At 68.3% G+C, this 57671-nt stretch carries 47 protein-coding genes and 1 tRNA gene (2 of these 48 running past the window's edge); 23 read left to right on the top strand and 25 right to left on the bottom strand.

Annotation, left to right across the window (positions count from 1 at the left end):
* The 7 genes from P3H15_RS11735 to P3H15_RS11705 all read right to left on the bottom strand — a co-directional run.
* Positions 1–489: the 5' portion of a hypothetical protein gene (locus P3H15_RS11735; protein ID WP_276137382.1), read on the bottom strand. It extends 24 nt beyond the left edge of the window; only the first 489 of its 513 coding nucleotides appear in the window; the start codon lies at positions 487–489; the stop codon falls past the left edge of the window.
* A gap of 1 nt (position 490) precedes the next feature.
* Complete coding sequence (locus P3H15_RS11730) at positions 491–1741, bottom strand: molybdopterin-dependent oxidoreductase (RefSeq protein WP_276137381.1); 1251 nt, start codon at positions 1739–1741, stop codon at positions 491–493.
* 124 nt (positions 1742–1865) lie between these two features.
* Positions 1866–3071: a low temperature requirement protein A gene (locus P3H15_RS11725; RefSeq protein WP_276137380.1), complete on the bottom strand. Its 1206-nt coding sequence runs from the start codon at positions 3069–3071 to the stop codon at positions 1866–1868.
* Between the two features lie 90 nt (positions 3072–3161).
* A complete protein-coding gene (locus P3H15_RS11720; RefSeq protein WP_276137379.1) occupies positions 3162–4049 on the bottom strand; it encodes a carbohydrate ABC transporter permease in 888 nt (295 codons plus the stop codon).
* Between the two features lie 3 nt (positions 4050–4052).
* The gene (locus tag P3H15_RS11715) at positions 4053–4976 is read right to left on the bottom strand and encodes a carbohydrate ABC transporter permease (protein WP_276137422.1); all 924 of its coding nucleotides are present in this window, start codon (positions 4974–4976) and stop codon (positions 4053–4055) included.
* Positions 4977–5091: 115 nt separating this feature from the next.
* The gene (locus P3H15_RS11710) at positions 5092–6357 is read right to left on the bottom strand and encodes an ABC transporter substrate-binding protein (RefSeq protein WP_276137378.1); all 1266 of its coding nucleotides are present in this window, start codon (positions 6355–6357) and stop codon (positions 5092–5094) included.
* Positions 6354–8039 carry a glycoside hydrolase family 13 protein gene (locus P3H15_RS11705; protein WP_276137377.1) on the bottom strand — a complete coding sequence of 562 codons (1686 nt, stop codon included), beginning with the start codon at positions 8037–8039 and terminating at the stop codon, positions 6354–6356. Before P3H15_RS11705 ends, P3H15_RS11710 begins: the two co-directional genes overlap by 4 nt.
* Positions 8040–8222: 183 nt before the next feature.
* On the opposite strand from P3H15_RS11705, the gene P3H15_RS11700 reads away from it, so the two are divergent.
* Positions 8223–9239: a LacI family DNA-binding transcriptional regulator gene (locus P3H15_RS11700; RefSeq protein ID WP_276137376.1), complete on the top strand. Its 1017-nt coding sequence runs from the start codon at positions 8223–8225 to the stop codon at positions 9237–9239.
* A gap of 2 nt (positions 9240–9241) precedes the next feature.
* Here P3H15_RS11700 and P3H15_RS11695 read toward each other — a convergent pair whose 3' ends face one another.
* From P3H15_RS11695 to P3H15_RS11675, 5 genes are all read right to left on the bottom strand, one after another.
* The gene (locus P3H15_RS11695) at positions 9242–10321 is read right to left on the bottom strand and encodes an ABC transporter ATP-binding protein (protein ID WP_072938119.1); all 1080 of its coding nucleotides are present in this window, start codon (positions 10319–10321) and stop codon (positions 9242–9244) included.
* 164 nt (positions 10322–10485) lie between these two features.
* Positions 10486–12039: an ABC transporter permease gene (locus tag P3H15_RS11690; RefSeq protein ID WP_276137375.1), complete on the bottom strand. Its 1554-nt coding sequence runs from the start codon at positions 12037–12039 to the stop codon at positions 10486–10488.
* Positions 12032–12799 carry an ABC transporter ATP-binding protein gene (locus tag P3H15_RS11685; RefSeq protein WP_276137374.1) on the bottom strand — a complete coding sequence of 256 codons (768 nt, stop codon included), beginning with the start codon at positions 12797–12799 and terminating at the stop codon, positions 12032–12034. Before P3H15_RS11685 ends, P3H15_RS11690 begins: the two co-directional genes overlap by 8 nt.
* Positions 12796–13800: an ABC transporter substrate-binding protein gene (locus P3H15_RS11680; RefSeq protein WP_276137373.1), complete on the bottom strand. Its 1005-nt coding sequence runs from the start codon at positions 13798–13800 to the stop codon at positions 12796–12798. Before P3H15_RS11680 ends, P3H15_RS11685 begins: the two co-directional genes overlap by 4 nt.
* Positions 13797–14687, bottom strand: a complete 891-nt coding sequence (locus P3H15_RS11675) for a methyltransferase domain-containing protein (protein ID WP_276137372.1) — start codon at positions 14685–14687, stop codon at positions 13797–13799. Before P3H15_RS11675 ends, P3H15_RS11680 begins: the two co-directional genes overlap by 4 nt.
* A 63-nt stretch (positions 14688–14750) precedes the next feature.
* On the opposite strand from P3H15_RS11675, the gene P3H15_RS11670 reads away from it, so the two are divergent.
* Complete coding sequence (locus P3H15_RS11670; protein ID WP_276137371.1) at positions 14751–17573, top strand: AAA family ATPase; 2823 nt, start codon at positions 14751–14753, stop codon at positions 17571–17573.
* A 234-nt stretch (positions 17574–17807) separates the two neighbouring features.
* Positions 17808–21581, top strand: coding sequence for a hypothetical protein (locus tag P3H15_RS11665; protein ID WP_276137370.1), 3774 nt, complete (start codon positions 17808–17810; stop codon positions 21579–21581).
* Positions 21582–21647: 66 nt separating this feature from the next.
* Here the strand turns inward: P3H15_RS11665 and P3H15_RS11660 are convergent, their stop codons facing one another.
* A complete protein-coding gene (locus P3H15_RS11660) occupies positions 21648–22652 on the bottom strand; it encodes an FUSC family protein (RefSeq protein WP_276137369.1) in 1005 nt (334 codons plus the stop codon).
* Positions 22653–22916: 264 nt separating this feature from the next.
* On the opposite strand from P3H15_RS11660, the gene P3H15_RS11655 reads away from it, so the two are divergent.
* Both P3H15_RS11655 and P3H15_RS11650 read left to right on the top strand, forming a co-directional pair.
* Positions 22917–23921 (top strand): ROK family glucokinase, encoded by a 1005-nt coding sequence (locus P3H15_RS11655; RefSeq protein ID WP_072938118.1) that lies wholly within the window; start codon positions 22917–22919, stop codon positions 23919–23921.
* Positions 23906–24241, top strand: a complete 336-nt coding sequence (locus tag P3H15_RS11650; protein ID WP_005253437.1) for a WhiB family transcriptional regulator — start codon at positions 23906–23908, stop codon at positions 24239–24241. Before P3H15_RS11655 ends, P3H15_RS11650 begins: the two co-directional genes overlap by 16 nt.
* A 4-nt stretch (positions 24242–24245) precedes the next feature.
* Here the strand turns inward: P3H15_RS11650 and P3H15_RS11645 are convergent, their stop codons facing one another.
* The 3 genes from P3H15_RS11645 to P3H15_RS11635 all read right to left on the bottom strand — a co-directional run bounded on the left by P3H15_RS11645 (position 24246) and on the right by P3H15_RS11635 (position 28996).
* Positions 24246–26054, bottom strand: coding sequence for a serine/threonine-protein kinase PknD (locus P3H15_RS11645; protein ID WP_276137368.1), 1809 nt, complete (start codon positions 26052–26054; stop codon positions 24246–24248).
* Positions 26055–26104: 50 nt separating this feature from the next.
* Entirely contained in the window at positions 26105–26353 is a 249-nt protein-coding gene (locus tag P3H15_RS11640; RefSeq protein ID WP_072938116.1) for a hypothetical protein, read from the bottom strand.
* Between the two features lie 90 nt (positions 26354–26443).
* Positions 26444–28996 carry a LuxR C-terminal-related transcriptional regulator gene (locus P3H15_RS11635; protein ID WP_276137367.1) on the bottom strand — a complete coding sequence of 851 codons (2553 nt, stop codon included), beginning with the start codon at positions 28994–28996 and terminating at the stop codon, positions 26444–26446.
* A gap of 377 nt (positions 28997–29373) precedes the next feature.
* On the opposite strand from P3H15_RS11635, the gene P3H15_RS11630 reads away from it, so the two are divergent.
* A complete protein-coding gene (locus tag P3H15_RS11630; RefSeq protein WP_276137366.1) occupies positions 29374–30663 on the top strand; it encodes a M23 family metallopeptidase in 1290 nt (429 codons plus the stop codon).
* Between the two features lie 68 nt (positions 30664–30731).
* On the opposite strand, the gene P3H15_RS11625 is transcribed toward P3H15_RS11630, so the two are convergent.
* Entirely contained in the window at positions 30732–32540 is a 1809-nt protein-coding gene (locus P3H15_RS11625; protein ID WP_276137365.1) for an alkyl/aryl-sulfatase, read from the bottom strand.
* Complete coding sequence (locus P3H15_RS11620) at positions 32537–33661, bottom strand: AI-2E family transporter (RefSeq protein ID WP_276137364.1); 1125 nt, start codon at positions 33659–33661, stop codon at positions 32537–32539. Before P3H15_RS11620 ends, P3H15_RS11625 begins: the two co-directional genes overlap by 4 nt.
* A gap of 172 nt (positions 33662–33833) precedes the next feature.
* On the opposite strand from P3H15_RS11620, the gene P3H15_RS11615 reads away from it, so the two are divergent.
* The 8 genes from P3H15_RS11615 (at position 33834) to P3H15_RS11580 (ending at position 42706) form a co-directional block, all read left to right on the top strand.
* Positions 33834–34256, top strand: a complete 423-nt coding sequence (locus P3H15_RS11615) for a hypothetical protein (protein WP_083395660.1) — start codon at positions 33834–33836, stop codon at positions 34254–34256.
* Positions 34257–34268: 12 nt separating this feature from the next.
* The gene (locus tag P3H15_RS11610; RefSeq protein WP_276137363.1) at positions 34269–35981 is read left to right on the top strand and encodes a SulP family inorganic anion transporter; all 1713 of its coding nucleotides are present in this window, start codon (positions 34269–34271) and stop codon (positions 35979–35981) included.
* Positions 35978–37321: a DUF1254 domain-containing protein gene (locus P3H15_RS11605; RefSeq protein ID WP_276137362.1), complete on the top strand. Its 1344-nt coding sequence runs from the start codon at positions 35978–35980 to the stop codon at positions 37319–37321. The genes P3H15_RS11610 and P3H15_RS11605 overlap by 4 nt, the downstream gene beginning before the upstream one ends.
* A gap of 53 nt (positions 37322–37374) precedes the next feature.
* Positions 37375–38346, top strand: a complete 972-nt coding sequence (locus P3H15_RS11600) for a hypothetical protein (protein ID WP_276137361.1) — start codon at positions 37375–37377, stop codon at positions 38344–38346.
* Between the two features lie 95 nt (positions 38347–38441).
* A complete protein-coding gene (locus P3H15_RS11595; RefSeq protein WP_276137360.1) occupies positions 38442–39707 on the top strand; it encodes an aspartate kinase in 1266 nt (421 codons plus the stop codon).
* A 2-nt stretch (positions 39708–39709) separates the two neighbouring features.
* Positions 39710–40741 carry an aspartate-semialdehyde dehydrogenase gene (locus tag P3H15_RS11590; RefSeq protein ID WP_276137359.1) on the top strand — a complete coding sequence of 344 codons (1032 nt, stop codon included), beginning with the start codon at positions 39710–39712 and terminating at the stop codon, positions 40739–40741.
* Between the two features lie 78 nt (positions 40742–40819).
* Positions 40820–41941, top strand: a complete 1122-nt coding sequence (locus tag P3H15_RS11585; RefSeq protein ID WP_276137358.1) for a S9 family peptidase — start codon at positions 40820–40822, stop codon at positions 41939–41941.
* Positions 41942–42040: 99 nt separating this feature from the next.
* Positions 42041–42706, top strand: a complete 666-nt coding sequence (locus P3H15_RS11580; RefSeq protein WP_276137357.1) for a GAP family protein — start codon at positions 42041–42043, stop codon at positions 42704–42706.
* Here P3H15_RS11580 and P3H15_RS11575 read toward each other — a convergent pair.
* Both P3H15_RS11575 and P3H15_RS11570 read right to left on the bottom strand, forming a co-directional pair.
* Positions 42653–43579 (bottom strand): hypothetical protein, encoded by a 927-nt coding sequence (locus P3H15_RS11575; RefSeq protein WP_276137356.1) that lies wholly within the window; start codon positions 43577–43579, stop codon positions 42653–42655. The two genes, P3H15_RS11580 and P3H15_RS11575, sit on opposite strands and share 54 nt — an antisense overlap.
* A 60-nt stretch (positions 43580–43639) precedes the next feature.
* Positions 43640–44578 (bottom strand): formylglycine-generating enzyme family protein, encoded by a 939-nt coding sequence (locus tag P3H15_RS11570; RefSeq protein WP_276137355.1) that lies wholly within the window; start codon positions 44576–44578, stop codon positions 43640–43642.
* A gap of 145 nt (positions 44579–44723) precedes the next feature.
* Here P3H15_RS11570 and P3H15_RS11565 point away from each other — a divergent pair, with 145 nt between their 5' ends.
* From P3H15_RS11565 to P3H15_RS11545, 5 genes are all read left to right on the top strand, one after another.
* A complete protein-coding gene (locus P3H15_RS11565) occupies positions 44724–46514 on the top strand; it encodes a multicopper oxidase family protein (protein WP_276137354.1) in 1791 nt (596 codons plus the stop codon).
* A gap of 91 nt (positions 46515–46605) precedes the next feature.
* Positions 46606–47199 carry a TetR/AcrR family transcriptional regulator gene (locus P3H15_RS11560; protein WP_276137353.1) on the top strand — a complete coding sequence of 198 codons (594 nt, stop codon included), beginning with the start codon at positions 46606–46608 and terminating at the stop codon, positions 47197–47199.
* Positions 47196–48686, top strand: coding sequence for an NAD(P)/FAD-dependent oxidoreductase (locus tag P3H15_RS11555; RefSeq protein ID WP_276137352.1), 1491 nt, complete (start codon positions 47196–47198; stop codon positions 48684–48686). Before P3H15_RS11560 ends, P3H15_RS11555 begins: the two co-directional genes overlap by 4 nt.
* Complete coding sequence (locus P3H15_RS11550; RefSeq protein ID WP_276137351.1) at positions 48683–50395, top strand: FAD-dependent oxidoreductase; 1713 nt, start codon at positions 48683–48685, stop codon at positions 50393–50395. Before P3H15_RS11555 ends, P3H15_RS11550 begins: the two co-directional genes overlap by 4 nt.
* The gene (locus P3H15_RS11545; protein WP_276137350.1) at positions 50379–51029 is read left to right on the top strand and encodes a hypothetical protein; all 651 of its coding nucleotides are present in this window, start codon (positions 50379–50381) and stop codon (positions 51027–51029) included. Before P3H15_RS11550 ends, P3H15_RS11545 begins: the two co-directional genes overlap by 17 nt.
* Positions 51030–51040: 11 nt before the next feature.
* On the opposite strand, the gene P3H15_RS11540 is transcribed toward P3H15_RS11545, so the two are convergent.
* Together P3H15_RS11540 and P3H15_RS11535 are read right to left on the bottom strand one after the other, a co-directional pair.
* A complete protein-coding gene (locus tag P3H15_RS11540; protein WP_276137349.1) occupies positions 51041–51451 on the bottom strand; it encodes an SRPBCC domain-containing protein in 411 nt (136 codons plus the stop codon).
* Complete coding sequence (locus P3H15_RS11535) at positions 51448–51759, bottom strand: helix-turn-helix transcriptional regulator (protein WP_276137348.1); 312 nt, start codon at positions 51757–51759, stop codon at positions 51448–51450. The genes P3H15_RS11540 and P3H15_RS11535 overlap by 4 nt, the downstream gene beginning before the upstream one ends.
* A gap of 93 nt (positions 51760–51852) precedes the next feature.
* On the opposite strand from P3H15_RS11535, the gene P3H15_RS11530 reads away from it, so the two are divergent.
* The 3 genes from P3H15_RS11530 to P3H15_RS11520 all read left to right on the top strand — a co-directional run bounded on the left by P3H15_RS11530 (position 51853) and on the right by P3H15_RS11520 (position 54930).
* The gene (locus tag P3H15_RS11530) at positions 51853–52311 is read left to right on the top strand and encodes a Fur family transcriptional regulator (protein ID WP_276137347.1); all 459 of its coding nucleotides are present in this window, start codon (positions 51853–51855) and stop codon (positions 52309–52311) included.
* Between the two features lie 56 nt (positions 52312–52367).
* A complete protein-coding gene (locus P3H15_RS11525; RefSeq protein ID WP_276137346.1) occupies positions 52368–53837 on the top strand; it encodes a catalase in 1470 nt (489 codons plus the stop codon).
* A 289-nt stretch (positions 53838–54126) separates the two neighbouring features.
* Positions 54127–54930 carry a metal-dependent hydrolase gene (locus tag P3H15_RS11520; protein ID WP_276137345.1) on the top strand — a complete coding sequence of 268 codons (804 nt, stop codon included), beginning with the start codon at positions 54127–54129 and terminating at the stop codon, positions 54928–54930.
* 17 nt (positions 54931–54947) lie between these two features.
* Here the strand turns inward: P3H15_RS11520 and P3H15_RS11515 are convergent, their stop codons facing one another.
* The 3 genes from P3H15_RS11515 to P3H15_RS11505 all read right to left on the bottom strand — a co-directional run bounded on the left by P3H15_RS11515 (position 54948) and on the right by P3H15_RS11505 (position 57182).
* Entirely contained in the window at positions 54948–55955 is a 1008-nt protein-coding gene (locus tag P3H15_RS11515) for an ABC transporter substrate-binding protein (RefSeq protein ID WP_276137344.1), read from the bottom strand.
* 127 nt (positions 55956–56082) lie between these two features.
* A tRNA-Pro gene (locus tag P3H15_RS11510) sits at positions 56083–56156 on the bottom strand.
* 54 nt (positions 56157–56210) lie between these two features.
* Entirely contained in the window at positions 56211–57182 is a 972-nt protein-coding gene (locus P3H15_RS11505; protein ID WP_276137343.1) for a metallophosphoesterase, read from the bottom strand.
* A gap of 67 nt (positions 57183–57249) precedes the next feature.
* On the opposite strand from P3H15_RS11505, the gene P3H15_RS11500 reads away from it, so the two are divergent.
* Positions 57250–57671, top strand: the 5' portion of a protein-coding gene (locus P3H15_RS11500; RefSeq protein ID WP_005248498.1) for a GatB/YqeY domain-containing protein. It continues 46 nt past the right edge of the window; the window shows 422 of its 468 coding nt (coding positions 1–422); the start codon lies at positions 57250–57252; its stop codon lies off the right edge, out of view.

The following is a 57671-nucleotide window of genomic DNA, read 5'->3' as shown; positions in this document are numbered from 1 at the left end:
GTCCTTGCGGGACAGCGAAAGTCGGGCGGCGTAGGTAAGAGCGGAGAGCGCGAAGAACGCGGCACTGAGCAGCAGCCAGCGGTCGAGATACGGTTCCTGCGTCAACCCTGTCGCCGCAAGATATGCGTCGGCGCCCTGCTCGATGATCCCCGGCAGGAACAGCAGTAGCGTCAGCCCGGACGCGAGCGCCGGCACGCGAATGTAGTTCAGCGCCGGAACCGTCCGGGACCGTGGGCGTCTCCGTCCCCGGACCGCGTCCAGCCCCGACGTCAACGACCGGTCGGCGAGTGCGTACAGCGGGAACAGCACGAGGTCGTGGGCGATCACCGCACCGAGGAACCACACGGCGATCGATTTCCACCACACGTCCGGATTCCACAGATTCGGCAGACCCACCACCGAGACCGCGTACCCGGCGAGTGCGAACGTGAACAGCACGGCCAGCAGATGCAGCGGGTCGGCTCCGTAGACGCGGGCGAATCGGCGCATTTCACGCCTCCCGGAATTCGATGGACTGCACCCATTTGGTGTTGTGGACGCCGGGCAGGGCGGGAACGATGATCCGGGCGGGATAGCCGTGGTCCAGGGACAGTTCCGCGCCGTTCACCGCGAGGGCGAGCAGGGCGTCGGCGTCGCGTACCTGATCGGACGTGAGGACCGCCTGGTTGAACGCGCCGGACCGCTCCAGCGACGTCACCTTCGCCGAGCCGAACGCCGTCACCCCCGCGACGTCCGCGAGATCACGCAGTCGCACGCCCGTCCACGTCTCGACGGTGGACCACCCCTCGACGCACGCGATCGGGAGGGACGCGGTGTGCGACGGCATCGCGCGCAGCTCATTTCGGCTCAGCTGCACCGGTTCCGCGCCACCCTCAACCGACAGTCGCCAGGCGTCGTCCGTCTGCTCCGGGGTGATCTGCGCGGCCGCGGCCGTCCGGTTGATCTGAAAGTCGTTGGGGCCGTCGCCGTACGAGCGACCGCGCGGCAGGAGTAGTGCGGCGCTCCGCAGGAACCCGCCGGTGGTCTGCCCGACCGACAGGACCGCGACCAGTGCGGCGCCGCCACCGACCAGGGCGAGGGCACCCCGCCTGCTGATCGTGGCCGGGGTGGGGTCCTCGGCCACGAGGCCGTTCTCGTCCGCCGGTTCGGGCCGCGTGTCGGCGCGGGACGTGCGCAGCACTTCCCGGAACGAGCGGGACCGCAGCGACCGCACCATGGGCGGCACCTTCAGGATCGTGTGCGTCACGAACCCGGCGATGAAGACCCACGCGCCCCAGTAGTGCGCCGTGTAGAAGTCGAAACCGAAGATGTAGTCGTACTGGATGTTCAGGACGCCGGTGATGATCTCGAACAGCGCACCGCCGACAAGGGCGATCAGCGACAGTCGTTCGAGTGCCTGCGCCGGCGAGCGGACCGGCGGAAACACGAAGAGTTTCGGGATCACCGACCACAGCTTGGCGAGCACGATCGGCACCAGGATCAGTCCGAGCCCGACGTGCAGACCCTGCGTGAGCCGGTACAGCCACGACGGCCGGGTGGGCCACGCGAAGTACGGGAGGTGCAGCCAGCCGACGTCGCCGGGGCGGGCCTGCCCGAACTGGGGCCCGTACGCGATGTACGACAGCAGTCCCGTGACGATGACGACGGGTAGCCCGATCAGCAGTACGAGTCCGAATACCGAGGTCAGCCATGGTCCGCGCAGTGGACTGCGGAGCCGTGGGCCGCGCGAGTGGTCGGTCATCGTGATCTATCCCTCCGGCTCGATCGTCTCGAGCCTCAGAGGTGATTCGGTACCGCCGCCGTGCAGGACGGGTGTGCCCTTCGGGCCCGTGAGTACTTGTTAACCGCCGGACGTTGACAAGTACTCACGGGTGGCCGTGCCGGATCTCGTCCCGGGGCTGGTCGTACCGAACCATCTCGTATCCGATCATCGTGAGCAGGACCGCGGTCAGCACGCCGAGGGTGGCGAGGGCGGGGATGTGCCAGACGACGGGGAGCAGCGCGATCAACACGACCGCCGTCACGACGCGCGGCACGGTCACCGACCTCGTCGCGTACGCCTTGAAGGCGACGAGCGCGAGGAGGTACAGCGCCGCGCCACCGAACAGTGCCACCAGCGGCCAGCCGTACAGCGGATCCACCAGCCGGTGATGGTTGCCGTCGCCGACGTACGACAGGATCTTCTTCAGGCCCAGCGACAGCATCACGATCCCGATCACCATCGGCAGGTGCATGAAGCTGTAGCAGTTGCGGGCGATCTTGATCTGACGCGCACCGGTCGCCTTCTCGAACGCGTGCTCCACCGCCAGGGACGTGACGTCGAAGTACGACCACCACAGCAGTCCCGACACCGCGAGCCCCAGCAGGGACGCCACGATGATCGCCCACGAGATCGGCAGGCTCGCGACGCCGATGCCGATCGACACGATCGACTCGCCCAGCGCGACGATGATGATGAGCCCGTGCCGCTCCGCGAAGTGGCTGACCGATCGCAACCGCCAGTCGGTCCCGCCGACCAGTGTCCCGAGGTAGTCACCGGCGAGGGCCAGGATCCACATGACGGTCTGCGCGGTGCCGGTGAGCTGCGACGCGAAGAGCAGGAACACGGTCCCGGTCAGCATGCTGGGCGCGAAGCGGAGCACCTGGCCGCGGAGCTGCGGGTCCTCGCGGCTGACCACCCAGAACATCACCAGGTGCAGGAGCCGGACGACGAAGTAGCCCAGGGCGAAGATGACGGGTCCGTCGAGTCCGCCCGCGAGGTCGTCGAAGGCCTCGGGGATGGTCAACGCGGTGACGAACATGGCGCCCATCGCACCGAACATCACGACCCGCACGATGCCTTCGTCGGCGCGCACGAGGTTGCAGAGCCACGCGTACCCCACCCAGCTCCACCACAGCACGGCCATCACGAGGGCGCCGCGCAGCAGATTGACGCCGGTGGGGTCCTCGGCCATCAGGTCGGTGACACGGGTGAGCGCGAAGACGAAGACGAGGTCGAAGAACAGCTCGAGCGGCGACACCGACGCTCGCTCTTCGACGAGGCGGGGGCGCAGACGATGGGCGAAGGTCACGGGAAGAATGCTGCCACCGGAGGGCGGTGCGGCAAAACCACCCGTGAGTACTTGTTAACCGCCGGTGGTTAACAAGTACTCACGGGTGCTCTACTTGACGCCGCCCGCGGTGAGGCCCGACACGATGCGGCGCTGCAGGAGCAGCACGATGATGACGAGCGGGATGGTCACGACCGTTCCCGCGGCCATCACGGACGTGAACGGTTCCTCGTGCGGTTTGCTTCCCGCGAATTGTGCGATGGCGACGGTGGCCGGCTGGGTGATGTCGTTGGACAGCTGGCTCGAGATCAGGTATTCGTTCCACGACGCGATGAAGGCGAGGATCGCGGTGGTGAACAGTCCCGGTGCGGCCAAGGGCAGCAGCACCATTCGAAACGCCTGCCGTCTGCTGGCCCCGTCGATCCGGGCCGCCTCCTCGAGTTCCCACGGCAGTTCCTTGAAGAACGCGGTGAGGGTGTAGATGGTGAGGGGTAGCACGAACGAGATGTTCGGGATGATCAGCGCCTGATACGTGCCGAACCAGCCCATCGACGTGAACAGCTGGAACAGCGGTGTCAGGACGGCGACACCCGGGAACATCGACGCGGCCAGGATGATCCCGAGGACCGCGTGTTTGCCCCGGAACTGCAACCGCGCCAGCGCGTACGCGGTGCCGACTCCCACGATCAGTCCGATCGCGGTGGTGACGGCGCCGATGATCGTGCTGTTGACGAGCGCCCGGGCGAAGTGGTTGCCGGCGTCCGTGGAGAACACGTTCGCGAAGTTGTCCAGCGTGATGTGGGTGGGCCACGGGGTGGTGTCGAACGTGTAGTCGGAGTCCCGGAAGGCGGTGACCACCATCCAGTAGACGGGGGCCAGACCCCAGACGACGATCACCGCGAGGCCCGCGTACGTGCGGATCGACGCGAGCGACGGTCCCCGCCGCCTGCGTGTCACCGTGGGCCGGGGAATTCCCGGCGTGACGACTGCTGTGGACATGGGTCAGGCCTTTCGCTGCTGCTCTTGGGTGTCGATCACGTTGACGCCCATCACCTTCACCAGGATGTAGGCGACAGCGAAGATGAACAGGAACGTGATCGTGGAGAGGGCGGACGCGCTGTTGAATCCCTGGCGCATCTGGTCGATCACGAGGATCGACAGTGTGGTGGTGGCGGTGCCGTCGCCGCCACCACCGCCGGTGAGGATCGCCGGGAGATCGTAGATCCGCAGGACGTCGAGGACGCGGAAGAGGACCGCCACCAGAATGGCCGGCTTGATGAGGGGCAACGTGATCGAACGGAACCGCTGCCACGCGCCGGCGCCGTCCATCCGCGCCGCCTCGTACACCTCGGCGGGCACCATCTGCAGTCCGGCGAGGATCAGCAACGCCACGAACGGAGTGGTCTTCCACGCGTCGGCGATCACGACGGCGAACCGGGCGGGCCACGTGTCACCCGTCCACAGGATCTCCGTGCCGAGCAGTTTGTTGGCGATGCCGTCGTAGGCGAAGACGAAGTACCACAGTTTCGCGGTGACGGCGGTCGGGATGGCCCACGCGACGAGGATGCTGGTCCGCAGCAGTGCCCGGCCGCGGAATGCCCGGTTCATGATGGTGGCGAACCAGAGTCCCAGCGCGACCTCGATGGCGACGGTGACCACGGTGAAGAACACGGTGACCCACATCGACTGCCAGAACAGTGATCCCAGTGTGCCGCCGGGGCAGGAGACGGACGCCCCGGTCGTGTCGGTGCACCGCTGGAACAGCCAGTGCGTGTAGTTCGACAGTCCCGCGAAGCCCTGGTCGGCGAATTTGCCGGTGGCGGGGTCGATGGTCGGGTCCTTGAACAGCGACATCACCATCGCACTGACCACCGGGTACAGGACGACGATGCCCAGCAGGATCATGGTCGGCAGAACCAGGAGCATCGCTGCCCTGCTGCGTCCCTTCCGGGGCCGTGGCGGCGTTTCGGACGAATCCGGTTGCGGGACAACCTCGGTCGTCGGTTCCGAGAGTTCGTGAACGGTCATCGGCTTGTCTCCTCTAGGACCCGGCCGCGGCGATCGCGGACTGGATGTCGGCGGCGGCCTGGTCCACCGTCTTCTCGCCCTTGATCGCGGCGTAAGCGTTGTTCTGCACGGCCCGGGTGACCGCGGGATAGAACGGGGTCACCGGCCGGGTCACGGCGTTCTCGATCGACGTCTTCAGCGTGGGGATGTACGGGTACTGCTCGATCAGTTCCGGGTCGTCGTAGACGTCGGCGCGGACGGGGGCGAGCGACCCCTGCGAGAGGAAGAACGCCTGAGACTTCCTCTCCAGGAAGAACTTCAGGAAGTCGGACGCGGTGGCCTTGTGCTCCGAGTACACGTTGATCGCCGCGCTGTGCCCGCCGAGTGTGGAGTGACCGGGCCCGTTCTTCCCGGGCAGCGGCGCCACCGCGAACTTGCCGGACACCGCGGAACTGCCCTGACCGTTCATCAGGCTGTACGCATAAGGCCAGTTGCGCATGAACAGCAGGTCGCCGCTCTGGAACGCCTGCCGGGCCTGCTCTTCCTGGAACGTGACGGACTCGCGGGGGATCGCACCCGAACGGTAGGCGTCGACGAGCGACTGCAGCCCCGCCTTGGCTTCCGCGGTGGTCATCGTCGGGGTCACGCCGTCCGGTGCGAGGATCGACCCGCCTGCCGTGTTGATGGCCTCCGACGCGTTGACGGTCAGGCCCTCGTACTTGGCGTACTGACCGGCGTAGCAGCCGATTCCGGCCTGCTGCGCCGTCCCGCACGCGCCGACCAGCTCGTCCCACGTGGCGGGCGGGTGGTCCAGCAGGTCGGTGCGGTAGTAGAGCAGGGCGCCGTCGCTGGTCTGCGGCGCCGCGTACAGGACGCCCCCGTACGTGGCCCCCGCGACGGTGGCGGGGAGCAGGCCGGACGTGTCGATCGCCATCGGGCCCTCGAGCGGTTGCAGCCATCCGCGGGCCGCGAATTCGGCGGTCCACACGACGTCGACGACGGCGACGTCGTAGCCGGGATCGCGGGACTGGAAATGCTGCACCAGGTCCTCGTGCTGCTGGTCGGCCTGGTCGGACTGCTCCTTGAACGTCACCTCCTCACCGGGATGGGTGGAGTTCCACTCGTCGATCAATGGCCGGACGACGTTGGAGTTGTCCTTGCCCTGCACGTAGGTGATGGGTCCGCGGCCGTCGAGGTTCTGCTTCTCCGCCTGCGCGGCGGCGTCGATGCCCTGATCGGCGCAGGACGTCGCCGCGAACAGGACGCCGACGGCCACCGCGGCGGCGGCGACGCGCTTCATCGTGATTCACCCGAGCCCGGTTCCGACAGCCACACCGCGGCGTCGGACGGGAGCAGTCCGCCGGTGATGCCGGCAATAGAACCGAGCACCACGGTCGAGCCTTCGGGGAGTGCGGCCGGTTCGGTGCCGGTGTTCACCCAGCACTGCACGCCGCCGCGGGCGAATGCGAGAACGCCCGCGGGAGTGTCGAGCCATTCGACGGGATGCGGGGTGTCGAAGAACTCGGGCCGCAGTTCCAGCGCCCGGCGGTACAGCGTGAGGAACGACTCGGGGTGGCCTGCCTGCGCTTCCGCGGTGTGCGAGGCCCAGTGCCCGGGCTGCGGAAGCCAGGTGTCCTCTTCCGCGTCGAACGGGGAGAAGCCGTACGGCACTGCGTCGTTCGACCACGGGATCGGCACCCGGCAGCCGTCGCGGCCGCAGTCGGTGAAGCCGGTCTGGAACCACGTCGGATCCTGACGGACGTCGTCGGGAAGGTCCTCGACCTCTTCCAGTCCGAGTTCCTCGCCCTGGTAGATGTACGCGGTGCCGGGCAACGCCAGCTGCAGCAGCGCGGCGGCGCGGGCACGGCGCCTGCCCAGGTCGTGGTTCGGCTCCTCGAGCGCCCAGCGGGCGCGCTCCCAATCGGTTTCCACGAGGTGGTCGGGCTGCGAGCGGGAGTAGCGGGTGACGGTGCGGGGCACGTCGTGGTTGGAGAGCACCCAGGTGGCGGGGGCGCCGACGGTGGCCGCCTGCTCGAGCGCGTCGTCGATCACGGCGCGAATGCTGTCCGAGCGCCACGGGGCGCGCAGGAAGTCGAACTGGAACGCGGTGTGGAGTTCGTCGGGGCGCAGGTACCGGGCCAGCCGGTCGTTGCCGGGAACCCAGGCCTCGGCGACGAAGACGCGGTCGTTGTAGGCGTTGGCGACGGCCCGCCAGCCCCGGTACACCTCGTGGACGGCATCCTGGTCCCAGGCGGGGTGGGGGTCGGTGTGCTGCGAACCGGGAAGGCGCTCACCGGCATCGGGCAGTGCGGGATCCTTGGCCAGGCCGTGGGCGACGTCGATCCGGAAGCCGTCGACGCCCTTGTCGAACCAGAACCGCAGGATGTCCTCGAACTCCGCACGGACCTCGGGGTGCTCCCAGTTCAGGTCGGGCTGGGCGGGGGCGAACAGGTGCAGGTACCACTCGCCGGTGTCGAGACGGCTCCACGCGGGACCGCCGAATGCGCTCTGCCAGTCGTTGGGCGGTTCGTCGCCCGCCGGGCCGCGGCCGGGCCGGAAGATGTAGCGCTCGCGTGCCCCGGGCTCGTCGCGGAGCGCGGCCTCGAACCAGCGGTGCTCGCTGGAGGTGTGGTTGGGCACGATGTCGAGGATCACGCGGATCCCCAGCTCGTGGGCCTCGGCGATGAACGCCTCACCTTCGGCGAGCGTGCCGTACGACGGCTCGATGTCGCGGAAGTCGGCGACGTCGTAGCCGGCGTCGGCCATCGGCGACGGGTACCAGGGGTTGATCCACACGGCGTCGACGCCGAGGTCGGCGAGGTAGGGCAGCTTGGATCGCAACCCGGTGAGGTCGCCGATGCCGTCGCCGTTCCCGTCGGCGAAGCTGCGGATGTAGACCTGGTAGACGACGGCTGTCTTCCACCAGGCTTCGGGGTGCCGGCTCGCGACGGTGGTTGCGGTCGACTCCACGGACTGGGTCATCGAATCTCCTCGGTGCGGGGATGGGATGGGCGAATGTGATGCGTAAACGTTTGCGTAAAGAGCGTGAGGCACATCACAGGTTGCTGTCAACTCGAACAGGGTGATTTCTTTTCCGCACTACAACGGCTTGCGTTTCGTGAGGAATTTGCGCAAATATTTGCGTTGCTCGCTTACTGTGGGAACGTGATCCCCAAGCAGTCCGTGAACATGGCCGACGTCGCGCGCCGCACCGGCGTCTCGATCGCCACCGTCTCCCGTGCGCTGCGCGGCGAGAAGGGGGTCTCCGAAGCGACGCGACTGCGGATTCAGCGGGTCGCCGACGAGTTGGCGTACGTCATCTCGCCCGAGGCGTCGAAGCTGTCGGGCGGCGCGACGGGCCGGGTGGCCGTCGTCGTGCCGTGGATCGACGCCTGGTTCTACTCACGGGTTCTCGCCGGCATCGAACACGAACTCCGTGCCGCCGACCTGGACGTGATGCTGTACTGCCTCGAGGAGTCGTCCCAGCGCGAATCGTTCTTCGAACGACTTCCGTTGCGCCGCAAGGTCGATGCGGTCATCGCCGTGGCGTTTCCGCTGACCGGGCCGGAGCGGGCGCGGCTCGAGGAGATGGACGTGACCGTGGTGGTCATCGGCGCGCACGCCGGCGACTTCCCGTCCGTCCGGATCGACGACGAACTGGCCGCGCGCCAGGCCGTCGGGCACCTGATCAGGATCGGCCACACGCGGATCGGCATGATCCGCACCGTCGACCCGGAAGGGCAGTCCTGGGCGGGCGACATCGCCCGGGTCGCGGGTTTCCACGGTGCACTCGCCGACGCCGGACTCGACGACGACTGCATCGCGACCGTGCCCTGGGGCGTCGAGGGCGGCGAGCGCGGCATGGAACTGCTGCTCAGCCGGGCCGACGTGCCCACCGCGGTGTTCTGTCATTCCGACGAGGTCGCCGTCGGAGCGCTACGCACGCTGCGGCGAGCGGGGGTACCCGTCCCGGCCGGGATGTCGGTGATCGGCATCGACGATCACCCGACGGCGGAGCTGGCCGACCTGACCACGGTCCGGCAACCGGTGGGAGAGCAGGGAGCGGCGGCGGGCCGGGTGGTCGTGGACCTGCTGAGCGGGCGGGAACCGGCGGAACGGGCGGTCGTGCTCCCGACCCACCTGGTGGTCAGGGGCTCGACCGCCCGTCCCGCGGAACTCTGAGGTCAGCGCACCAGGCGCTCGCCCGCCGCGTCGGTGGCGAAGAGGTGCGCGTGTGCCTCGTCGACGCGGACGTGCACGACCTGGCCTTTCTCGGGTGGGTTGCGCCAGTCGACGCGCGCGACCAGGTTCTCGGTTCGTCCGTGGACGGTGGTGCGGCCGAACACGAATGCCTCGGAGCCGAGCTCCTCGACGACGTCGATCTCGAGTTTCAGTCCGCCGGAATCGGCGATCTCGACGTGCTCGGGACGGATCCCGAAGATCACCTCGCGGCCCGCCGCCGCGAGCGCGTCGCGGGGGACGGGCACCAGCTGGTCGCCGATCAGCACGCCGCCGTCGGTGACGGGCACGGTGAACAGATTCATCGACGGTGAACCCATGAACCCGGCGACGAACACGTTCGCGGGCCTGCGGTAGAGCTCGCGGGGGGAGGCGCACTGCTGCAGCACGCCGCCCTTGAGGACGGCGACACGGTCGCCCATCGTCATGGCCTCGACCTGATCGTGGGTGACGTAGACGGTGGTGGTGCCGAGGCGGCGCTGGAGCTGGGCGATCTGCGTGCGGGTCTGCACGCGCAGCTTCGCGTCGAGGTTCGACAGCGGCTCGTCCATCAGGAACACCTGCGGCTGCCGGACGATGGCGCGGCCCATGGCAACTCGCTGCCGCTGGCCGCCGGAGAGTGCCTTGGGTTTGCGGTCGAGGTAGGCGCCGAGGTCGAGCATGTCGGCGGCCTCCGCAACGCGGGTGCGGATCTCGGACTTGTCGGTGCCGGCGAGTTTGAGGGCGAAGCCCATGTTCTCGGCGACGGTCATGTGTGGGTAGAGCGCGTAGTTCTGGAAGACCATCGCGATGTCGCGGTCCTTGGGTTCGGCGTGCGTGACGTCGCGGCCGCCGATCAGGATCTGGCCGCCGTCGACGTCCTCCAGCCCGGCGAGCATCCGCAGCGACGTGGATTTGCCGCAGCCGGACGGGCCGACGAGGACGAGGAATTCGCCGTCCTCGATGTGCAGGTCGAGTTGATCGACGGCGGGGACGTCGGACCCGGGAAAGAGCCTGGTCGCGCGGTCGTACGTGATTGTTGCCATGAGAAATGAATCCCTCCACCGGCAGGAACGTGCCGGACGATCCGAGTGTCAGGGGCGCGCCGGCTTGTGCCGACGGGAGAGAACTATGGCGCAGATCACAGGGCTTGTCCACTCGGGCGTCCGGCGCCCCACTCCCACTTCGGACGAACGGGACGCTCGTTGCGTCAGATCGAACGAGCGTCCCGTTCGTCCGGTGGCGGGTGACCTCGCGCTGCGACCCGCGTCAGGGTGGCGCTGGTCAGGTACCCGACGGTGCCGACGATCAACAGCAGGCCCCAGACGGCGCGCGCGTCGAACTTCTGCTGGCTCTCGACGAGTAGTCGTCCGATGCCTTCGCCGGCGCCGAGGATGTCGACCAGAAGCGTGATGATCAACGCCATCGACGCTGCAACCCGCACACCGAGCATGATTCCGGGAGCGAGGGTGGGCAGTATGACCTTGCGCCATCGCTCACCGGTCGACAGGCCCAGGGTGCGCGACATGTCCAGGCGCACGGCGGGGACGGCGCGCATCGCTGTCGCGGTGTTCAGCAGGATCGGCCACGATACGACCAGGGCCACAACCGCGACACCACTCACGGGCGAAGTGCCGAGAATCAGTACTGCGACGGGGACGAACGCGGCGCCGGGTACGGCGGCCAGGAAGTCGACGGTCGGCGAGAGGGTGCGATCGATCCACGGTGACGCGCCGATCGCGATCCCCACTGCTGCGCCGATGAACGCCGCAAGTGCCAGTGCGACAACGAACGTCGTCAGCGTCTGTCCGATCGCAGGCAACAACACGCCCTCGTCGTACATGCGTGCGATCGCTCCGAACCATGTGCCCGGCGGCGGGAAGGACAACGAATCATCACTGGCGACGAGCTGCCACCCGATCAGCAGCGTGGCAAGCGGCACCAGTCCGCGGAGAGGCGTCGTCGCCGATGCGCCGACGTGGTCCGCAGCGTTGGTCGTCGCGCGTGCAGCGTGCGCGGGGCCGCTGGGAAGTCCGCTGCGAACGACCTCGCGCAGAGCGGTGTTCAGCAGGTAGCCGACAATGCCGGCTACGAGGGCGTACGCCCACATACGTGCGGGCGTCAGCGCGTTCAGCGACTCGATCAGGCCACCGCCGAGGCCTCGCGGAGAGCTGATCATCTCGGCCGCGATGGCGACCAGCAGCGCAACGACAGCCGCCACACGCGCGCCGACCAGCCACGCCGGCACCACAGCGGGAATGACGACCTTCCGAACTGTCGCCGCACGCGGTATGTGCAGCGTTCGCGCGACGTCGTACTGGCGCGGGTGCACCGCCGCCACGCCGGCGGCGGTGTGGATCAGGACCGGCCACAGCGCAGCGTAGACAGCGAGGATCAGTTCGGTGGTGACCGCGGGTCCGAAGGTCAGCACTGCGACCGGCACGAGCGCGACGGCCGGGATCGTGCGCAGCACGTCGATCGACGCCATCAAGTACGTCCGCAGTGTGGGAACGAGCCCGATGAGCAAACCCAGCGCGCCCCCGACCGTCAGCGTGATCGCGGCGGCAGCGAGTGCCACGCCCAGGGTGTGCGCGAGATCGTCGGCGAGTTCCCCCGTCCGAACCAGATCGGCGAGGGCATCGGCGACCTCGCGCGGCGCCGGCAGGTACTCGTAGTCGAGCACGTCGGCGGACACCAGCAGTTGCCACACGGCGATCGCGGTCAGCGGCACGATCAGCCCCACGACGCGCGGACGGCTAACCATCCTCGCCCCGCAGGGCCTGTCCGAGTAGATGCCGGACCTGCAGGTAGCGCGGCAGTTCCCGCGTCGTCAATTGATCTCGTGGCCAGGGCAATTCGGTCGGCACGGTGAGCGTGATGACGCCGGGAGTGTGGTTGAGCACGAGTACGCGGTCGCTGAGATAGATCGCCTCGTCGAGGTCATGAGTGATGAACACGATCGTGGCACCGGTCTGCTGCTGCACACGCAGGAGCACGTCCTGCAGCGACGCCTTGGTCAACGCGTCGAGCGCCCCGAACGGCTCGTCCATCAACAGCACCCTCGGTTCGAGCGCCAGGGCACGCGCGATCTGCACGCGTTGCGCCATGCCGCCCGACAGCTGCCACGGATAGTCCGAGCCGCGGTCCTGGAGACCGACCATGCGCAGCGCCTGCTCGACCCGGTGCCGTCGCTCGTCGCGGCCGACGTGCCGCTCGAGTCCGAGCGCGGTGTTGCGTGCCACGGTTCGCCAGGGAAGCAATGCGTTGCCGTAGTCCTGGAAGACCATCACCACCCCACTGGGCGGCCGGGTCACCGGCTGCCGGTCGAGGACGACGGCGCCGCAGGACGGGGACACCAGCCCGCCGAGGACTCTGAGCAGGGTGGTCTTGCCCGTGCCCGAGGGGCCGACGATTCCGACGATCTCTCCCGCAGTAACGGCGAAGGACACGTCGCGCAGAATCTGCCGTGGACCGTCGGTCGACGTCAGCCGAACCCCCACGCCGTCGACCTCGTAAGCGGTCAAGGGCCCCGCCACACCAGCGCGTCGACGTCCGGATCGCCCTGGATGGTGCCGACGGCCTTCGAGATCGTCACGTAGGGCCGTAGGTCGTTTGCCGTGATCTCGACGGTCCAGCCGGGCAGGGGTACGCGCTCGGCGACCTCGGGCGGCATCTTCAGCCACGTCTGCAGCAGGGTGCGCGCTTCGGCCTCATGCGTGTGGAGGTAGTCGATTGCCTCCTCGAGAGACGTGCGCCACGCCGTGATCGTGTCGGGGTGCTCGTCAGCGAACGTCGATGACGATGCGAACAATGCGGTCATTCCTGTGTCGATCGTCCCGCCGCTCGCGTCCCGGACGGCCTCCACCACGACATCTTCGTGGATCCTGAAGCCTCGCGCAGCCAGCTCTGCGCCGTAGGGGATGGACGCAACGACGGCATCGACCCGGCCCGCCTTCAACTGATCTCCCATCGCCGCGAAGGGCAGCTGAACGAACTTGACGTCGTCGCGGGCGACGCCGTTGTTCTGCAGCAGATAGACCAGCGAATCGGTGAGCACACCGGTCAGCGCCGGCACCCCGATCGTCTTGCCCTCGAGTTGCGCGATCGAGTCGATGGATTCGTCACGCGTGACCCAGACGGTGTTCGGCTCCGCCGCAGAGGATCGCTGCATCCGGGAGATGACCTGCGCATTGAGCCCGCGCTCGGCGCCGACCAGCACGAGTGTCGGCACGCTCATCACGATGTCGTACTGCCCCTGCTCCAGCCCGGCCAGGAACACGGAGGCGTCCTGGCCCTCGGTGCGTGTGATCCGCAGTCCGTTCCGCTCGAAGATCCCCCGGGTATCGGCGAGATGCACCGGCAGCACGTTGCCGGTGGGCAATATCGCCACCCGGACATCGGTGACGCTCGGCCTGTCCGGCGGAACGTCGTCCCTCTCCAGACCGCATCCTGCAACCAGTACGGCCGCAACGAGCAGTGCCGCGAATCGCCGCACGTGCCGGCGGAGCGATGGTCCCGGCGTCATCGTTCCTGCTCTCCGTGGCTGTCCCACCGCAGGCCGAGCACTTCCCCTCGATTGGGGACGGACGACGTGCGGCGCCCCCACACCGAGATCAACGGCAGCGACACGGGGTACGAACAGTCGCTCCGTTCCAGCACGGCAGCGTAGCGATCGAGCTCCGCGGCGGTCATCAGCCCGGCCTCGACGATCGCGCCACCGGTCTGGTCGATGTTCGCCCGTGCGAGCGCGACAACCGCCGCGGTGCGGAACGGCATGAAGTAGCCCTCCGCGCCGACGTCGACGAGCCCGGCGGCGCGGACGACGCGTGGCAACCGGAACCCGAAACCCGGGTCGCCGGCAGTGCGTCGCATCAGCTCGCGCAGTGCCTGACGCCATTTCCGTACGAACGCGGTATCCGGATCGTCCTGCGGATCGAGCTCCTCGATCAGCGAAGGAACCAGCTCCTCGACCAGCAGCCAGCCGCCGCATTCGAGGGCCGCCACCATCCTCGACAGCGCGGCCTCACGTTCGGGAACGAATGCCAGAACTGCGCGGGCGTGGACGAGGTCGAAACTGTCCTGCGGCAGCGGGTCCACCCCGATGTCGTGGCGGCGCAGCTCCAGGTTCGCGGGAGTCGGTCGAGGAATCCGATCTGTGTCGATGTCCGTGGCCAGAACATGGCCGGTAGCTCCGACCCGCTCACTCATGAACCGCGCAACCGAGCCACCGCCCGCGCCGACCTCGAGACAGCGCCATCCGGCACCGATCCCCAGCCGGTCGAGATGGCGGCGCGTCACCCCGTCGTACAACGTTTCCAGGCCGGCGAGGCGGGCACCCGCCTCGGGAGCGGAATTGTCGAACAGGTACCGCGATCGCGGCGCAATGTCATTCGCGCCACCTCGTGCACTCATATATGTGATGATCGTACGAATGGCTGGTTTGCGACAGGGGTGACACCCGAAGTGTCGGCCGAAATGTTTTCGCCCACACGCATCCTCCTCGACCGCGAGGACGACCTCGCCGCGCTCGATGACGTACTGCAACAGGCGGTCACGGGCACCGGCCGGGTATTGCTGATCGAGGGACCGCCCGGCATCGGTAAGACCGTGCTACTCGACGAACTCCGCCGGCGTGCTCGAACATTGCACATCGATGTACTGATCGCTCGTGCCGGCGAACTCGAGCGCGGCTTCGGATTCGGGGTTGTCCGTCAGTTGCTCGAAGCCCGGCTGACGGGGGCGGGCGGCGAGGAACGAACCCGGTTGCTGGCCGGAGCGGCGAGACTGGCCGAACCGGTGTTCTCCGCCATCACCGGCGTCGACGACGAGAGCGGCGACCTCGCATTCGCCACTCTGCACGGCCTGTACTGGCTCGTGGTCAACATGGCCGAGCAAAGACCGCTGATGCTCGCCGTCGACGACGTCCACTGGGCCGATGAGCCATCGCTGCGGTTCCTACTCCACCTCGCTCACCGGCTCCCCGGTCTGCCCGTCGTACTGACCCTCACGATGCGAACCGGTGTCGACAAACACCACGACACCCTGAGCTCGCTACTGCTCGAGACCCAGCCACCGATCCTTCGCCCCCAACCACTCAGCGAGGCAGCCGTCGCTACCCTGGTGAAAGCAGCCCTCGGCGCGGATACGGGCCCCGCATTGTGCCGCGCGTGCACAGAGGCCACCGGCGGCAATCCGTTCCTGCTCTCCGAACTCCTCGGAGACCTTCGACGCGACGCCTGCCCAGCCGAACGGATCGACCCGGCAACCGTGTCCCGGGTGGTGCCCGAGCGAGTCGCGGCGGCAGTGCTGTTACGCGTCAGCCGCCTCGCCCCGGCGGCACCGGCACTGGCCCGGTCGGTGTCCGTTCTGGGCGATGCGGCAGGGCTGGTCAACTGTGCCCGGCTGGCCAACGTGAAACCCGCACAGGCACGCACGCTGGCCGATGCGCTGACCGAACTCGCAGTACTCGAACCGGGCGAGCCTCTACGGTTCGTGCACCCGATCGTCCGGACGGTGATCTACGACGACATCGACGCCACTGAACGCAACCGCCTGCACGCCGGTGCCGCACGCCTGCTCACCGAGCAGTACGCCGACCCCCGCGGGATCGCCGTGCACCTACTCGCAAGCGACCCCAGCGGCGACCGCGAAACGGTCACAATGCTGCGGGACGCAGCCCGGCGCGCACTCACCAGCGGGGCACCCGACACCGCGGCTGCGCTTCTGCGACGCGCACTCGACGAGCCACCCCAGGAACGAGATCGACCCCAGATCCTCTTCGAACTCGGCACCGCCGAGCACGAAATCGGCGACCACGCCGCCCCGCGCCATCTCCGCGAAGCGGGCGAGACCGCACGCGACCCCGCCGCACGCGCTCGCGCAGTCATCGCACTCGCCTGGACGACGCACACCGACCCCGCCAACCAGCGCGAGCAAATCCCACTCTACGAGCACGTCGGCGCCGCCGTGCGCGACCACGACCGCGAGCTCGCACTTCAGCTCGAGGCTGCACGATTGGGCGCACTGCTGTTCAACCCGGACCTACCGATTCGATTCGAAGACGAGGCGCAACGCTTCCGCGACCTGCCCGCCCAGTCGGCCGCCGAGTGCCTCCTGCTGTCGTTCGTGGCCCGCAGCGCACTGACCGCCGGCCACGCCGTCGCCGAGGCCGGTGACCTCGCCGAGCGCTCAGCGTCACATCCCGCGTTGACGAGCCAGGGCGGGCACCCGCTGTGGCGAACGAACGTCACCTTCTGCCTCATCGCGGCGGCACGCTACGACATCGCCGAACAGCTCCTCTCCCGCGCGGTCCGCCATGCCGAACGCACCGGCTCACCTCAATGGATCGCCAGGGCGCTGTGGCTACGCGGGCTGACGCGGCACCGCCACGGCGACCTGCGCGGCGCCGAGGCGGACCTTCGCGCCGCAGTCGGCGCACAGGGACTGACGTATATCCACTTCCGCTACACCGTCGTCTTCCCCTTGATCGATGTGTTGACCGACCGCGGTCGAGTGGACGAGGCCGACGCATTACTCGTCGACAACGGCCTCGACGGCGCGCTGGTTACATCGCCGCTGTCGATCGGCTCGCACATCGTCCGAGGACGACTGCGCGCCGCCCAAGGCGACCTCACAACCGCACGCACCGATCTCGAAGAGGCACTGCGGGGCCTGAAGACCAACCGCGGACTGATCCCATGGGACCACGACGCCCGCATCGCGCTGGTGCCGGTTCTGCACGCCCTCGGCGACCACGACCGTGCCCAGGGCCTCGCCGACGAGGCCCTGGTCGCCGCGACCGCCGCACAATCCCAGCGCGCCATCGGAGGGGCCCTCCGCGTCCGCGGCCTCGTCCACGGAGGCAAGGACGGCCTGGACATGCTCCAACAGGCTGTCGACACTCTTGCCGCATCACCCGCCCAACTCTGGCGTGCCGAAGCACTGGTCGACCTCGGTTCCGCGCTGCGGCGGGACGGACAACGCACCACCGCGCGGACGGTGCTGCGTGAAGGAATGGAGCTAGCACACCGCTGCGCGGCCACGCCCCTGGCCGATCGGGCTACGGACGAGCTGCGAGCCACCGGCGCCCGGCCACGCCGACGGGCCGGCACCGGCGTCGATGCGCTGACAGCCAGCGAGCGCCGTGTCGCCGAGCTCGCAGCGACCGGCATCAGCAACAAGGAAATCGCCCAGGCCCTGTTCGTCACCCTCCGGACGGTTGAACTGCACCTCTCCAACTCCTACAGCAAGCTCGAGATCCACTCCCGTCAGGAACTTGCCCGGGCGCTCCAAAGCTGAGCTTCCACCCCCGAAACAAAAGACTACGGCCGAGACTTCGGTCGCACCCCATGGCCTCCGGCCACTGCTCGGACGAGGCTGAGATACATACCCACCGCAGACCGACTCGCGATACTTCGCCGTCACTCGGCGACCCGAGGAGAAACAGATCCATGACAGAAGACAGCTGAATGAGGCGGAAGCTCTACTCGCGCATCCTCGGTGGGACGAAGCGTCCTCGTGGAGGAGTACCTCATGAACAACGACAGGCACGTCGACAACGACAAGCACTTCCAGAACGACAAGCACCTCAAACATCTCGGCGAGCTGGCTGTGGCACTGGGCATCGGGCTTGCGGTCGCGCCGGCCGGCATGGCGGTGGCAGCACCGTCCGTCGACGACTCGTCTGCGTCGTCGAGTTCCGATTCCGCCGACCGGACATCGTCCGACGGGAGATCCACGGACCGATCGACTGACAGAACTTCGTCGGACCGGTCGTCATCCGGCGCATCGGATACCGACTCGGACTCGTCGACCGGCAGATCCGGATCGTCGACGACCGGCGACTCGAACACGGATTCGCAATCCACGTCCGGCACGGATTTGCAATCCACGTCCGGCACGGATTCGCAATCCACGTCCGGCACGGATTCGCAATCCACTACGGGTACCGAATCCACGTCCTCGGACAACGACGCGAACGGGTCCGACGTGACGACTCCCGACACCTCCACGGCACCCGACCCCACGACACCCGATCCGGGCACGACAGCAGACGAGTCCGGGCAGGTCGGATCGAGTTCTGCCGCCACGGCACCGGATACGATCGACGAGTCCGGTGCCGCGATCGCGCGGGCCGACCGGTCTCCGGAACGAGCAGTCACCGAGCGATCGGATTCGCCGGCGTCCTCGACATCCCCGCAGGGTGACGACCGCGCACCTGTAGGCGACGTCGGTGTGCCGAACCTGTCGCCGACACCGGTGACGGACGGATCCGGCGCGGCCCTCGACCCGGCCGCCGCGGCCAAGACCGCGGCAGTGCGCGAACTCGTCCCGGACGCGCCGGCAGCGATTCCGGAAGCAGTACCGGCGACGGCTCCCGCGATCACCACGATCGACGGGACGGCAGCCCTGACGCGCTCGGTGCCCGTCACCCGTGCCGATGCGCCGCAGGTCGGGATGCAGGCGTCGGCCCCGTCTCTCCCCACCCCGGCGGTAGAAGTCGCATCCAGCGTCGTGTCGAAGGTGCTCGGCGCCCTCGGGCTACGCCCGTTCCTGTCGAATGACCCACAGGTGCCGATCGAGTCGCCGACGTTCTGGGCGCTGGCCGCGGCATGGTGCCGTCGACAGGAGAAGGCAGTCATCACCGACGCGAGCCGAGCGCTGGCTGCCGCCCCCGTCACGACCAGCGAGCCGATCGAATCGTTCGCCGCCGCGAGCACCACATCCATCGCCGCGCTCTCTGCATCCACTGCCGGGCCGATCGTCGGTGTGCCCGACCGCAGCACCGGTTCGGTGCTCGTCTCGATCACTGCGTCCGATTACACGGTCACCGGACCGCCGAGCCGCGGCACGGTCACCGTCGACGACGCGACCGGCGGCTTCAAGTACACCCCAACCCAGGTAGCGCGCCAGGTTGCCGCGCTGGACCCGAGCGCCGATTACAACTCGTTCGACTCGTTCACCGTCACCCCGACCTCCGGGCAGTCCAGCACCCCGGTGACCGTGCAGGTGCCGGTGTCGGCGGCACGGATGCAGGTCGCGCAGTCCACCACTGTCGGATCCAACCCGTCCGGTGCGGTCTTCGCCGGCACCAGAACCTATGTGGCAAACCAGGGTTCGAAGAGCGTATCCGTGCTCGACGCAAACAACGCCGTCGTCGGTTCGGTGACCGTCGGCACGTCGCCGACCGGTGTCGCGGCCAACCCGACCGGGACCCGGGTCTATGTCACCAACAGCGGCAGCGGCACCGTGTCGGTCATCAACACCGCCACCAACACGGTCGTCGCCACCGTCAAGACCGGCACCACACCCAGCGCCGTCGCCGTCAACCCGGCCGGCACCCGCGCGTACGTCACCAACAGCGGCAGCGGCACCGTCTCGGTGATCAACACGGCCACCAACACCGTCGTCGCCACCGTCAAGACCGGCATCACGCCCAACGCCGTCGCCGTCGCCGACACCCCCGCCGGCACCCGCGCGTACGTCACCAACCGCAGCAGCAACACCGTCTCGGTCATCGACACCGCCACCAACACGGTCGTCGCCACCGTCAGAACCGGCACCACACCCACCGCCGTCGCCGTCAACCCGGCCGGCACCCGCGCGTACGTCACCAACCGCGCCAACAACACCGTCTCGGTGATCGACACCGCCACCAACACCGTCGTCGCCACCGTCGCCGTCGGTTCCCAGCCGACCGCCGTGCGCGTCACCCCCGACGGAAGCGCAGCCTATGTCGTCTCCAATCCGGACACACTGACCGTCGTCGACACGCGCACCAACACCGTCGTGTCCACCCTCTCCCTCGACTCGCCCGCCGAGTCCGGCGACCACTCCATCGCGCTCAGTGCCGACGGTTCCCGGATGCTTGTCACCGATGCGGCCGACGGGCGGGTCCGGGCCCTGACGCTCACCTACGTGAACTCCGCGCCCACAGCGACCTGGACGGCCGGCGCACCTCGGGCGTCCGACGGCGCGGTCGTCGTCACCCTCGTCGACCCCAGAGACCCGGACGGCGACCCGGTGACCTTCACGAACACCGCGCCCGGGTCCGGATCGGTCCTCTCCGACGGCGTGACCTTCACCTACACCCCGACCGCCGCCGCCCGCGACCTCGCCCTGCACACACCGGGAGAGGACGCCGACCAGTTCACCATCACCCTCACAGACAGCGGCCAGGCAAGAACGAACATCGTTGTCACCGTTTCCGTTTCGCCGACCCCTCCCCAGGTCGTCTTCGACGTCGAGTCGACGGAGATCACGGTGGGGTCCCCGACAGGCGCGGCCGTGGTCGACGATCGGCTGTACGTCGTCAGCGAGGACGGCTACGTGCAGGTCATCGACGCAGATGGGACCGTCGGGACGCCGATCGCGGTCGACTGGGCGTCGTCGAACATCGCGGCCGCCCCGGACGTGGACCGGGTGTACGTCGACAGCCCATGGGCCGGGACCATCTCGGTGATCGACACGACCACCGGCACCGTCATCGACACGATCGGGCTGCCCATCTCGCCCGACTTTCAGGGCTATTCCCTGGCGCAGGAGTTGGCCGTCAGCCCCGACGGGACGCGCCTCTACGCCAGCGGTGAGGACGGCACGGTGTCGGCGGTCGATACCGCCACGAACACCGTCGTGGCTTCGCAACCGCTCGGCTCCTACGGCAGCCTGGAAGTCAGTGCGGACGGCCGCTACCTGTACGGCGCGAACGGGTCGACCGTCAGCGTCATCGACACCGAGTCCCTGACCACAGTCGGCACCATCACGGTCGGGCCCACGTGGGACCACACCAGGACGAGCAGCGAATTCACCGACGTTTCGCACAGCCTCACCGTCGTGAACGGAAACCGGCTGTACGTCACCCAGCACGTCAGCACCGTGGAACTCGCCTCCGGCGGCTTCTCCAACGGACAGTTCATCGTCGACAACACCGGACGGCTGTGGCGCGTGACGGGCGGATACGGACTCGTCTCCGTGATCGACATCGATCCGGCCAGTGCCACGTACGGCACCACGCTCGAGAACGTGCGACTGACCGGCGACGCGCAGGACCTGGCGCTGAGCCCCGACGGCAGCCGGGCATTCGTCACCGTCGGGGATGGACGAACCGTCGCGGTGATCGACACCGCTACCAACACCGTCGTCGGAACCTTCGTCACCGACGAAGACGGCGCGGTCAGCGGGCCGTACGGTCCGCTCCGGAACGTGCTGCTCGCAGGCGACACGCTGTACGTCACCGATTACCAGGATGGCGCGGTGTACGCGGTCTCCGGCCTCACGACCGGCGCACCCGCCGCTGTGCTCACGTGACCGAACCGACCCGGTACTCGCCATGACGTCGGATGTTCATGCGACGCACCGATCATCGGGACGCGGTCAGCGGGACCATTGCGTCCGCCGCCCCAGGGCGGGGACGGCGATGCCGAAGAGGAACGCGATGGCGACGCCGAGCACGGTTTCGGAAAGCCGTTCGGTGAAGCGGTATTCGGCCTGTTCGGGATCGGAATACAGCAGCAGGACGAACACGAGGAACGTGGTGAACGTGGAGGTCACGTACCAGCGACTGCGGTGGGTTGCCGCGGCGGTCGCGACGACCGCGACGACCGCAGCGCTGTAGACCCAGTCGGCGGGAGTCGCACCGACGACGAGCACGGCCGCCGTTCCCCCGATGAGCATCGACGCGATCCGTCCCGCCATGCGGGTCATCTGTTCGTCGGTGTCGGGACGCATCACGAGAAGTGCTGCTGCGCAGGCCCAGCCGACGTGGTCGAGGTCGAGGGCGAACCCGATCGCGGCGGCGGTCGCGCCTGCGGCGCCGAGTCGGACGCCGTACCCGAGGGTGATCGCGGTCTCGGGCCGGGCGGGCACGTCGGCGGCATGTTCGGGGAGCAACAGCGAAACGAGGTACGCGAACACCGAACCGCCGATCATGAGCACAGCGAGCCCGACTGCTGTCGCCGGGTCGTCGTAGCTGAGCCCGACTCCGACCAGCGGCACCGACAGCGTCGACAAGACCTTGCTGAGGTTTCGCCGTTTCGCGACGGTGGTCCGTGCGAGCGCCGCCGCACCGACTGCGAGGGCGAACACGACAACGATCGCCAGCAGGGGTGTGCGGGCGACGAGTGAGCCCAGCACCATCGGCAGCCCGGTCAGGATCCCGATGAGAATCAGTGCAGCCCGCGCCCGTCGGGTCGGCGGCAGTCCGATGATTGCCGCGGGCAGCACCCCCACCGCCAGCGCGACACCCGAAGGGACTGCGACGGCGGTGACCGCGGCGGCCGGCGCGGCGTCGACGGCGCCGAGCGCCGCGGCTCGCCATTGCCAGTCGATACGCCGGGTGCCGGTCTCGCCCGGTTCCGGCTGCTCGTGGGCGCCGGGCACGGGCTACGGGCCTGCCGGCTCGATCGACCATGGGGAGCTCATCGAATCCTCCTTCGTGCGATTCGGCGATCGCGATCTCAGATTCCTCCTACCTGTGCGGATGCGGATCACTCCTCGGGGATGAGATCGCGAAGCGGCCGATCGGTGCTGACATACTCAGCACTTTGTTCTCAGAAAAACCAAAGTACGTATTGATAACGAGCCAAAGGTCCTCTAGTGTCAGCGTGACACCGCTCACTCGTAGATTTGAAGAGGACACGAGACATGGCTCTGACAATTGGCATCGACGTGGGTGGCACGAAGATCGCTGCCGGCGTGGTCGACACCGACGGAGTCATCCACCGGATGGTGCGTCGTGACACCCCGTCCCACGATGCGCGCGGTGTCGAGAACGTCATCGCCGAACTCGTCCGGGATCTGGCCGATACCCACCCGGTCCAGGCCGTCGGCATCGGCGCGGCAGGTTTCGTCGCCGCCGACCTCAGCACCGTGCTGTTCGCGCCGAACCTCGCCTGGCGCAACGAACCGCTCGGTGCGGTGGTCGAGGCGGCGTGCGGATTGCCGACGGTGGTGGAGAACGACGCCAACGCCGCGGCCTGGGGCGAAGCGCGCTTCGGGGCCGGGCGGACGGGACAGACCGTCGTCGTGCTCACCGTGGGAACCGGGATCGGCGGCGGCATCGTCGTCGACGGCGTCCTCCACCGCGGCAAGTTCGGGGTGGCCGCGGAGTTCGGGCACCTCAACGTCGAACCGCACGGCCGCCGGTGCGGCTGCGGCAACCACGGCTGCTGGGAGCGTTACGCCAGCGGGCGGGCACTCGTCCGGGAAGCGCAGGACCTCGCGAACGTGTCGCCGGGTTTCGCCGCCGACCTCCTCGCCCGTGCAGGCGGCAGGGCGGACGCCATCACCGGCCTCCACGTCACCGCCGCCGCGCAGGACGGCGACCCCGCCGCGCTCGAATGTTTCCGGGTGATCGGTTCCTGGCTGGGACACGGCATGGCGGACATCGCCGCGTTCTTCGACCCCGACCTGTTCATCATCGGCGGGGGAGTCTGCGAGGCCGGTGAACTGCTGCGCGGTCCCGCCGCCGCCGCTTTCGAGAACCGTCTCACGGGACGCGCACATCGACCGGTCGCCGAGGTGCGACTGGCGGAACTCGGCGCGAACGTCGGCATCGTCGGCGCCGCCGATCTGGCCCGGGAACGAGTTCTCGGGCTCGCACACAACGGCTCACGAGTATCTGGAGGAGTGCAATGTCCAATCGGTTGAGTCTTCCCATTCCGGTCGCCGAGGTGTGGGACTGGCAGAGGGACGCCGCGTGCCGCGGCTACGAGTCGTCCACCTTCTTCCACCCCGACCGCGAACGTGGCCGGGCACGCGAGATGCGGGACTTCCGCGCCAAGATGATCTGCCGCGGCTGCCCCGTGCTGGTGCAGTGCCGAGAGCACGCGCTCAGTGTCGGTGAGCCGTACGGCATCTGGGGCGGTCTCTCCGCGAACGAACGCGAAGAACTGCTCGCCAATCACCACGGCCGGGTGGACGAGGCCGTCGCCGAATCGTTCGGGTTCGACCTGGCACGCCAGGCCTGAGCGGTCAGCTGCCCGCGGGCAGCATGACCACCCGGCTGTTGTCGGTGTCCGCGACGTACACGTCGCCCCGGCTCGACACGGCGATCCCCTCCGGCTGGTCCAGTCCCGTGAACGGGAGGACCTCCTGCTCGTCCGAACCGGCGGGCAGCCGCAGAATCCGGTTGTGGTTCTGGTCGATCGCGTACACGGTTCCCTCGTCGTCGACCGCGACACCACCGACGCTCTGGAGGTCGGTGAACGGCAGGAAGCTCTGGGCGCGGGTGGCGGCGTTCCACGCGAGCACCTTGTTGGGCGTGCCGACGTACAGATCGCCCTGCTCACCGACGGCGACGGCGAACGGCCCGATCACCGTCAGCGGCACCGCGACGGGATCGGCGGTGACGTCGCGCAGGGCCATCACCCGGTTGTTCAGCGTGTCCGCGACGTACAGCGTTCCATCCGGTCCGAGCGCGATTCCGAACGGCTGGTTCAGCCCGCCGATCGGCATCGGTACCTGGGTGCTGCCGCGCAGCATCGTCACGGTGTTGGTCACGAGATCGGAGACGTACACGTCGCCGGACGTGCCGACCGCAACTCCCTGCGGAACCTCGAGTCCGGTGAAGGGGAGAACCGTCTGCTCGTAGGACCCGGCCCGCACCTCCAGAACCTGTTTGGCCGCGCTGTCCGCGATGTACAGGTTCCCGCTGCCCGAGACCGCGAGCCCGGCCGGGCTCTGCAAGCCGGTCAGCGGGAGCACCACCTGCCCGTCGGCCGACTCCTCGCCCGGCCAGACGACATAGGCGACAGCGGCGGCGACGAGGACAACCGCCAGAAGGGCGGCGAGCAGCCAGCGCGTGCGCCGCCACCGGCCCGCGACCGTCGTCGGTGTCGTCGGCTCCGCACCCGGCTCGGCGTCGGGCCGGGTCACGGCGGGACGGCCCGTCCGGGTGGTCGCGGCGGAGTCGGCGAGGGCAGCAGGACGGGTGACGCTGCCGGGCGCGTCCCACTCGATCGCGTGGACGGCGTCGCTGAACTCACGACACGTCGAGTAGCGCTCCTCGCGGTCCTTGGCCATGGCGCGCGCGACGACGGCGTCGACGCCGGCGGGCAGCCCGGGGCGTACCACGCTCGGCTTGGGAATCGGCCCGTTCAGATGACCGTGCATCACCGAGGACGCGGTGGTCCCGGGATACGGCGGTTCGTTGGTGAGCAGATGGAAGAAGGTGCAGCCCAACGCGTAGATGTCGACGCGGTGGTCGAGTTTCCGGCCCTCGATCTGCTCGGGCGCCGCGTAGTGCAGCGTCGCCACCAGCATCCCGGTGCGGGTCAGCTGGTGCGTCTCGTCCAGGGCCTTGGCGGTGCCGAAATCGGTGAGCAGCACACGTTCGGGGTCGCCCGGCGCGAGCAGGATGTTCGCCGGCTTCACGTCGCGATGCAGGATCCCCGCCTCGTGCGCGTGATCGAGCGCCTTCCCGGTCTCGCTGACGATGTGCACGGCGCGCTCGACGTCCAGTGCCCCGGAATTGAGTGCTCTCCGGGCGTCGACGCCGGGAACGTACTGCATCGCGATCCACAACCTGCCGCCCTCGCGGCCGCGGTCGTGGACGGTGACGATGTTGGGGTGGTCGAGATGGGCGGCGTGGTCCGCTTCCGACTCGAAACGCGACCGGACGTAGTCGTCGCTCGTCCACGACGTGTCGAGCAGTTTGAGAGCGACCTTGCGCGGCAGGTTGGGATGCTGGGCGAGGTAGACAGTGCCCATCCCGCCTCGTCCCAGAACCCGTTCGATCACGTAGCCGGCAAACACCGTGCCCGGTTCGAACTCGCCGCTCACTCGGCTTCACCGCCTCCCGGGACCCTTCACCATTGAACTCCGACGCCCGGTCAGTCCGGTAGCCTGCGCATCTCGATGACAGTCAGTCCCAGAGCGTCGAAGCGGGCCAGCATGCCGCGGAGATCCGTCGGGCCGTCGACCGGACCGTAGAGCGTCGTGTCACCGGTCGTGACGTCCGAGACGTCCAACTCGGGGAAGGCCGCCAGCACCCGATCGGACAGGGCGCCGCTGATCAGGAAGGCGTACCTGACCTTGCCGGGCCAGTTCGATTCAGGACGCACCACGGCGGGCTCCTTCATTCGCATCGTCGTTCCAGAACTCGGTCAGCCGTAGATTTCAGGGTGACCGACGGAACGGTGACGCGCCTCACCCGCAAGTGGTGAACCGTCTCAGAGCAAACCGTTGTGTTGCGCGGCGGCGATCGCGTCGCGGCGGGACGTGACGCCGAGTTTGCGGTAGATCCCGCGCAGATGCGTCTTCACCGTGTTCACCGACACGCACAGGTCGGCCGCGATCTGCTCGGCGGTGCGCCAGGACGGAAGCTCCACGAGGAGTTCCAGTTCACGGGGAGTGAGCATGTCGGATGCCGTGCTCTCCGACCGCGGGAACGACGCGCGGAGCCTCTCCGCGAACGGTTCGAGCACCCCGAACCGGCCGGTGCTCCGCACGAGAAGATCCCGGATCTGTGGTCCGCAGTCGTGGAACGGACGCAGCACCGACTGCGGCTCCGCGAGACGCAACGCCTCGGTGAGTGCGCTGTGGGCGCGCGAATCATGTTTGCGGGCAAGCGCGATCGACGCGTCCACGAGCCACGCCGCGATCAGGTTGGTGCCCGCCGCGCATTCCAGTTCACCGTCCAGGACCGGCTGGATCGTCCGGCGGGCCAGGTCGAGGCGGTGCAGATGCAGGTGGATGATCGCCTCGACGAGGGGGGTGTCGCCCGTGGGCCCGAGGAAGGACTGCGCCTCGGTGGCCAACTCGTGCGCCCACCCGATCTCACCGGCGGACAGATACGCGTACTGGATGGCGGGCAGCAGCACCGCCCGGATTCCCGGCGGCATCGGCAGCGCGGACGACACGGGGCTGTCCGCATGCACCATCGTCACCGAACCGTGCCGGTGTTCGGACTCGTCGAGACCGAACAGGGCCGCGGCGCCGTCGGCGAGACCCGCGGTTCCGGTGCTCGCGCGACGCAACGCCTCGGCGGATTCGGCGGCGACGCGGGCGGCGTCGGGGTCCATCCGCATGTAGCGGCACCAGGAGTCGATCAGCTTCGTCAACTGGAACGTCGGATCGCTCGTCGCCGACTGCGTCCGGCCGATCGTCAGGGCCTCGTCCACCAGTTCGGACGCCACCATCACGTCCCCCCGCGACATCGCGACGGCGGCGAGAGTCCCCAGGCAGTACATGACGCTCAACGGTGCGTCGCCGAGCCTCGCGTGCGCGAGCGACCTCCCGAGCACGGCCTCCGCGTCGTCGTCCCGTCCGAGGAAGAGCAGCGCACGCCCTTCCTGGAGCAGGACGAACGCGTCGAGATCGGGGTCGCCGCTCGATCCGCCGCCCACGCTCTGCAGCCGCTTCAGCGCGGTCTCGATGTCGCCGGTGCCGATCGCGGTCTGCACCCGCAGCGATTCGCGGAGCAGCAGGTGCACCCGGGATTCGGTGGCGCCGTCCACCAGCAGACCCGACTTCCTGCGGTCGAGGAGTTCGAGGGTCGACGTGGCCACCGGGATGTTTCCCGAGGCGAGCGCGGCGGCGGCGCGGAGCAGCCGCGCCGACGGATGGTCCTGCGACGCCCGGGGCGCCCGGGTGAGAATCCGGTCGACGGCCTCGCCGTGGCCCCCGATGATCAGGGGCAGCGACGTCCGGGCCAGCAGAGCCACGATCTCGTCGTGATCACCGGAGTTCACCGCGTGTTCGAGTGCGAGCAGCGCATCCCCGAATTCGTCGTGCCAGTGGGCCGCCGTCAATTCGAGATGCTCGACTTCGACGTGGCCGATCCGGCTGATCTCCGCGCGCAGATAACTGCGCAGCAGCGGGTGGTAGCGGTAGTGCGTGGGGTTCTCGGTGATCCGGCTGATCAGGAAATTGTGGTGCTCGAGCCAATCGATGTTGCCGTGCGCATCGGTGCAGCCCGTGAGTTTCTCGGCGAGTTCGACCGTGAACGAGACGGGGACGGACGTGCGCAGGAGGAACTCGCGCATCTCGTCGGTCTGGCCGGCGAGGACCTCCTCGATGAGATAGTCGGCGACGGCCCGGCGGTCGCCCGAGAACTCGGTGATCAATCGGCTCGGATCCGGATGTCCTTCCAAAGACATTCCCGCCAGCCGGATTCCGGCAGCCCAGCCCTCCGTGCGCACCATGAGGGCGTCGAGATCGTCCGGGGACAGCACCACGCCGTGCTCGTCGAGCATTTCGGCGGACTCGTCGGACGTGAAGGCGAGATCCGTTGCCGTGAGCGTGAACAGCCTGCCGTCCAGGCGAAGCCGCTGCAGCGCGAGCGGCGGCTCGAACCGTCCGACGATGACCGTCCGCAGCATCGGTGGTTGCCAGCGCATGAACGACTCGAGGTCGGTGAGCACGTCGGTGTCGCGCAGGAGATGGGCGTCGTCGATGATCATCCAGATGTTCTCGCCGAGTTCGTGCAGCGCGGCCGACAACGTGGCACCGAGGTCCGGTGACTCGGAAACGAGCCCGGCGCACGCCTTCTGCAGGCGAGGATTTCCGGAGTCGGTGAGCGCGCGGAGGATCGCCCGGTGGACGACGTCGAGGTCGTTGTGCCGCTCCTCGATCGTGAGCCAGGCAATGGTCGGGGCGTCGTCGGCGGCCAGCAACTCCCGCGCCCAGTCGGCCACCGCCCGTGTCTTTCCCGACCCGGCCGGCGCGCAGACCAGCGCGACCGGATAGGGGTGGGTCTCGTCGGTGAGTGCGTCGGTGAGCATGGTGTGCAGGCGGGTCCGGGTGACCGTTCGACCCCCTGCACTCGACGGTATTCGAGTACTCAGATGAAATTCCCCGAGCGGTGCTGCCGTCACGCCGACCCCCAATTCTCGCTGCACCGAGAAACGATCTTCGACAAACGTCAATCTCCGACGCAGTAAGCCGGTGCGATGATTTTAGCGAGAACCACGGGTTCTGTGTGGATGAACGTGGTTTCCGCAAACCGGCAGCAATCCGAAGTTCACACGAGACGGGTGAATCCGTAGCCGGCGGATCGGCGGACGATGACCACAGGCGGCTACGCCACCCGTGCGCCTTTGTGGTAGGGCGGGAACAACCAGAAAGGCGCACGGGCGCGAAGCGCCTGAATGGAGTGACCATGAAGTTGGCAGTTGCCGGGCTGATGATGTCGATCGCACTCGTCGCGGCGGGGTGCTCGACCAGCGACGATGCGCCGGAGACGAGCACGTCGCCGACCACGGCAGGCGGGACCGGCGCGGTCACCGTGCCCGACGCCTACACGGGACTGATCCTCACCCCGATCGGTGATCCGACCTTCCCGTTCCCGGGCACCGACGGGAAGTACCAGGTCGCCTACGACCTCCAGTTGACGAACGCGACACCCGTCCCGGCGATCCTCGACAAACTGGACGTCGTCGACGGGACCGACCCGTCGAAGGTGATCGCGTCGTTCTCCGGTGCGGCGCTCGTCGAGCCGAATTGTCCGTACGGCGACTGCAACCGGCTGCGGATGCTCACCGCCCCGGCCGCCACCTCCACGGCGATTCCGCCGCAGGAAAGTCGCATCGTGTTCGTCGACTACACGTTCGACTCGCTCGATCAGGCCCCGAAGGCGGTGCTCCACCACCTCTACGGCAGCGCCGCCGCGGCCCCGTCGTCGCGGGAACCGGCCCCCGTCGACTATCTGACCACCGCCCTCGACATCGATGCCGGGACCCCACGCGTCATCTCGCCACCGCTGAAGGGCGACAACTGGATTGCCCTCAACGGCTGCTGCCTGCCGGGCTTCCCGCACCGCACGTCGCCACTCCCGGTCGACGGCAGGATCAACAACAGTCAGCGGTTCGCGATCGACTGGAAACGCACGAACGACCAGGGCGAGTTCTACACCGGCGACCGGACGAAGAACGAAAGCTACGTCGACTACGGGTCCGACGTGTACGCCGTCGCCGACGGAACGGTCGTGGCCACGCTCGACAACGTGCCCGCCAACGCCCCGGGCACACTGCCCGCCGAGGTGCCGGAACTCGCCGCGAAACTCACCGTCGAAAACGTCGACGGCAACCACGTCGTCCTCGACCTCGGGGGCGGCGTCTACGCGATGTACGCGCACTTCATCGAGGGTTCGCTGCTCGTCAAGCCCGGGGACAAGGTCTCGAAGGGCGACACCCTCGCGAAACTCGGGAACACCGGCAACGCCAACGCGTCGCACCTGCACTTCCAGCTCATGAACGGCCCGAGCCTGCTCTACGCCGACTCCCTGCCGTACGTCTTCGACAGCTTCGAATACGAGGGGCAGGTGGCGCCGCAGCAGATCCTCGACGCGGACGACTACCTGTCGGGGCAGTTCCTGCAGGGAAAACTGCCCAACGGTGAGCCGCGGACGGATCAGCTTCCGAGCAACCTCGCGATCGTCGACTTCGGTTAGGCGGCTCCGCCGCCCGTGCGTGGTTAGGGAGTCTCTGGACTCCTTGACCACGCACGGGCGCGGAGCGCCTACGGCGTGACGATCGGGAACGCGTTGTCGGGCGGGTCGAGCAATGCGGTGAGGGCGAGGAGTTTCGACGGGTCACCCGTCACCTCGATCCCCTCCAGACCCCGGCCGGCGAACAGCGCGAGCAACTGCATCTTCGTCAGGGTCAGCGTGACGTCCGGTTGCGACGCGGTCCTCGGCGCGACTGTCTGGATGAGCGCGCCGTTGGACAGCGTCGTCCGGTAGTGCGCTTCGGGTTCGGTGAAGTGCCACTCCGCGACGAGGGTGGCGTCCCAGGCTCGCGGGCCGTTGATGCGGAGGGCGACGGAGTCGAAGATCTGGTCGATCGTCAGGGCGCTCAGCATGTCCGCGCCGAGGTCGCTGAGCGGCGGGGCGGTGATGCCGCCGCGCAGTTCGAGTGCCCCGGTGAGGTAGAAGTTGCGCCAGGTGGCGTTCTCGGCGCCGAACCCGAGTTGTTCGTACGTGCGCGCCAGCAGGTCCTTGGCCGCGTCGTCGGAGGGGTCGGCGAACACGGCGTGCTTGAGCAGTTCGGCGGCGAACCGCAGATCTCCGCGCTCGAGGTACTGTGTCGCCTTCGACCGGACCTCGTCCTGGCCGCCCATGCATTCGACGTAGCGGGTCGCCGCGCTTTCGGGCGGATGCTGCCACAGCGATGTCGGGTTGCCGTCGAACCAGCCCATGTACCGCTGGTAGATCGCCTTCACGTTGTGGCTGACCGAGCCGTAGTACCCGCGCGCATGCCAGGCGGATTCGAGGGCGGGCGGCAGTGGGAAGTTATCGGCGATCTCGATCCCGGTCAGTCCCGCGTTGAGCATTCTCAGCGTCTGGTCGTGCAGGTACTGGTACAGGTCGCGCTGCTCCGACAGGAATTTCACCACCCGGTCGCGACCCCACGTCGGCCAGTGGTGGGACGCGAACGCGACGTCGTAGCCGCCGTCGAACATCTCGATCGCCTGGTCGAGATACCGCGACCAGGCGCGGGGATCCCGGACCAGCGCACCCCGCAGTGTGAGGAGATTGTGCAGGTTGTGGGTGGCGTTCTCGGCCATGCACAGTGCCCGGTGGTCGGGGAACAGGAAGTTCATCTCGGCGGGTGCCTCCGTTCCGGGCGTCACCTGGAAGAGGATCCGGATGCCGTCGACGGTCTCCTCCTGGCCGGTGTGGGTGATGTCGACGGTCGGCGGGATCAGCCCGGGCCTGCCGGTCGACGTGTTCGTCCCGAGCCCCGCACCGAGGTGCCCGCGCGGACCCTTGGGGAGCAGCGGCCCGTACATGTAGGTGGCGCGCCTGCCCATTGCCGTTCCGGCGTAGATGTTCTCGGAGACCGCGTGTTCGAGGAACCCTTCGGGCGCGAGGATCGGGACGTCGCCGCGACCGTCCGGGAGGACGCCGACGACGCCGCCGAAGTGGTCGATGTGGGAGTGGGTGTAGATGACGCCGGTGACGGGCCGGTCGCCCCGGTTCTTCCGGTACAGCGCGAGCGCGGCGGCCGCGGTCTCCTGCGAGATGAGCGGGTCGATCACCAGCACACCCGTCTCGCCCTCGACGATCGTCATGTTGGACAGGTCGATTCCGCGCAGCTGGTAGATGCCGTCGGTGACCTCGTACAGCCCGTCCTTCGCGCACAGTTGCGATTGCCGCCACAGACTCGGGTCGGCCGTGTCCGGGCAGTCGCCGGACAGGAACGCGTACTCCTGCATGTCCCATACCGTGCGACCGTCCGCGTCCGTGACGGTGCAGGGGTCGAGACGGTCGACGAAACCGCGGTCGGCGTCCTCGAAATCGGTGGTGTCGGAGAAGTCGGGTGTCATGGTTCTTCCTTCTCGTGTCGTGGCGGGGTGGGGGTGGTGGCCGGTGCCGGGGGTGTGGGTGAGCTGCTGAGGATCGTGTTGACCCACCGCGTGGACGGGTCGATGTCGATCAGCAGTGCCTTCGCCATCAGCGTCAGCGGGATGGCGAGGATCGCGCCGAGCGGTCCGAGGATCCACGTCCAGAACACGAGCGACAGGAACGTGAAGGTCACGGACAGGCCGACCGCGTCCCCGACGAACTTGGGCTGGATCACGGACTGGATGATGACGTTGATGACGCTGTACAGGACGATGACGGTCAGCATCAGCCCCGGCCCGCCCTGGAGCAGCGCGAGCAGGGCGGGCGGGACGAGTCCGAGAACGAAGCCCACGTTCGGGATGTAGTTGGTGATGAACGACAGCAGGCCCCACAGGATCGGCAGCGGAATCCCCAGTGCCCACAGTGCCCCGGTGTCGATGACGGCGACGATCAATCCGAAGACGGTGGTCACGACCAGGTACTTGCGGGTGCCGAGGGAGAAGGCGGACAGGGCGGTGGCGATGTCGGGGCGCATCCGCGTGACGATGCTCATCCGCGAACCGTAGGAGCTTCCGTCGACCGCCATGAACAGCAGGAGGGCGGCGAGGAACAACAGGTTCGAGAAGACCCCCAGCATGGCCTGCAGGATGCCCTCCACGAAACCGAACACCGTGGCGTAATCCACCTGGGAGAGCAGGGTCTGGGCGCTGGCGGAGTTCACGCCGTTGCTGTTCAGGAAGCTCTCGGCGTCGTCGATGAGGGACGTGAAGTCGTCCGCGTACTGAGGGAGCAGCGTGGCGAGCTGCGCGACCGACAGCGCCAGCGACAGCACGAGTACGACGAGGATGCCGTTGACGACCAGGATCGCGGCGATCGTCGCGAGCCACGCAGGCACGCCCTTCCCGTGCAGCCATACGGGGAGCGGATGGACCGCGACGGTGAGCATGAGGGCGAGGAAGATCGGGGCGAGGATCGGTGCCGCCACCTGGATCCCGGCCACGGTGACGACGAGCGCGGCCAGTCCGAGGATCACGATCAGGCCCCGCGGCATCGACCACCGAGAGTCCGGCTCCGCGCCGGATACGTCCTGCGGATCGATCATCGCGTGTCCCTTCGCAACGCCGGGGGTTCCGGGATGCCCCGATTCGACTCTTGCACTGGCGCGTCGGCGTCACATCATCCGTTGCAGATGAGGATCACCCGGCGCGGATGATGCCTCCCACCGCCGGGGGTCGGACGATTCCACTGTTCGCAAACACACTTTCGAGAAGGGCATGGACATGACGACTACCCCGGAGTCCAGGACGGACAGCCCTGTGAAGCAGGGTTTTGCAGCAGGAACTTCACTGGCAGCGGCGATATTGCTGCTGACCGTCGGCGTGATCTCCTTCTTCCAGGGCATCGCCGCAGTCGCGTCCGACGACCTGCTGGTCATCGGCGTCCAGTACACCTACCAGTTCGACACCACCGCGTGGGGCTGGATCCACATCGTGCTGGGCGTCGTCCTGGCCATCAGCGCGATCGGACTGATGACGGGCGCCACGTGGGCTCGCGTCGTCGCGGTCTGCATCGCCGCGCTGTCGATCCTCGCCAACTTCCTGTGGCTGCCCTACTACCCACTGTGGTCGATCCTGATCATCGCACTCGACGTCGTCGTGATCTGGGCGGTCACCACCTGGGACACCGCCAGGGACTAGGACGATGACGACGTGGTGAGGACCGTGACCGGCACCTGGCCGGTGTTCGGCTCGCTGCGGGACTACCAACGGGGGTGGGTCAGGCCCGATGTGATCGCGGGCCTGACCGTGTGGGCGGTGCTGGTCCCGGAGGCACTGGCCTACGCGACCATCGCGGGGGTGCCACCGGTCGTCGGCCTCTACGCGGCGGTCCCGGCACTGATCCTGTACGCGGCGGCAGGCAGCTCGCGTCACCTCGTGGTGGGCCCGGTGTCGGCGACCGCAGCTCTGTCGGCGGCCATCGTCGCGCCGCTGGCCGGTGCGGACGGCGGAAAGTATGCAGCGCTGTCCGCCGTCCTCGCGATCGCCACCGGGATCGCGGGGCTGCTGGCCGGTCTGCTGCGCCTCGGATTCATCGCCTCGTTCATCTCCGAGCCGGTGCTGAAGGGCTTCATCGTCGGCCTCGCCCTCACCATCATCATCGGACAGGTGCCCGCGCTGTTCGGAGTGGAGAAGGAGAAGGGCAACTTCTTCGAACAGGCCTGGGGCGTGCTCACCCACCTCGGGGACCTGCACTGGGTGACGCTCGTCGCCGGCGGTCTCAGCCTGGTGGTGGTGCTCGGGTTCACACGCTGGCTGCCGCTGGTCCCGGGATCCCTGCTCGCCGTGCTCCTCGGGATCGCGGCAGTGTCGCTGTTCGGACTGGACGACCGGGGCGTCGACATCGTCGGTCACATCGATCCGGGTCTGCCCTCGCTCGGTCTGCCGGCCGGAGTCGGGTTCGACGACTACGTCGACCTGCTGGGTCCGGCGGTCGGCGTGCTGCTGATCGGCTTCGCCGAAGGTCTCGGCGCCGCGAAGACGTACGCGGCGAAGGAAGGCTACGAGATCGACCCGAACCGGGAACTTCTCGGCCTCGGCACCGCAAACCTCGGTTCCGGGCTGTGCTCGGGAATGGTGGTCAACGGCAGCCTCTCCAAGACGGCGGTGAATGGAGGGGCGGGTGCGAAAACTCAGGTCAGCGGTCTCGTCGTCGCCGCACTGACCGTGGTCACGCTGCTGTTCCTCACCGGCCTCTTCGAGAACCTGCCCGAGGCGACCCTGGCCGCGGTGGTGATCGCCGCCGTCGTCGAACTCGTCGACATCGCCGCGCTCCGCAGGCTGTACGGGGTGTGGACGAGGCGGCTGGGCAGCATCTACGGCCACGCCGCGCGCGCCGACTTCGCAGCGGCACTGGCGGCGATGGTGGGCGTCCTGCTGTTCGACACCCTGCCCGGGCTGGTCATCGGCATCGGCGTCTCCATGCTCCTGCTGCTCTACCAGGCCTCCCGCCCGCACGTCGCGGCGCTCGTGAAGGACGGGTCGCTGTGGGTGGACGCCGAACGCCACCCCGAACTGCCCTCCACTCCGCACGTGGTGGTCGTGCGGGTCGAGTCCGGATTGTTCTTCGCCAACGCCGATCACGTGAAGGACCGCATCGAAGAACTGTGCACCGACGACATCAGGACGGTGGTGCTCGACGCGGAGACGTCCCCGTTCATCGACGTCAGCGCGGCGCAGATGCTCGGGCAACTGCGGGACGCCCTGGAACGCAAGGGCGTCGACCTCCGGGTGGCCCGAGACATCGGCCAGTTCCGCGACACGATGCGCCGGGCGGACTCCGACACTTCACCCGTCGGCCTGTACCCGACCGTGCGGGAAGCGCTTGCCGATGTGAGCCGAAAACGGCCAGAGGAGGATTCGTGACCGTCAGCGCAGAATTACAGGAACTCGCCGCGAAGGCGTGGGTGTACGGTTTCCCGCTGGTGTTCGATCTCGACCAGGTGAACCGTTTCGTGGCGGACGGGATGGGGAGCCTCGCGCCCGCACCGTTCAACACGTTCAGTCATGCCCGCACACTCGCCGGGCCGCGGGACACCTTCGTCTCGGTCAACAACGACACCGTTTACTCGATCGCCCAGATCGACCTCGGCCACGGCCCGCAACTGCTCCGGGTGCCCGACAGCGGCGGCGCGTACTACGTGCTGCAGTTCGTCGACGCGTGGACCGACAATTTCGCGTACGTCGGCAAACGCGCGACGGGAACGGCGGCCGGCCGTTATCTGCTGACCGGCCCCGGATGGTCCGGCGAGGTCCCCGCCGGCGCGACGAGGATCGCGTTCCCCACGTCGGTGGGCACCATCGTCGGCCGCTGGGCCTGCGACGGCGAGGCCGATCTGGAGCGGGTGACGGCACTGCAGTCGGCCCTGACGTTGGAACCCGTCGGCGACCAGGCGAAGGCGGTCGGTCTGCCCGCACCCGACCCGAACGTCCCCGAGGACCTTCGGTTCTGGGAGAAGCTGCGGGTGTATTCGCAGGCGTACCCGCCCGCCGCGCAGGACCTGATCGCCGAGCAGATGTTCGCCCCGCTCGGGTTGCTCGAGACCGGGGCGTCGCCGTACCTCGAGGCTCCGCCGGATCTCGCGTCCGTCCTCACGGCGGGCGCCGAGGCCGGGCACCAATCGTTGGTTGCCGCACTGAAATCGGGTGCCGGTGCGGCGGTCGTCAACGGCTGGCAGTTGATGTACCACGCCTTCGACTACAACGACGACTTCTTCGAGGTCGGCACCGTGAACTCACCCGAGTGGCGGATCGAGGACCGCTCGAAGGCACTGGGCCTGCGGGCCGGCGCCGCGATGGCGGGACTGTGGGGCAACCACGGCTACGAGGCCGCGTACGCGCCGACCTACCACGACAGCGAAGGCAACGAACTGTCCGGCGAACACACCTACACACTCACGTTCGCGCCGACCCCGCCCGTCGACGCGTTCTGGTCGATCACCATGTACGACCTCCCGGAGTTCTTTCTCGTCGACAATCCCCTCGACCGCTATTCGATCGGCGACCGCACCCCGGGACTGGTGTTCGCCGACGACGGTTCGCTGACCATCACGCTCGGCGCGACCGCGCCGGCCGACCCGGTCGCCCGCGCCAACTGGCTGCCCACACCGGACGCCGGATTCCGGCCGATGCTGCGGATGTACAGCCCCCGAGCCGAGGTGTTCGACGGAACGTTCGAGATCCCGCCCATCGTGAAGACCAGGTGATCCGGGAGACAGTGAATCGGCGGTAGTGTTCGGGCCGATTCGAGGGGGATCGAGTGAAGAAAGTCGCCGCGGCGCTCCTCTGCGCCGCGATCACGTCCGGGTGCGCGCACAGCGTGTCGGGGACCGCGGGAGCGTCGCCGCTGCAGGAACTGAGTCCGGACCAGCAGCGGCACGTCCACGTCGAGGATGAGCTCCGCGCCGCCGATCCGTGCGGACTGCTCGACGAGGCGGTGGTGCGGCACGCCGGGACGGTCCAGCAGTACGGGTCGGCCGTGCAACTGCCGGTGTGCTCGGCGCTGATGACGCGGCCCGACGGCGTCACCACCTATGTGGAGGTGTCCCTGCTGCCGTCGATGCTGTCCGAACAGTCGCTGACGCGGCCGGAGACGGTGGACGGGGTCACCGTCTACCGCGGCGCGGGCGCCGACCTTACCCGCGGGACGTGCGAGCGCGTCTTCCGGCTGCCCCTCGGAACCGACGACGAACAGGTGGGACGGCCGCCCGCGACCGTCCGCGCCGGAACCGTCGCGGGCCAGGACGCCTGCCCGCTGGCCGACGCGGTGCTGGACTCGGCGATCGACAGGATGCGGTCGGGGCTGCCCGCCCGCGACGGCGGCTCCCCGGATCAGGTGGCGCTCGCCGTCCACGACCCCTGCGAAGTCCTCGACGTGCTGGGGACCACGGCGGGCGGACGCGTCGTCGATCCGGAGTCGCCACCGGCCCCGTTCGACTGCGTCCTGTTCCCGAACCCGAATCGGGTGCCCGGGAGCGAGGTGACCGTGTCGTTCACGATGTCGCCGGTGAAGGAAAACAGACCACCCGTTCCCGCCGAGCCGGAGACGGTCGGCGACCGGTGCCGGTGGACGAGCCCGATGGGTGAGCCGATCGACATCACCCGGCCCGGGGCGGGTGTCGACGAGTTCACCCGCAGGCTCGGCCACGCGGGTGCAGTCGTCACTGTTCACGGCCCGAACTGCGCCGCCGTGGCAAGGGTCGCGAACGCCGCGAGCACGGCGTTCGGATAGGCCATCGAACGGACTCACCCGGGATCAGATTGGACTCCGCCGGTAAGCTCGACAGCTGGACCAGTACAGATTCATCGACCTGGAGGTAGAAACGCGTGGCTCTCGTCGTCCAGAAGTACGGCGGATCCTCGGTGGCAACCGCCGAGAGAATCCGACGAGTGGCTGAACGGATCGTCGAGACCAAGAAGGCCGGCAACGATGTCGTCGTCGTGGTTTCAGCGATGGGGGACACCACTGATGAGCTGCTCGATCTGGCTCAGCAGGTGTGCCCAGCCCCACCCGCCCGCGAAATGGACATGCTGCTGACCTCCGGTGAGCGCATCTCCAATTCTCTCGTCGCAATGGCAATTCATTCGCTCGGTGCGGAGGCCCGTTCGTTCACGGGCTCGCAGGCGGGCGTCATCACCACCGGTGCTCACGGCAACGCCAAGATCATCGACGTCACACCGGGCCGCGTCCGGGATGCGCTCGACGAGGGCTCGATCGTCCTCGTCGCCGGATTCCAGGGCGTCAGCCAGGACAGCAAGGACGTGACGACCCTCGGGCGCGGCGGTTCGGACACCACCGCGGTGGCCCTCGCAGCAGCCCTCGAGGCCGACGTCTGCGAGATCTACACCGACGTCGACGGCATCTTCACCGCCGACCCGCGCATCGTTCCCGACGCGCAGCGACTCGAGACGGTGTCGTTCGAGGAGATGCTCGAACTCGCGGCGTGCGGCGCGAAGGTGCTCATGCTCCGCTGCGTCGAGTACGCCCGCCGATACGACGTGCCTGTGCACGTCCGTTCGTCATACACGACCAAGCCGGGCACCATCGTGTCCGGATCGATGGAGGACATCCCCGTGGAAGAGGCAATCATCACCGGAGTCGCGCACGATCGCGGCGAGTCCAAGATCACCGTCGTCGGCCTGCCCGACACCCCCGGTTACGCCGCGCAGGTGTTCCGCGCGGTCGCCGAGGCGGAGATCAACATCGACATGGTGCTGCAGAACATCTCGAAGGTCGAGACCGGCAAGACGGACATCACGTTCACCCTGCCGACGGCCGACGGACCGCGGGCGGTCGAGAAGCTGACCAAGCTGCAGGGCGAGATCGGCTTCACGCAGGTGCTGTTCGACGACCACATCGGCAAGGTGTCGCTGGTCGGCGCGGGCATGAAGAGCCACCCGGGCGTCACTGCGACGTTCTGTGAGGCGCTCGCGAAGGCCGGCGTCAACATCGACCTCATCTCCACGTCGGAGATCCGCATCTCGGTGCTCGTCAAGGACGTGGAGCTGGACAAGGCCGTCAAGGCGATCCACGATGCATTCGAGCTCGGCGGCGACGAAGAAGCCGTCGTGCACGCAGGAACGGGACGGTAATCATGACCACCATCGCTGTCGTCGGTGCCACCGGACAGGTCGGCATCGTCATGCGCACCCTCCTCGAGGAACGCAATTTCCCCGCGGACAAGGTGCGGTTCTTCGCCTCCGCGCGGTCGGCGGGCAAGAAGCTGCCGTTCCGCGGCGAGGAGATCGTCGTCGAGGACGCGTCCGCGACGTCCGACGAGGACCTGAAGGGCATCGACATCGCCCTGTTCTCGGCCGGTGCCACGCTGTCCCGTGAGCAGGCCCCGCGCTTCGCGGCGGCCGGTGCCGTCGTCGTCGACAACTCTTCGGCGTTCCGCAAGGACCCCGACGTTCCGCTGGTCGTCAGCGAGGTGAACCCGGAGCAGGCGAAGAACCCGCCGAAGGGCATCATCGCCAACCCCAACTGCACCACGATGGCTGCGATGCCGGTGCTGAAGGTCCTGCACGACGAGGCCGGACTGCAGCGTCTCATCGTGTCGAGCTACCAGGCCGTCTCCGGCAGCGGCATCGCCGGTGTCGAGGAGCTGGTGGGCCAGGCCCGCGCCGTCATCGGCGACGCGGAGAAGCTGGTCCACGACGGCAGCGCCGTCGACTTCCCGGCCCCGAACAAGTACGTCGCACCGATCGCGTTCAACGTGCTGCCGCTGGCCGGCTCCATCGTCGACGACGGCAGCGGTGAGACGGACGAGGACCAGAAGCTCCGCAACGAGAGCCGCAAGATCCTCGGCCTGCCCGACCTGCTGGTGTCGGGCACGTGCGTCCGCGTCCCCGTGATCACCGGTCACTCGTTGTCGATCAACGCCGAGTTCGAGCGTCCGCTGTCGGTGGAACGCGCGCAGGAGATCCTGTCGAAGGCTCCCGGTGTGCAGCTCGTGGACGTCCCCACCCCGCTGCAGGCCGCGGGCAGCGACCCGTCGCTGGTCGGGCGCATCCGTCAGGATCCGGGTGTTCCGGAGGGCCGCGGGCTCGCGCTGTTCGTGTCCGGCGACAACCTGCGTAAGGGTGCCGCCCTCAACACCATTCAGATCGCCGAACTGCTCGTCTAGCTCCCCCCACGTGAGTGGCAAAGTGTGCTCCCGCACGCTTTGCCACTCACATGTCGGTTGCGGGTGGATACTGGGCCGATGAGAGTGGTCGGGGCTGCGGTGGCGGCGGTTCTGCTGCTGCTCGCCGGCGCGACCGAGGTCTCCGCGCAGCCGTCCGCGATCCTGCTGTCGCAGGAGGACCTGCCCCCCGGTACGGTCCCCGCCCAGGCGGGAGACAGCGTCCGGGTGCGGTACTCCACCCTCCGCACCTCCACCGCGACCGGTGAATCGACCGGATCGGTCTTCCTTCCCCGCGGCGACCCGCCCGCCGGCGGCTGGCCGGTGGTGTCCTACGCCCACGGCACCGTCGGTGTCGCCGACCAGTGCGCACCGTCCGTCGCCGGGTTCAACTACGTCGAGCTGCCCGCGATCGAGCAGTGGCTCGCCGCCGGGTATGCCGTCGCGGCAACGGATTACGCGGGAATCGGCACTCCGGGCGTCAATGCCTATCTGGACGGTCCGGCGGCCGCCGCGAACGCCGTCGACGTCGTCCTGGCCGCACACGAGGTCTACGGCGACGTGCTCGCCGACCGGTGGATCGTCACCGGACTGTCGCAGGGCGGGCACGCGACCTACTTCGCCGCCCGCGAGGCCACCGCCCGGGCACCCGCGCTCGACTTCCGGGGCGCCGTCGCCGTGGCCGCGCCGACCCACCTCGAGCAGCTCTTCCCGGCCGCGGGTCCCGCGGTTCCGGCGCTGCCGACCACCGGAATCGTGAACTACGCGTTGTTGACCCTCGCCGGTATCGACGACCAGCGTCCCGAGGTCGACATCCGGCGCTACCTGTCGCCGACGGGACTCGACCTGATGGAGTTCGCGAAGGTGACGTGCAGCCGCGAACTCGGCCGGTACCTGCTCGCCCACCCCACGTCGGTCGGCGACCTGTTCGCGGCGCCGCTGTGGAACGACCGGTTCCGGGAGCTGTTCCGGGAGATGCAGCAGGTGCCCGTCGACGGCTTCGACCGTCCCCTGCGGGTGGTGCACAGTCTGTCCGATGCGTCGGTGCCGATTCCGTTGACGTGGGCGCAGCTCGCCGAGATGCGGCAGCACGGGGTCAACGCCGAATTCCAGCAACTCGTCGGTGAGGACCATCGTGGGTCGCTGATGGCCTCCATGCCGGAGTCCCTCGCGTTCGCCGCGCGCGTCCTGTCCCCCAGGTGACCCGTAGGTGAGTGGCAAAGCGTCCCCGAGCACGCTTTGCCACTCACCTCACCCGGGACGTGCGAGGCGGGCACGGGCGCGCGACCCTACGGTTCGGACATGGGCTCAGTCATCGGAGAACTGTTACCGCTCGCCGTGGGTGTCGCGATCTCGCCGATCCCGATCATCGCCGTCATCCTGATGTTGCTGTCGAAGCGTGCGGGCGGGGCGAGCGCGGGCTTCGGTGTCGGCTGGATCCTGGGCATCGTCGTCGCGACAGGGATCTTCGTGCTCCTCGCCGGCAGCGTCGACACGTCCGACTCCGACGGCCCCTCCGCGACGGCGTCGTGGGTGAAAGTCGTTCTGGGTGTGCTGCTGCTCCTGCTCGCGGGACGGCAGTGGCGAAGTCGCAACGCCGACGCGGAACCCCCGAAGTGGATGCAGGCCATCGACGACCTGAACTTCGTGAAGTCCACGGGACTCGGGTTCGCACTGGCGGCGATCAATCCCAAGAACCTGCTGCTCTGCGTGTCCGCGGGCGTCGGAATCGGCACCGCCGGCGTGAGCGGCGCGGAGCAGGCGGTGGCCCTGGTCGTGTACACCGTGCTGGCCGGGTCGACCGTCCTCGTCCCGGTGGTCGCGTACGCCGTGGCCGCCGACAGGATGCGCGGGACCCTCGACAGTCTCAAGGTCTGGCTGCAGGCCAACAACGCCGCCGTGATGAGCGTGCTGCTACTCGTGATGGGCGCCGTCGTTCTCGGGAAGGGACTCGGCGGCCTGTTCTGACACGATCGCGTCCGGTCCCCGGAGGTAGTGCCCGACGTAGCCCTCGTCGAGCGCGATGGCCTTGACGATCACCGCGGACCCCACGATCACGACGGACAGGACGAACAGCCAGCTGATCGCGGTGAATACCAGGCCGAGCGGCCCGAACTGGTGTTGCGCGGCGGCGGTGATCCGGGGCAGGACGAGGCGTCCGCCGACGTGGAGGGTGGTGAGCGCGGCGGCGGTCAGCATCCCGGTCGCCCAGAGCACGCGACCCTTGAGGGTGCCAATCGTCAACAGGTACGGGCTGAGGGTCCACACGGCCATCCACACCGCGAACTCCCCGGCGACTGCGAGAGGGGGCCCGATGAACCGGACGTTCGTGAGCTCGCTGGCCAGGCCGATCGCCGTCCCCGACAGCGCGACGGCGAACAGGACGACGAGCCACCGCCAGGCGTCTCGGAGGTTGATCGACGGGACGTTCCAGATCTTGCCGTAGATCCGGGCGAGGGCCCGCGCGAAGGACGTGCCGCTGATCGCGATCATCAGCAGCCCGACGACCCCGAACGCGGCGAAGGAGGGGTTCGTGGTGTCGACGTCGCCGGAGGTGGATGTCAGTTCCGTGGGGTCGAACCCGAACTGTGTCTTGATGGTGCTTGCGGTCACGTTCCAACTGCTCAGCGTCGATGCCGCGATCATCACGGGCAGCACGGACGTGAAGATCCTGGCGGCGAGCGTCATCGACCTGTCGAAGAGTTCGATCTCCACCAGCCCGTCGATGACGCGTCGAACCGTGCGGCCGGGAGGGGTGCCCTGCAACCAGCCGTTGGCCGTTTCGGTGTGCGCAGCCAGAGCTTCCCTGGCCAGCGCCACAGACAGTTTCGTCGACCGCACTCTTCGAGCGAACACCGATTCGGACGGGTTGTCATCATCCGCGTCAGGTGAGAAGACCGGTCACGGGCGGACGATGCATCGGAACCCGATGTGGCAGGTCGACGTCTCCTCGGTGTCACCCTGCCGGGCCGAGGGCCGGTAGCGGAGGCAGTAGTTGGGCGCGCAGAGATGCGAGCCGCCTTTGATCACGCGGCGCGCGTACGGCTCGTGCGGGTCCGGGGCGGCAGCGGTGTCGATGCGGGGATTCGCCGGGATGCAGCAGGAACTCGCCGGTGCCACGTTCTTGCCGCCCGCGGAGTGGTCGGCGGTGAAGTAGTCGCTGGTCCATTCCCACACGTTGCCGGCCATGTCGTCGAGTCCGTAACCGTTGGGCCGGAAATGGCCGACCGGCGATGTCCCGGCGAACCCGTCCTCGAGGAGGTTCTCCCACGGGAACTGGCCCTGCCACACGTTTCCGCCGGGCCTGCCACCCGGTTCGTGCTCGTCGCCCCACACGAACGGCTTCCGGTCCAGGCCGCCGCGGGCGGCGAACTCCCATTCGGCCTCGGTCGGCAGGTCCTTGCCCGCCCACTCCGCGTAGGCGCGGGCGTCGAACCACGACACGTGCGTGACGGGATGGCGTTCGCGTCCGCCGACGTTGCTGCCCGGACCCTCGGGGTGCCGCCAGTCCGCGCCCGGCGTGAACGACCACCAGCGGGTGAAGTCGTCGAGGGGCACGGGGCCGGGGGTCGGGGTGAACACCAGCGAACCGGGCACGAGCAACGCCGGATCCGCGCCGGGGTACTGGGCGGGGTCGGGGGCGATCTCGGCGGTCGTGACGTGGCCGGTGTCCTTCACGAACCGCCGGAACTCGGCGACGGTGACCTGGTGTGAGTCCATCCAGAACCCGTCGACCGTCACCTGGTGGACGGGGCGTTCCTCGGGGTAGAAGTCCTCCGAACCCATCCAGAAGGTGCCCCCGGGGATCCATGCCATGTTCTTCGGAACTGCACGAGTCATGGGGTCAGACTGGCACGACGACGGCCGCCATGCGACGGTGCGCCCGTAAACCGGGTGTGCGCGGCGACGGTTGGGGTACCGTCGGCTACTCCAGTCGGCTACTCCAGTCGCAACGCTGGTCGCATCGTGCAGGGGGCTCCACCGTATGGATGGACGAATTCCGCGTAGGTCGTTCGTGCGTGGTCTGGCGCTGACCGCCGGGCTCGGCGCCGTCGGAGCGGGATCGGCGAGCGCCTACCCGTTCGGCATCGATCCGCTGCGGCCGTTCGTCTTCTCCTCGCCGCCGCTGCAGCCGTTCCGGGAACAGCTGCCACCGTTGCCGGTGCTCGGCGGGACCGCCGTCGAGGTGCACGCGAGCAGCACGATGCACGTGTTCCATCCCGACCTGCCCGCCTCGCCTGCCCTCGGCTACGGCGGCATGGATTACCTGGGCCCGACGATCGAGGCGCACGTCGGTGAACGGACCTCGCTGACCTACCGCAACGACATCACGAGCAACCCCCTCGCCGCCGACGTCGACACGCGGATCCACGGCGTGAGCGAGCAGGACCGCACCCAGGTGCCGACGTCGCTGCACCTGCACGGCGGCCGGACGCCCCCCGAGTTCGACGGACACCCCGAGGACACGATGCGGCCCGGGCAGGGGATGGTGCACGAGTTCCCGAACCGGCAGGACGCCTGCGCGCTCTGGTATCACGACCACGCGATGGGCGTCACCCGGCTCAACATCTACGCCGGGCTGGCGGGCATGTACCTGCTGCGCGACGAATACGACACCGGTCAGACCGGCAACCCGCTCGGTCTGCCCGCGGGCGAGTTCGAACTGCCGCTGGTGTTGCAGGACAAGAACTTCACCGACGACGGACGGCAGAGCGTCCGCTCCAACCCGCTGAATCCGCAGGGCAGCTGGGAGGCCGCCACGCCCGGTGACGTGGGGGTGGTGAACGGCAAGGTGTGGCCGGAGATGCCGGTGGCGCGCGGCCTGTACCGGCTGCGGATGGTGAACGCGGCGTCGTTCAGCGTGTGGAATCTGTTCTTCGAGAACCGGATGAGGTTCTGGGTGATCGGCGCCGAGGGCGGGCTGCTCGACGCGCCCGTCGCCACCGACCACGTCCGGCTCGGACCGGGGGAGCGGGTGGACCTCCTCGTCGACTTCGGGGCCCTCGCACCGGGGACGACGGTGGAACTGCGTAACGACGAACCGATTCCGGCGCAGGTCGCGCAACGCGGCGTGCAGATCATGCCGCGGTTCTGCCGGTTCCGGGTCGGGACGGCCGCCGGCTTCACCGGCGGAGTGCCGGAGACCCTGCGGGGCGGCGGTCGTGGCCTCGTCGCACTCCCGCCCGTCGCGCGGCCGTCGGTGGTGCGCAACGTGTCGGTGATGCAGCTCGCGCAGGGCCTGGGTCAGCCGTCGCCGCTGATGTCGCTGAACAACCTGCGTTACACCACCGACGACATCGAGATGCCCCGGCAGGGGACCGTCGAGCAGTGGAACATCGTCAACGTCACGCCCGAACCGCATCCGATCCACCTGCATCTGGTGACGTTCCGGGTGATCGGACGGCAGTCGATCGACACGAACGCCCTGATGCAGGCCGTCCCGGTACCCGCGGTCGGGGTGCGGTGGACGCCGTCGGCGGACCCGTTCGTTCTCGGGCCGAACCTGGCGCCGCAGGTGTGGGAGTCCGGGTTCAAGGACACCGTGATCGCGGACGCGAACTCGATCACCCGGATCGTCGTCCGGTTCCCGACGGCGGACGAACTCGGCTTCGACCCGGACGCCACATTCGGGATGTCGGCGGCGCACACGATGGATCACTCCGGTGGCGGCCACATGGAGCAGTCGTCGCATCCCCTGCAGGGGTACGTGTGGCACTGCCACATGCTCGACCACGAGGACCACGACATGATGCTGCGGTACCGCCTGGTGCCGTAGGCCCGTGAGTACTTGTTAACGACCCGCGGTTAAGAAGTACTCACGGGTGCATTTACAAGCAGTCTGGACTGTTTTCTTTTTCCCGCCTACAGTGCTGGGTGTGACACCTGACACAGCGGTAGCCAAAACGACCCGCACGCAGGCCGAGCGGACCGCGGCGATGCGCACGAAGCTGCTCGACGCGGCCGTCGACTCCCTGGTCGAGCTCGGATACGCCCGCACCACGACGCAGGGCATCGCGCGGCGGGCCGGGGTGTCGCGCGGTGCGCAGCTGCACCACTTCCCGACCAAGGAGTCGCTGGTGGTGGCCGCGGTGGAACATCTCGTGGACAAGCGGATGGACGAGATCCTCGCCGCCGAAGTGGATGCCGGCCGCGGTATCGAGGTGCTCGCCGACGCCTTCTCCGGACCGCTGTTCTACGCGGCCCTCGAACTGTGGGTGGCCGCCCGCACCGACCCGGCCCTGTTCGAGGCGGCGGTCCCGCTGGAGCGGAAGGTCACCGACGCGCTGCGTCGCGGGTCGGCGGAGGTGTTCGGCGATCGGTTCGACTCCGACGCCATCGAGCTCAGTATCGAATTGGTTCGCGGTCTGGCGGTGTCGGCACTGTTCCGCACCCCCGAGGCCGAACAGTCACTACGCGCGCGGCTGTTGCCCGTGTGGGAATCGAAGGTGGAGAAGTCGTGAATCTTCCGCAGCACGTACACACCCTGATCGTGGGGGCGGGTTTCGCGGGCATGGGCCTGGCGGCGCGCATCCTGCAGACGCAGCCGCAGGCCGACGTCCTGATCGTCGAGCGCGGCGACGATGTCGGCGGCACGTGGCGCGACAACACCTACCCGGGGTGCGCATGCGACGTCCCGACGTCGCTGTACTCGTACTCGTTCGCGCCCAGCGCCGACTGGAGTCACACGTTCGCCCGCCAGCCCGAGATCCACCGCTACCTGAAGACGGTCGCGGCCGACACCGGTGTCCGGTCCCGGGTGGTCACCGAGTGCGAACTGCAGGAGGCGCACTGGGACTACGACGCGGCCGTCTGGACCGTTCGGACGAGCCGCGGAACGCTGACGGCCGACGTCGTGGTGGCCGCGACCGGTGCGCTGTCGACGCCCAGCGTCCCGGACATGCCCGGGCTGGAGACCTTCGGCGGCACCACGTTCCATTCGGCGACGTGGAATCACGACCACGACCTCGCCGGTGAACGCGTGGCCGTCATCGGCACCGGCGCGTCGGCGGTGCAGTTCGTGCCCGAGATCGCGCCCGTCGCCGGGCACCTCACCGTGTTCCAGCGCACCCCCGCCTGGGTGATCCCGCGACTCGACCGTGCACTGCCGGACTCCGAAAAGGCCCTGTACCGGCGAATGCCGTTGGTGCAGAAGGCAGTCCGAGGTTCGGTGTACAGCTTCCGGGAAGCCCTGGGCGGGGTGCTCGCCCACGCCACCGGCCTGCTGCCGGTGTTCGAGGCGGTGGCCCGCATGCACCTCCGCCGGCAGGTGCGGGATCCCGAACTGCGGCGGAAACTCACGCCGAACTTCACGATCGGCTGCAAGCGGATGCTGCTGTCGAACGACTGGCTCCGGACCCTCGACCGTCCCGACGTCACGCTCGTCGACGCCGGACTCGCCGGGGTGACAGCGGACGGCGTCGTCGACGCGGTCGGCAACGAGCACAAGGTCGACACGATCATCTTCGCGACCGGGTTCACGCCGACGGAACCGCCGGTGGCGCACACGTTGCGCGGTGCGAACGGCCGCACCCTCGCCGAGCACTGGGCCGGGAGCCCGAGCGCGTACAAGGGGACCACCGTCGCCGGGTTCCCCAACCTGTTCCTGATGTACGGGCCCAACACCAATCTCGGTCACAGCTCCATCGTCTACATGCTCGAATCGCAGTCCGCGTACATCGCCGACGCGTTGACGGCGATGCACCACAACGGAATCGCCGCGTTCGAGGTCACCGAGGAGGCGCAGCGCCGATACAACACGCGCATCCAGTCCGACCTCCAGACCACCGTCTGGAACAAGGGCGGCTGCTCGAGCTGGTACTACGACTCCGAGGGCCGGAACTCCGTCCAGTGGCCGACGTTCACCTGGAAGTTCCGCTCGCAGATGCAGCGCTTCGACCGGGAGAACTACGTATCCCGGCGCAGGACGGCGAAGGAGACCGTCGCGTGACGCACTACGACGTGGTCGTGGTCGGCTCCGGTTTCGGCGGCAGCGTCGCGGCGCTCCGGCTCACCGAGAAGGGGTACCGAGTCGGCGTTCTCGAGGCGGGCAGGCGCTTCACCGATGACGAACTGCCCGAGACGAGCTGGCGGTTACGACGCTACCTGTGGGCGCCCTGGCTGGGCTGCTACGGCGTGCAACGGATCCACCTCCTCCCCGACGTCCTGGTCATGGCCGGGGCCGGGGTCGGCGGTGGATCGCTGAATTACGCGAACACGCTGTACCAGCCGCCGCGCCGCTTCTTCGAGGACCGGCAGTGGGCGCACATCACCGACTGGCAGTCGGAGCTGGCCCCGTACTACGAGCAGGCGAAGCGGATGCTGGGGGTGACGACCAATCCGTCGTTCACCCCTGCCGACGCCGTCATGCGGGAGGTCGCCGAGGAGATGGGCGCCGGTGCGACGTTCACGTCCACACCGGTGGGAGTCTTCTTCGGCGAGCCGGGGTCGCGGGCGGCCGACCCGTTCTTCGGCGGCGAGGGTCCCAACCGCACGGGGTGCACCGAGTGTGGCAGTTGCATGACGGGTTGCCGGGTGGGAGCGAAGAACACGCTCGTCAAGAATTACCTCCACCTCGCGGAGAAGGCGGGCGCTCGGGTCCATCCGCTGACGACGGTGAAAGAGTTGCGCCCCCGACCGGGCGGCGGTTACGAGTTGCGAACCCGCCGCACCGACGGAATCCGTAAGCGGGAGCATACGTTCACCGCCGACCAGGTGGTGGTCGCCGCGGGCACGTACGGTACCGCCCGGCTGCTGCTGGCGATGAAGGAATCCGGTGCGCTGCCACGGTTGTCGCCGAGGCTGGGGTCGGTGGTGCGCACCAACTCGGAGGCGGTGCTCGCGGCCACGGCCAGGAACCGCGACACCGACTTCACGAAAGGTGTGGCCATCACGTCCTCGTTCCACCCGGACGATCACACCCACATCGAGCCGGTGCGGTATGGCAAGGGCAGCAACGCGATCGGACTGCTGCAGACCGTCCTCAGCGACGGCGGTGGCCGGACGCCGCGGCTGCTGAAAGCGGTGGGCGTCGCGCTGCGCCGGCCCGGGGCGTTCGCCCGCAGCCTGTCGGTGCGGCACTGGTCGGAGCGCACCGTGATCGCGCTCGTCATGCAGACCGACGACAATTCGCTCGAGCTCGCCAAAGGGAAGGGCCGGCTCGGGCGCGCGGTCACCAGCCGTCCGGGTCCCGGAGATCCGCCGCCCGAATGGATCCCGCAGGGGCACACAGCCATCAGGAAGGTGGCCGCGCGGATCGGAGGAGACCCCGGCGGCTCCGTCGCCGACGTCGTGAACATTCCGATGACCGCGCATTTCCTCGGGGGATGCGCCATCGGGGACTCGCCGGACACCGGGGTCGTCGACCCCTACCTGCGCGCGTACGGACACGACGGGCTGCACGTGGCCGACGGGTCGGTGGTGAGCGCGAACCTCGGCGTCAACCCGTCGCTCACCATCACCGCCCAGGCCGAGCGCGCATTCGCGCTGTGGCCCAACAGGGGTGAGACCGACACCCGGCCAAAGCCGGGCAAGCCATACGTACGTATCGCACCGTCGCCGCCCCGGAATCCGGTGGTGCCCGCCGACGCGCCGGGCGCACTGCGGCTTCCGCTGACGGTCGTGAACCGAAGGGAGACAGTCGATGTGGAGCGTGCCTGAATCGACCACCAACCGCACCGACTGGCCCGGGAGTTCACCGCCCCCGTGGCCGGCGACCGTCCGCGCGACGCTGTGGTGGCACCGCAGCACCGCGGCCGCCCGCGCCCTCGGACCCGGCGGCGCCACCGTCCCGATGACCCTCGCGATGATGGTCGACTATCTCGACTCGCCCGTCGGCCCCTACCGGGAAATCCTCGCCAGCCCGGTGCTCCGCGCGCCGGGGCGTCGTATCGGCGTCCTGCCGCGCATGGCGGTCCCGTTCATCGCCGTGGATTCGGAACCCTCCGTGCACGGTGGACGCGCGCACTGGAGCCTGCCCAAGGTGCCTGCCGAGTTCGACGGCGACGTGCACGGCGACTTCGCGGCGTCGTCCGGGGCGTGGCGCGTCACCGCGAGCACCCGGCCGCGCGGACCGCGGCTTCCGATCGCCGGGGCGCTGGGGTTCGCGCAACCGGCTGACGACGGTCGCGGTCTGGTGACGGCGTGCGCGCGGCTCCGCGGCCACTTCCGGTACGCCCGCGTGGACGTGGCGGCCGACGGTCCCACGCTGGCCGACTGGCTGACGCCGGGACCGCATCACGCCATCGTGATCACCGACGGCCGGATGACCACCGGGCCCGCGCGTAGGCGCTGACAGCCGGGGCGCTACGCGATCTCCGCGGCGACGCCGGCGAGACGCGGCAACACGGTGTCGCGCCAGCCCGGACCCATCCGCTCGAACGCGTCGCGGCTGCGCTTGTCGTCGAGGTCGAAGCCCGAGTGGTCGAGGAACAGGCGCGTGCCCGTACCCTCGGGAACGAGGCGCCACACCAGGGTCCAGTTCTCGGTGAACGTGTAGACGAAGCGCCGTTCCGGCTCGACCTCGACCACTTCGCACGGCACGGCGCCCCAACCGGGCATGTCGAGGTGGAACCGGTGCCCGACGGTGGCGGCGATATCGCCCGCGGCCCACCAGCGGGCGAGCAGATCCGGTTCGGTGAGGGCGCGCCACACCTTGGCCGGCGGCGCGGCGATGAACTGGTCGACGGAGATCTGGGTGGTGGTGCGGTCGGTCACGAGTCCTCCTCGAGGAAGTCGGCGAGTGTGCGCAGGCGGTGACGCCAGAACCGCTCGAACGGGTGCAGCCAGTCGCCGACGTCGGCGAGCGGCTCGGCGGTCAGGTAGTAGTGCCGCTGCCGTCCGGACGGTTCGTCGCGGACGAGCCCGGCCCGGCGCAGCACCTGCAGATGTTCCGCCACCGCGGGGCGGCTGAGGTCGAACCGGCCCGCGAGGTCCCCGGCGGTGAGCGGTCCGTCCACCAGGATCTCCAGCAGACGCCGTCGCACGGGGTTGGCGAGGGCGAGGAAGACGTCGTCGTCGGGCACGGGGCGAGCTTATGTCGGAGATTTCCGACATGTCAATAATCTCCGACACGTCCTTTTCTTGACTAATTCCAAAAAGACGCAATACTGGAACACATGCAACACGACACGGATCCCAAAGCGCAGCTGCGCGGCGTGGGTCTCCGTGTCACTGCACCACGTGTTGCAGTGTTGAATGCGGTTGCCGTACGGCCGCATTCCGACGTCGACGACATCGCAGCCGTAGTTCGCGAAGAGCTGGGATCGGTCTCCACCCAGGCGGTATACGACGTCCTCAAGGCGTGCACCGCCGCCGGTCTGCTCAGACGTATCGAACCCGCGGGATCGCCCGCACGGTTCGAAACCCGTACCGGAGACAACCACCACCACCTCGTGTGCCGCAGCTGCGGGACCGTCGTGGACGTGGACTGCGCCGTCGGCGAGGCACCGTGCCTCGACCCCTCGCAGGCCCACGGATTCGAGATCGACGAGGCCGAGGTCGTCTTCTGGGGGCTCTGCTCCCAGTGCCAGACCGACGCGCAGAGCGAAACCGGGTCGGCAGCAGCCCTGTCCTGATCCCGGTTCGTCCCCGCCGATACACCCTCACCCGATTGCAACCTGGAGGCTTTGCCATGCCTGAAACACAGCGCGCGACCACCACCAACGCCGGGATTCCCGTCGCCAGCGACAACGAGTCGCTCACCGCCGGGCCGCAGGGTCCCATCCTGTTGCACGACCACTACCTCGTCGAGAAGCTCGCGCAGTTCAACCGCGAGCGCGTCCCGGAGCGCGTCGTCCACGCCAAGGGCGCAGGCGCGTTCGGCGAACTGGTCGTCACCCACGACGTGAGCCGCTACACGAAGGCCACCCTGTTCCAGCCCGGCGCGAAGACCGAATCGCTGGTGCGGTTCTCCACCGTCGCAGGTGAGCAGGGCAGCCCCGACACCTGGCGCGACCCGCGCGGGTTCGCCGTGAAGTTCTACACCGAGGACGGCAATTACGACCTCGTCGGCAACAACACGCCCGTCTTCTTCATCAAGGACCCGATCAAGTTCCCCGACTTCATCCACTCGCAGAAGCGGCTGCCCGGATCCGGTCTGCGCGACCACAACATGCAGTGGGACTTCTGGACGCTGCGGCCCGAGTCCGCACACCAGGTGACGTGGCTGATGGGTGACCGCGGCATCCCGAAGACGTGGCGGCACATGGACGGTTTCGGCTCGCACACGTACCAGTGGGTCAACGCCGACGGCGAGCGGTTCTGGGTGAAGTACCACTTCAAGACCGACCAGGGCATCGAGTTCCTCACCCAGGACGAGGCCGACAAACTCGCGGGCACCGACCCCGACCATCACCGCGCCGACCTCTACGACACGATCGCCCGCGGCGAGTTCCCCAGTTGGACGCTGAAGGTCCAGGTCATGCCCGTCGACGAGGCCGAGGGCTACCGATTCAACCCGTTCGACCTCACCAAGGTGTGGTCGCAGAAGGACTACCCGCTGATCGAGGTCGGCAAGTGGACCCTCAACCGGAACCCCGACAACTTCTTCGCCCAGATCGAGCAGGCGTCGTTCGAACCGTCGAATGTCGTTCCGGGAATCGGCTTCTCACCCGACAAGATGCTGCTCGGGCGGGTCTTCTCCTACGCGGACGCGCACCGGTACCGCATCGGCGCCAACTACGCCCAACTGCCGGTCAACGCCCCGAAGAACCAGGTGAACTCGTACTCGCAGGACGGCGCGATGCGGTACGCCACCAATTCACCCGAGACCCCGGTGTACGCGCCGAACTCGTACGGCGGCCCGCACGCCGACGCGTCGCTCGCGGGCGACGAAGGCCTCTGGGCGTTCGACGGTGAGTCCGTGCGCGCCGGTTACGTCGAGCACGCCGAGGACGGCGACTTCACGCAGGCGGGCACCCTCGTCCGCGAGGTCCTGAGCGACGACGAACGCGACCGCCTGGTCAACAACATCGTCGGTCACGCACTCGGCGGTGTCAGCGAACCGGTTCTGCTGCGGGTGTTCGACTACTGGAAGAGCGTCGACCCCGACCTGGGCAAGCGAGTGGAAATCGGTGTCCGGGAAGGACAGACCGGGAACTGATGTCGTTGGTGGGGCACGCTCAGAGCAGGCCCCACCAATAGATCAGCAACGCGAGAACGAATACCACCACAGTTTCCACGACGACCCTCCTTCGCCCGGCTGCACGCACCGCACGATTCCATCATCCCCCATGCCCTTCGGGCCCGTGAGTACTTCTCAACCGCCGGCGGTTAACAAGTACTCACAGGTGTGTGACGGGTGTGTCGGATGTTGTTGCTAGGTTGAGCGGTGTCAGGACACCGGCTCGGATGACCGTGTCCCGAGTCGGGGTCGAAAGGTGCTGTCTTCCATGGTGATGGGTCCCACCCATGCAATGTCCGGTGCGGCCGTCGGTCTGGCGGTGGCAGATCTGCTGCCGCTCGACTGGGGTGGGCCCACGTCCACCGCAGAGACGTTGACGTTCGCGGCGGTGTGCGCCGGGGCGGCGCTGCTCCCGGACCTCGACACGAGCCAGTCGACGGTGTCGCGGTCGTTCGGTCCGGTCAGCAGCGTCGTCGCGAAGGGTGTCGACGCGGTGTCTCTGGGTTTCTACACGATCACCAAGGGCAAACGCGACGGCAAGCGGCGGGGTGGGCACCGTACGCTCACCCACACCGCTCTGTTCGCGGCCGGCATCGGGGCCGGGGTGTCCGCGCTCGTCGTCCAGTTCGGTAAGCCCGCCATCATCGCGACGCTGTTCGTCTGCCTCGGCCTGGCCCTGCGCGGGCTGGCCGGTGAGCTGGCCAAAGAAAAAGGCTGGCTGGCGGTTTCGGCGGTCGCCGCGGTGCTGTCCGCGCTCACCTGGCAGTCGTATCCCACTGAAGCCGGTTCCACCGGGCTCGGCGTAGCCGTGGCCCTGGGATGCGCCACCCACTGCCTCGGGGACGCCATCACCAAGGAGGGCGTCCCCTTCCTCGCGCCGTTCCTCACGCTCGGCAAGCAGCGGTGGTGGGAGTTCCGGCTCCCGTCGTTCCTGTCCATCCGGGCGGGCGGGCCCTTCGAGAAGGTCGTGCTCGGGCCCGCCCTGACGGTGGCCGTCGGACTCATGGTCATCTGGGCCATCGACGGTGCGCCGCAGGCAATCTACGACGCATTCGTGCCCGCACCGAAGTGACGCGGGGACTCGGCGACTCAGGCGGCGAGCATCTTCTCGAGGTCGTCGAGGACGAGCATCGCCCCGGTCGGTCCGAGCGCGAGGAACCAGGTCTCGTCGCTGACGTGCACGGACTTGCCGGCCTTCACCGCCTGCATCTGGTTCCAGAGCGGGCCGCCGACCACGGTCGACTCGTCGGTGGTCTCGGGTGCGCCGTAGCTGGAGTAGAAGATCCGGTCGGCGTCCGCCTCGCCGATCGTCTCCTGGCTCACCTCGACAGCGAGTTCGTCGATGTTCTGCACCGTGGGGCGCGGGAGCCCGACGTCCTGCAGAATGACGCCGATGAACGACAGATTGCCGTAGAGGCGGATCTTGCCGGACATGAACCGGACCAGCGAGATCGTCGGCTCGCCGGTGATGGACTCCCGGACCTCGTCCGCGCGGGTCTGGTAGGCGTTGAGCACGCCCTCCGCCTTGGTCTCCTCGCCGAGGGCGTCCGCGACGAGCAGGAAGTTCTCCTTCCACGGGAAGCCGGGGCGGATGCCGAACACGGTCGGTGCGATCGACGACAACTGCGGGTACAGCTTGTCGGCGCGCAGCTTGCTGCCGAGGATCAGATCGGGCTGCAGCGCGGAGATCGCCTCGAGGTTCAGGTTGTTGGTGGTCCCGACGTCCGGGACTCCGGCGAGCTTGTCGGCCAGGTAGGACGGCTGTCCGGCGGCGCTCTCCGGGCTGGCCAGTCCGACGGGCGTGATTCCCAGGGAGAGCACGTCGTCCAGCTCGCCGCCGTCGAGGACGATCACCCGTTCGGGCTTCTTCTCGATGACGGTTTCCCCGAGCGCGTGGGTGATGGTCCGGGGGAAGACGCCGGGTTCGGCGTCGGTGCCGAGTTTGGCCGTCTCGGCGTCCGCCGTGGCGAACAGGTGGCCGCCGGTGGCGACGTCGGTGTTGCCGGCGGTCGAACCGGTATCGGTGGTGCCGCAGGCGGCGAGAAAGACGCTGGCCAGGGCGACCAGCCCGGCGCGTACGTAGAGCCTCGATGACATGAGGTGAGGCTAGCCTGAGGTGGTGGGGCGATGGTCTCGGGGTCAGGGCATCCGGAAAAGCCCCCACCACGCAGAAGAGGCCTCGACCGGCGAACCGGTCGAGGCCTCTTCTCGGTGTCTCACACTGTCGGGGTGGCGGGATTTGAACCCACGACCTCTTCGTCCCGAACGAAGCGCGCTACCAAGCTGCGCCACACCCCGTGTTGAACCTCGGCTAGCTTACATTACCCAACCAGTCACCATTAAATCCCCTGGTCAATTGCGTAAAACGGTGCTCTCCGACGACTCGGCGCGAGCCCGCGCGGTGTCGGCGTCCGAGCCGCCGCGCTGAGCCGGAACCAACGTCAGGAGCGTCGCCTCGGGGCGGCAGCAGAAGCGGGCGGGCGCCCACGGCGACGTCCCGATCCCCGCGGACACGTGCAGCTGGGTGTGCGCCCCCCACTTGGACGGCCCCTTCACCCGTGAGCGGTCGATGTCGCAGTTGGTGACGAGTGCTCCGTAGAACGGCAGGCACAGCTGACCGCCGTGCGTGTGGCCGGCCAGCACCAGGTCGTACCCGTCGTCCGCGAACCGATCGAGAACCCGCGGCTCGGGCGAGTGGGTGATGCCCAGCCGGAGATCGGCCAGCGGATTGGGCGGACCGGCGATGGTGTCGTAACGGTCGCGCTGGAGGTGCGGATCGTCGACGCCGGCCGACGCGATTCGGACCCCCGACACCTCGAGGTCGCGGCGCACGTGCGTGACGTCGAACCAGCCGCGTTCGGTGAACGCGGCCCGCAGGTCGCCCCACGGCAGCGGCTCGCCGAGGATGCGCTTGCGATCCTTGCGGAAGTACTCGAACGGGTTCTTCGGTTTCGGCGCGAAGTAGTCGTTGCTGCCGAACACGAACAGTCCGGGGCGGGCGAGCAGATTCCCCAGCGCCTGGACCACGGCGGGCACCGCCCGCTGGTGCGACAGGTTGTCGCCGGTGTTCACGACGAGGTCGGGGTCGAGGTTGTCGAGTTCCCGCAGCCAGTTCTGTTTCAGCCGCTGTCCGGGCATCATGTGCAGGTCGCTGATGTGCAGCACACGGAGCGTCGACGACCCGGGTTCGAGCACCGGCATCGTGACCTCACGCAGCGCGAACGCATTGCGCTCGATGAGCGAGGCGTAGCCGATGCCGAGGGCGGCGGCACCCGCCGTACCCAGGGCGGCGCGGGTCAGGTTGGTGCGGAACTCGTCAGACACTCTTCCAGGATACTGATGAGCGCAATCGAGATGCAGTGGACAAATCGGGGCGCGTAGCGTTTCGCCCATGCCAGATTCACTGAAAGCAAGACTGCGTTCCGACATGACGGCCGCCATGAAGGCCAAGGATTCGCTGCGCACCGCCACGATCCGCATGCTGATGGCCGCTGTGCAGACCGAAGAGGTTTCCGGCAAGGAAGCCCGTGAACTCACCGACGACGAGGTGCTGAAGGTCCTCGCGAAGGAGTCGAAGAAGCGCGGCGAGTCCGCCGAGATCTACACCGAGAACGGTCGGGGTGAGCTGGCAGCGCAGGAGCGGGCCGAGGCGCAGATCATCGACGAGTACCTGCCGACGCCGCTGACCGACGCCGAACTCGTCGACGTCGTGGACACCGCCATCGCGCAGGTGGCCGAGGAGATCGGTGAGCGTCCCGGCATGCGTCAGATGGGTCAGGTCATGAAGGCCGCCGGCGCGCTCGCGGGCGGCAA

The sequence above is a fragment of the Rhodococcus sp. T2V genome (assembly GCF_029269925.1).
GTDB lineage: Bacteria > Actinomycetota > Actinomycetes > Mycobacteriales > Mycobacteriaceae > Rhodococcus_F > Rhodococcus_F koreensis.
Note: the sequence above shows the minus strand (reverse complement) of the source record. Positions and strands in the feature narration are given on the sequence as shown.

What these genes read in the sequence shown, in the direction of transcription:
- P3H15_RS11730 (WP_276137381.1), bottom strand. Translation starts at nt 1,741, where the DNA reads ATGACCGACCACTCGCGCGGCCCACGGCTCCGCAGTCCACTGCGCGGA.
- P3H15_RS11720 (WP_276137379.1), bottom strand. Translation starts at nt 4,049, where the DNA reads ATGTCCACAGCAGTCGTCACGCCGGGAATTCCCCGGCCCACGGTGACA.
- P3H15_RS11715 (WP_276137422.1), bottom strand. Translation starts at nt 4,976, where the DNA reads ATGCTCCTGGTTCTGCCGACCATGATCCTGCTGGGCATCGTCGTCCTG.
- P3H15_RS11710 (WP_276137378.1), bottom strand. Translation starts at nt 6,357, where the DNA reads ATGAAGCGCGTCGCCGCCGCCGCGGTGGCCGTCGGCGTCCTGTTCGCG.
- P3H15_RS11705 (WP_276137377.1), bottom strand. Translation starts at nt 8,039, where the DNA reads ATGACCCAGTCCGTGGAGTCGACCGCAACCACCGTCGCGAGCCGGCAC.
- P3H15_RS11695 (WP_072938119.1), bottom strand. Translation starts at nt 10,321, where the DNA reads ATGGCAACAATCACGTACGACCGCGCGACCAGGCTCTTTCCCGGGTCC.
- P3H15_RS11690 (WP_276137375.1), bottom strand. Translation starts at nt 12,039, where the DNA reads ATGGTTAGCCGTCCGCGCGTCGTGGGGCTGATCGTGCCGCTGACCGCG.
- P3H15_RS11680 (WP_276137373.1), bottom strand. Translation starts at nt 13,800, where the DNA reads ATGACGCCGGGACCATCGCTCCGCCGGCACGTGCGGCGATTCGCGGCA.
- P3H15_RS11675 (WP_276137372.1), bottom strand. Translation starts at nt 14,687, where the DNA reads ATGAGTGCACGAGGTGGCGCGAATGACATTGCGCCGCGATCGCGGTAC.
- P3H15_RS11670 (WP_276137371.1), top strand. Translation starts at nt 14,751, where the DNA reads ATGTTTTCGCCCACACGCATCCTCCTCGACCGCGAGGACGACCTCGCC.
- P3H15_RS11665 (WP_276137370.1), top strand. Translation starts at nt 17,808, where the DNA reads ATGAACAACGACAGGCACGTCGACAACGACAAGCACTTCCAGAACGAC.
- P3H15_RS11655 (WP_072938118.1), top strand. Translation starts at nt 22,917, where the DNA reads ATGGCTCTGACAATTGGCATCGACGTGGGTGGCACGAAGATCGCTGCC.
- P3H15_RS11650 (WP_005253437.1), top strand. Translation starts at nt 23,906, where the DNA reads ATGTCCAATCGGTTGAGTCTTCCCATTCCGGTCGCCGAGGTGTGGGAC.
- P3H15_RS11640 (WP_072938116.1), bottom strand. Translation starts at nt 26,353, where the DNA reads ATGAAGGAGCCCGCCGTGGTGCGTCCTGAATCGAACTGGCCCGGCAAG.
- P3H15_RS11635 (WP_276137367.1), bottom strand. Translation starts at nt 28,996, where the DNA reads ATGCTCACCGACGCACTCACCGACGAGACCCACCCCTATCCGGTCGCG.
- P3H15_RS11630 (WP_276137366.1), top strand. Translation starts at nt 29,374, where the DNA reads ATGAAGTTGGCAGTTGCCGGGCTGATGATGTCGATCGCACTCGTCGCG.
- P3H15_RS11625 (WP_276137365.1), bottom strand. Translation starts at nt 32,540, where the DNA reads ATGACACCCGACTTCTCCGACACCACCGATTTCGAGGACGCCGACCGC.
- P3H15_RS11620 (WP_276137364.1), bottom strand. Translation starts at nt 33,661, where the DNA reads ATGATCGATCCGCAGGACGTATCCGGCGCGGAGCCGGACTCTCGGTGG.
- P3H15_RS11615 (WP_083395660.1), top strand. Translation starts at nt 33,834, where the DNA reads ATGGACATGACGACTACCCCGGAGTCCAGGACGGACAGCCCTGTGAAG.
- P3H15_RS11590 (WP_276137359.1), top strand. Translation starts at nt 39,710, where the DNA reads ATGACCACCATCGCTGTCGTCGGTGCCACCGGACAGGTCGGCATCGTC.
- P3H15_RS11585 (WP_276137358.1), top strand. Translation starts at nt 40,820, where the DNA reads ATGAGAGTGGTCGGGGCTGCGGTGGCGGCGGTTCTGCTGCTGCTCGCC.
- P3H15_RS11580 (WP_276137357.1), top strand. Translation starts at nt 42,041, where the DNA reads ATGGGCTCAGTCATCGGAGAACTGTTACCGCTCGCCGTGGGTGTCGCG.
- P3H15_RS11570 (WP_276137355.1), bottom strand. Translation starts at nt 44,578, where the DNA reads ATGACTCGTGCAGTTCCGAAGAACATGGCATGGATCCCCGGGGGCACC.
- P3H15_RS11565 (WP_276137354.1), top strand. Translation starts at nt 44,724, where the DNA reads ATGGATGGACGAATTCCGCGTAGGTCGTTCGTGCGTGGTCTGGCGCTG.
- P3H15_RS11545 (WP_276137350.1), top strand. Translation starts at nt 50,379, where the DNA reads ATGTGGAGCGTGCCTGAATCGACCACCAACCGCACCGACTGGCCCGGG.
- P3H15_RS11530 (WP_276137347.1), top strand. Translation starts at nt 51,853, where the DNA reads ATGCAACACGACACGGATCCCAAAGCGCAGCTGCGCGGCGTGGGTCTC.
- P3H15_RS11525 (WP_276137346.1), top strand. Translation starts at nt 52,368, where the DNA reads ATGCCTGAAACACAGCGCGCGACCACCACCAACGCCGGGATTCCCGTC.
- P3H15_RS11520 (WP_276137345.1), top strand. Translation starts at nt 54,127, where the DNA reads ATGGTGATGGGTCCCACCCATGCAATGTCCGGTGCGGCCGTCGGTCTG.
- P3H15_RS11515 (WP_276137344.1), bottom strand. Translation starts at nt 55,955, where the DNA reads ATGTCATCGAGGCTCTACGTACGCGCCGGGCTGGTCGCCCTGGCCAGC.